The organism is Hymenobacter defluvii (assembly GCF_017589435.1).
In the GTDB taxonomy this organism is placed as follows: Bacteria; Bacteroidota; Bacteroidia; order Cytophagales; family Hymenobacteraceae; genus Hymenobacter; species Hymenobacter profundi.
In genome coordinates this window covers 230,687-285,498 of record NZ_JAGETX010000003.1, presented here as the reverse complement: position 1 = coordinate 285,498, position 54,812 = coordinate 230,687, and the positions used below count along the sequence as shown (strand labels likewise).

The 54,812-nt window shown below is 58.7% G+C and carries 56 protein-coding genes and 2 tRNA genes (2 of these 58 running past the window's edge); 24 read left to right on the top strand and 34 right to left on the bottom strand.

Annotation, left to right across the window (positions count from 1 at the left end; translation table 11 throughout):
• Window positions 1-261 carry the start of a haloacid dehalogenase type II gene (locus J4D97_RS08205; RefSeq protein WP_208307146.1) on the bottom strand. 462 nt of this gene lie to the left of the window's left edge, so the window shows 261 of its 723 coding nt (coding positions 1-261); it begins with the start codon at window positions 259-261; its stop codon lies off the left edge, out of view.
• A gap of 35 nt (window positions 262-296) precedes the next feature.
• Window positions 297-746 carry a GNAT family N-acetyltransferase gene (locus tag J4D97_RS08200; protein WP_185280649.1) on the bottom strand — a complete coding sequence of 150 codons (450 nt, stop codon included), beginning with the start codon at window positions 744-746 and terminating at the stop codon, window positions 297-299.
• A gap of 102 nt (window positions 747-848) precedes the next feature.
• On the opposite strand from J4D97_RS08200, the gene J4D97_RS08195 reads away from it, so the two are divergent.
• The 3 genes from J4D97_RS08195 to J4D97_RS08185 all read left to right on the top strand — a co-directional run bounded on the left by J4D97_RS08195 (window position 849) and on the right by J4D97_RS08185 (window position 4,402).
• Window positions 849-1,829, top strand: coding sequence for an aldo/keto reductase (locus J4D97_RS08195; RefSeq protein WP_208307145.1), 981 nt, complete (start codon window positions 849-851; stop codon window positions 1,827-1,829).
• Between the two features lie 145 nt (window positions 1,830-1,974).
• Window positions 1,975-3,279, top strand: coding sequence for a cytochrome P450 (locus J4D97_RS08190; protein WP_208307144.1), 1,305 nt, complete (start codon window positions 1,975-1,977; stop codon window positions 3,277-3,279).
• A gap of 358 nt (window positions 3,280-3,637) precedes the next feature.
• Window positions 3,638-4,402, top strand: a complete 765-nt coding sequence (locus J4D97_RS08185) for an SDR family NAD(P)-dependent oxidoreductase (RefSeq protein WP_208307143.1) — start codon at window positions 3,638-3,640, stop codon at window positions 4,400-4,402.
• A 197-nt stretch (window positions 4,403-4,599) separates the two neighbouring features.
• On the opposite strand, the gene J4D97_RS08180 is transcribed toward J4D97_RS08185, so the two are convergent.
• The 4 genes from J4D97_RS08180 to J4D97_RS08165 all read right to left on the bottom strand — a co-directional run bounded on the left by J4D97_RS08180 (window position 4,600) and on the right by J4D97_RS08165 (window position 7,624).
• Window positions 4,600-5,169 (bottom strand): LutC/YkgG family protein, encoded by a 570-nt coding sequence (locus J4D97_RS08180; RefSeq protein WP_208307142.1) that lies wholly within the window; start codon window positions 5,167-5,169, stop codon window positions 4,600-4,602.
• Between the two features lie 419 nt (window positions 5,170-5,588).
• Window positions 5,589-5,798 (bottom strand): zinc ribbon domain-containing protein YjdM, encoded by a 210-nt coding sequence (locus J4D97_RS08175; protein ID WP_208307141.1) that lies wholly within the window; start codon window positions 5,796-5,798, stop codon window positions 5,589-5,591.
• Between the two features lie 132 nt (window positions 5,799-5,930).
• The gene (gene ychF / locus J4D97_RS08170; protein ID WP_208307140.1) at window positions 5,931-7,031 is read right to left on the bottom strand and encodes a redox-regulated ATPase YchF; all 1,101 of its coding nucleotides are present in this window, start codon (window positions 7,029-7,031) and stop codon (window positions 5,931-5,933) included.
• A 257-nt stretch (window positions 7,032-7,288) separates the two neighbouring features.
• Window positions 7,289-7,624, bottom strand: coding sequence for a DUF3276 family protein (locus tag J4D97_RS08165; RefSeq protein WP_185280640.1), 336 nt, complete (start codon window positions 7,622-7,624; stop codon window positions 7,289-7,291).
• 235 nt (window positions 7,625-7,859) lie between these two features.
• On the opposite strand from J4D97_RS08165, the gene J4D97_RS08160 reads away from it, so the two are divergent.
• A complete protein-coding gene (locus tag J4D97_RS08160) occupies window positions 7,860-8,777 on the top strand; it encodes a DUF58 domain-containing protein (protein WP_208307240.1) in 918 nt (305 codons plus the stop codon).
• A gap of 189 nt (window positions 8,778-8,966) precedes the next feature.
• Here the strand turns inward: J4D97_RS08160 and J4D97_RS08155 are convergent, their stop codons facing one another.
• The 4 genes from J4D97_RS08155 to ltaE all read right to left on the bottom strand — a co-directional run bounded on the left by J4D97_RS08155 (window position 8,967) and on the right by ltaE (window position 12,733).
• The gene (locus tag J4D97_RS08155) at window positions 8,967-9,593 is read right to left on the bottom strand and encodes a DNA-3-methyladenine glycosylase family protein (protein ID WP_208307139.1); all 627 of its coding nucleotides are present in this window, start codon (window positions 9,591-9,593) and stop codon (window positions 8,967-8,969) included.
• Window positions 9,580-10,236, bottom strand: a complete 657-nt coding sequence (locus tag J4D97_RS08150) for a metallophosphoesterase (protein ID WP_185280637.1) — start codon at window positions 10,234-10,236, stop codon at window positions 9,580-9,582. The genes J4D97_RS08155 and J4D97_RS08150 overlap by 14 nt, the downstream gene beginning before the upstream one ends.
• Window positions 10,237-10,325: 89 nt before the next feature.
• The gene (locus tag J4D97_RS08145) at window positions 10,326-11,606 is read right to left on the bottom strand and encodes a cation:proton antiporter (protein ID WP_208307138.1); all 1,281 of its coding nucleotides are present in this window, start codon (window positions 11,604-11,606) and stop codon (window positions 10,326-10,328) included.
• A gap of 80 nt (window positions 11,607-11,686) precedes the next feature.
• On the bottom strand, window positions 11,687-12,733 hold the full coding sequence (gene ltaE, locus J4D97_RS08140; protein ID WP_208307137.1) for a low-specificity L-threonine aldolase: 1,047 nt from the start codon (window positions 12,731-12,733) through the stop codon (window positions 11,687-11,689).
• 86 nt (window positions 12,734-12,819) lie between these two features.
• On the opposite strand from ltaE, the gene J4D97_RS08135 reads away from it, so the two are divergent.
• Complete coding sequence (locus J4D97_RS08135; RefSeq protein ID WP_187321083.1) at window positions 12,820-13,122, top strand: hypothetical protein; 303 nt, start codon at window positions 12,820-12,822, stop codon at window positions 13,120-13,122.
• A gap of 280 nt (window positions 13,123-13,402) precedes the next feature.
• Here the strand turns inward: J4D97_RS08135 and J4D97_RS08130 are convergent, their stop codons facing one another.
• Window positions 13,403-13,909 carry a metallophosphoesterase family protein gene (locus tag J4D97_RS08130; protein ID WP_208307136.1) on the bottom strand — a complete coding sequence of 169 codons (507 nt, stop codon included), beginning with the start codon at window positions 13,907-13,909 and terminating at the stop codon, window positions 13,403-13,405.
• 239 nt (window positions 13,910-14,148) lie between these two features.
• Between J4D97_RS08130 and J4D97_RS08125 the strand changes: the two genes are divergently transcribed.
• Window positions 14,149-14,838, top strand: coding sequence for an NUDIX hydrolase (locus J4D97_RS08125; RefSeq protein WP_185280633.1), 690 nt, complete (start codon window positions 14,149-14,151; stop codon window positions 14,836-14,838).
• Between the two features lie 176 nt (window positions 14,839-15,014).
• On the opposite strand, the gene coaD is transcribed toward J4D97_RS08125, so the two are convergent.
• From coaD to J4D97_RS08110, 3 genes are all read right to left on the bottom strand, one after another.
• Window positions 15,015-15,479 carry a pantetheine-phosphate adenylyltransferase gene (coaD, locus tag J4D97_RS08120; RefSeq protein ID WP_185280632.1) on the bottom strand — a complete coding sequence of 155 codons (465 nt, stop codon included), beginning with the start codon at window positions 15,477-15,479 and terminating at the stop codon, window positions 15,015-15,017.
• Window positions 15,480-15,659: 180 nt separating this feature from the next.
• Entirely contained in the window at window positions 15,660-16,544 is an 885-nt protein-coding gene (locus tag J4D97_RS08115) for a DUF3822 family protein (RefSeq protein ID WP_208307135.1), read from the bottom strand.
• A gap of 82 nt (window positions 16,545-16,626) precedes the next feature.
• Entirely contained in the window at window positions 16,627-17,133 is a 507-nt protein-coding gene (locus J4D97_RS08110; RefSeq protein ID WP_208307134.1) for an NUDIX domain-containing protein, read from the bottom strand.
• An 85-nt stretch (window positions 17,134-17,218) separates the two neighbouring features.
• On the opposite strand from J4D97_RS08110, the gene J4D97_RS08105 reads away from it, so the two are divergent.
• The gene (locus J4D97_RS08105) at window positions 17,219-17,647 is read left to right on the top strand and encodes a PaaI family thioesterase (protein WP_208307133.1); all 429 of its coding nucleotides are present in this window, start codon (window positions 17,219-17,221) and stop codon (window positions 17,645-17,647) included.
• 121 nt (window positions 17,648-17,768) lie between these two features.
• Entirely contained in the window at window positions 17,769-18,779 is a 1,011-nt protein-coding gene (locus J4D97_RS08100; protein WP_208307132.1) for a pectinesterase family protein, read from the top strand.
• A gap of 44 nt (window positions 18,780-18,823) precedes the next feature.
• Here J4D97_RS08100 and J4D97_RS08095 read toward each other — a convergent pair whose 3' ends face one another.
• Window positions 18,824-19,774, bottom strand: a complete 951-nt coding sequence (locus tag J4D97_RS08095; protein WP_208307131.1) for an MBL fold metallo-hydrolase — start codon at window positions 19,772-19,774, stop codon at window positions 18,824-18,826.
• A gap of 116 nt (window positions 19,775-19,890) precedes the next feature.
• Between J4D97_RS08095 and J4D97_RS08090 the strand changes: the two genes are divergently transcribed.
• Window positions 19,891-20,484 carry a DUF4202 domain-containing protein gene (locus J4D97_RS08090; protein WP_208307130.1) on the top strand — a complete coding sequence of 198 codons (594 nt, stop codon included), beginning with the start codon at window positions 19,891-19,893 and terminating at the stop codon, window positions 20,482-20,484.
• 22 nt (window positions 20,485-20,506) lie between these two features.
• Here the strand turns inward: J4D97_RS08090 and J4D97_RS08085 are convergent, their stop codons facing one another.
• From J4D97_RS08085 to J4D97_RS08045, 9 genes are all read right to left on the bottom strand, one after another.
• Complete coding sequence (locus tag J4D97_RS08085) at window positions 20,507-21,868, bottom strand: M20/M25/M40 family metallo-hydrolase (RefSeq protein WP_208307129.1); 1,362 nt, start codon at window positions 21,866-21,868, stop codon at window positions 20,507-20,509.
• A 124-nt stretch (window positions 21,869-21,992) separates the two neighbouring features.
• On the bottom strand, window positions 21,993-23,294 hold the full coding sequence (locus J4D97_RS08080; protein ID WP_208307128.1) for a beta-ketoacyl synthase N-terminal-like domain-containing protein: 1,302 nt from the start codon (window positions 23,292-23,294) through the stop codon (window positions 21,993-21,995).
• A complete protein-coding gene (bioA, locus tag J4D97_RS08075) occupies window positions 23,287-24,609 on the bottom strand; it encodes an adenosylmethionine--8-amino-7-oxononanoate transaminase (RefSeq protein ID WP_208307127.1) in 1,323 nt (440 codons plus the stop codon). The genes J4D97_RS08080 and bioA overlap by 8 nt, the downstream gene beginning before the upstream one ends.
• 235 nt (window positions 24,610-24,844) lie before the next feature.
• Window positions 24,845-25,474, bottom strand: coding sequence for a dethiobiotin synthase (bioD, locus tag J4D97_RS08070; protein ID WP_208307126.1), 630 nt, complete (start codon window positions 25,472-25,474; stop codon window positions 24,845-24,847).
• A 4-nt stretch (window positions 25,475-25,478) separates the two neighbouring features.
• Complete coding sequence (locus J4D97_RS08065; RefSeq protein ID WP_208307125.1) at window positions 25,479-26,633, bottom strand: aminotransferase class I/II-fold pyridoxal phosphate-dependent enzyme; 1,155 nt, start codon at window positions 26,631-26,633, stop codon at window positions 25,479-25,481.
• Window positions 26,633-27,229, bottom strand: coding sequence for a hypothetical protein (locus J4D97_RS08060; protein ID WP_208307124.1), 597 nt, complete (start codon window positions 27,227-27,229; stop codon window positions 26,633-26,635). The genes J4D97_RS08065 and J4D97_RS08060 overlap by 1 nt, the downstream gene beginning before the upstream one ends.
• A 90-nt stretch (window positions 27,230-27,319) precedes the next feature.
• A complete protein-coding gene (gene bioB, locus J4D97_RS08055; RefSeq protein WP_208307123.1) occupies window positions 27,320-28,324 on the bottom strand; it encodes a biotin synthase BioB in 1,005 nt (334 codons plus the stop codon).
• 191 nt (window positions 28,325-28,515) lie between these two features.
• Window positions 28,516-28,588, bottom strand: a tRNA-Lys gene (locus J4D97_RS08050).
• 91 nt (window positions 28,589-28,679) lie between these two features.
• Window positions 28,680-28,752: transfer RNA gene (locus J4D97_RS08045), tRNA-Lys, on the bottom strand.
• 78 nt (window positions 28,753-28,830) lie between these two features.
• On the opposite strand from J4D97_RS08045, the gene J4D97_RS08040 reads away from it, so the two are divergent.
• The gene (locus J4D97_RS08040) at window positions 28,831-29,541 is read left to right on the top strand and encodes an SH3 domain-containing protein (RefSeq protein ID WP_208307122.1); all 711 of its coding nucleotides are present in this window, start codon (window positions 28,831-28,833) and stop codon (window positions 29,539-29,541) included.
• Window positions 29,542-29,675: 134 nt separating this feature from the next.
• Here the strand turns inward: J4D97_RS08040 and J4D97_RS08035 are convergent, their stop codons facing one another.
• On the bottom strand, window positions 29,676-30,482 hold the full coding sequence (locus J4D97_RS08035; protein WP_185280620.1) for an SDR family oxidoreductase: 807 nt from the start codon (window positions 30,480-30,482) through the stop codon (window positions 29,676-29,678).
• A gap of 183 nt (window positions 30,483-30,665) precedes the next feature.
• On the opposite strand from J4D97_RS08035, the gene J4D97_RS08030 reads away from it, so the two are divergent.
• From J4D97_RS08030 to J4D97_RS08015, 4 genes are all read left to right on the top strand, one after another.
• Window positions 30,666-34,064, top strand: a complete 3,399-nt coding sequence (locus tag J4D97_RS08030; protein ID WP_208307121.1) for a gliding motility-associated C-terminal domain-containing protein — start codon at window positions 30,666-30,668, stop codon at window positions 34,062-34,064.
• A gap of 216 nt (window positions 34,065-34,280) precedes the next feature.
• The gene (rlmD, locus tag J4D97_RS08025) at window positions 34,281-35,693 is read left to right on the top strand and encodes a 23S rRNA (uracil(1939)-C(5))-methyltransferase RlmD (RefSeq protein ID WP_347879332.1); all 1,413 of its coding nucleotides are present in this window, start codon (window positions 34,281-34,283) and stop codon (window positions 35,691-35,693) included.
• A gap of 7 nt (window positions 35,694-35,700) precedes the next feature.
• Entirely contained in the window at window positions 35,701-36,270 is a 570-nt protein-coding gene (locus J4D97_RS08020) for a hypothetical protein (protein ID WP_208307120.1), read from the top strand.
• Window positions 36,271-36,285: 15 nt separating this feature from the next.
• Window positions 36,286-36,660, top strand: a complete 375-nt coding sequence (locus J4D97_RS08015; RefSeq protein ID WP_208307119.1) for a hypothetical protein — start codon at window positions 36,286-36,288, stop codon at window positions 36,658-36,660.
• Between the two features lie 148 nt (window positions 36,661-36,808).
• Here the strand turns inward: J4D97_RS08015 and J4D97_RS08010 are convergent, their stop codons facing one another.
• The 4 genes from J4D97_RS08010 to J4D97_RS07995 all read right to left on the bottom strand — a co-directional run bounded on the left by J4D97_RS08010 (window position 36,809) and on the right by J4D97_RS07995 (window position 41,136).
• Window positions 36,809-37,360, bottom strand: coding sequence for a sugar O-acetyltransferase (locus J4D97_RS08010; RefSeq protein ID WP_208307118.1), 552 nt, complete (start codon window positions 37,358-37,360; stop codon window positions 36,809-36,811).
• A gap of 81 nt (window positions 37,361-37,441) precedes the next feature.
• Window positions 37,442-38,176 carry a YebC/PmpR family DNA-binding transcriptional regulator gene (locus tag J4D97_RS08005; protein WP_185280616.1) on the bottom strand — a complete coding sequence of 245 codons (735 nt, stop codon included), beginning with the start codon at window positions 38,174-38,176 and terminating at the stop codon, window positions 37,442-37,444.
• Window positions 38,177-38,436: 260 nt separating this feature from the next.
• Window positions 38,437-39,432, bottom strand: coding sequence for an MBL fold metallo-hydrolase (locus J4D97_RS08000; protein WP_185280615.1), 996 nt, complete (start codon window positions 39,430-39,432; stop codon window positions 38,437-38,439).
• A gap of 195 nt (window positions 39,433-39,627) precedes the next feature.
• The gene (locus J4D97_RS07995; RefSeq protein WP_185280614.1) at window positions 39,628-41,136 is read right to left on the bottom strand and encodes a malate:quinone oxidoreductase; all 1,509 of its coding nucleotides are present in this window, start codon (window positions 41,134-41,136) and stop codon (window positions 39,628-39,630) included.
• Between the two features lie 215 nt (window positions 41,137-41,351).
• On the opposite strand from J4D97_RS07995, the gene J4D97_RS07990 reads away from it, so the two are divergent.
• Together J4D97_RS07990 and J4D97_RS07985 are read left to right on the top strand one after the other, a co-directional pair.
• On the top strand, window positions 41,352-41,783 hold the full coding sequence (locus tag J4D97_RS07990) for a BLUF domain-containing protein (protein ID WP_208307117.1): 432 nt from the start codon (window positions 41,352-41,354) through the stop codon (window positions 41,781-41,783).
• Between the two features lie 116 nt (window positions 41,784-41,899).
• Window positions 41,900-42,991, top strand: a complete 1,092-nt coding sequence (locus J4D97_RS07985) for a spore photoproduct lyase family protein (protein WP_243900203.1) — start codon at window positions 41,900-41,902, stop codon at window positions 42,989-42,991.
• A 182-nt stretch (window positions 42,992-43,173) separates the two neighbouring features.
• Here J4D97_RS07985 and J4D97_RS07980 read toward each other — a convergent pair whose 3' ends face one another.
• Together J4D97_RS07980 and pncA are read right to left on the bottom strand one after the other, a co-directional pair.
• The gene (locus J4D97_RS07980) at window positions 43,174-43,680 is read right to left on the bottom strand and encodes a 2'-5' RNA ligase family protein (RefSeq protein ID WP_208307116.1); all 507 of its coding nucleotides are present in this window, start codon (window positions 43,678-43,680) and stop codon (window positions 43,174-43,176) included.
• A gap of 11 nt (window positions 43,681-43,691) precedes the next feature.
• Window positions 43,692-44,303, bottom strand: a complete 612-nt coding sequence (gene pncA / locus J4D97_RS07975) for a bifunctional nicotinamidase/pyrazinamidase (protein WP_208307115.1) — start codon at window positions 44,301-44,303, stop codon at window positions 43,692-43,694.
• 248 nt (window positions 44,304-44,551) lie between these two features.
• On the opposite strand from pncA, the gene J4D97_RS07970 reads away from it, so the two are divergent.
• The 3 genes from J4D97_RS07970 to J4D97_RS07960 all read left to right on the top strand — a co-directional run bounded on the left by J4D97_RS07970 (window position 44,552) and on the right by J4D97_RS07960 (window position 48,178).
• Complete coding sequence (locus J4D97_RS07970; RefSeq protein WP_208307114.1) at window positions 44,552-45,538, top strand: hypothetical protein; 987 nt, start codon at window positions 44,552-44,554, stop codon at window positions 45,536-45,538.
• Window positions 45,539-45,618: 80 nt separating this feature from the next.
• On the top strand, window positions 45,619-46,419 hold the full coding sequence (locus J4D97_RS07965) for a PhzF family phenazine biosynthesis protein (protein WP_208307113.1): 801 nt from the start codon (window positions 45,619-45,621) through the stop codon (window positions 46,417-46,419).
• Between the two features lie 91 nt (window positions 46,420-46,510).
• On the top strand, window positions 46,511-48,178 hold the full coding sequence (locus J4D97_RS07960; protein WP_208307112.1) for a PNGase F N-terminal domain-containing protein: 1,668 nt from the start codon (window positions 46,511-46,513) through the stop codon (window positions 48,176-48,178).
• Window positions 48,179-48,262: 84 nt separating this feature from the next.
• On the opposite strand, the gene J4D97_RS07955 is transcribed toward J4D97_RS07960, so the two are convergent.
• The 3 genes from J4D97_RS07955 to ruvC form a co-directional block, all read right to left on the bottom strand.
• Window positions 48,263-48,883 carry a hypothetical protein gene (locus J4D97_RS07955; RefSeq protein WP_208307111.1) on the bottom strand — a complete coding sequence of 207 codons (621 nt, stop codon included), beginning with the start codon at window positions 48,881-48,883 and terminating at the stop codon, window positions 48,263-48,265.
• Window positions 48,884-48,963: 80 nt separating this feature from the next.
• Entirely contained in the window at window positions 48,964-50,259 is a 1,296-nt protein-coding gene (locus J4D97_RS07950; protein ID WP_208307110.1) for an LVIVD repeat-containing protein, read from the bottom strand.
• A gap of 226 nt (window positions 50,260-50,485) precedes the next feature.
• The gene (gene ruvC / locus J4D97_RS07945; protein ID WP_185280600.1) at window positions 50,486-51,106 is read right to left on the bottom strand and encodes a crossover junction endodeoxyribonuclease RuvC; all 621 of its coding nucleotides are present in this window, start codon (window positions 51,104-51,106) and stop codon (window positions 50,486-50,488) included.
• Between the two features lie 147 nt (window positions 51,107-51,253).
• Here ruvC and J4D97_RS07940 point away from each other — a divergent pair, with 147 nt between their 5' ends.
• The 5 genes from J4D97_RS07940 to J4D97_RS07920 form a co-directional block, all read left to right on the top strand.
• Window positions 51,254-52,294 (top strand): lysylphosphatidylglycerol synthase transmembrane domain-containing protein, encoded by a 1,041-nt coding sequence (locus tag J4D97_RS07940; protein ID WP_208307109.1) that lies wholly within the window; start codon window positions 51,254-51,256, stop codon window positions 52,292-52,294.
• Window positions 52,291-53,481 (top strand): glycosyltransferase, encoded by a 1,191-nt coding sequence (locus J4D97_RS07935; protein WP_208307108.1) that lies wholly within the window; start codon window positions 52,291-52,293, stop codon window positions 53,479-53,481. The genes J4D97_RS07940 and J4D97_RS07935 overlap by 4 nt, the downstream gene beginning before the upstream one ends.
• 86 nt (window positions 53,482-53,567) lie before the next feature.
• Complete coding sequence (locus tag J4D97_RS07930) at window positions 53,568-54,074, top strand: cytochrome c (protein WP_208307107.1); 507 nt, start codon at window positions 53,568-53,570, stop codon at window positions 54,072-54,074.
• Window positions 54,075-54,119: 45 nt separating this feature from the next.
• A complete protein-coding gene (locus tag J4D97_RS07925) occupies window positions 54,120-54,407 on the top strand; it encodes a hypothetical protein (RefSeq protein WP_208307106.1) in 288 nt (95 codons plus the stop codon).
• Between the two features lie 2 nt (window positions 54,408-54,409).
• Window positions 54,410-54,812, top strand: the 5' portion of a protein-coding gene (locus J4D97_RS07920; RefSeq protein ID WP_347879331.1) for an ABC transporter permease. The gene runs 791 nt beyond the window's last position; the window shows 403 of its 1,194 coding nt (coding positions 1-403); it begins with the start codon at window positions 54,410-54,412; its stop codon lies beyond the right edge, outside the window.

The following is a 54,812-nucleotide window of genomic DNA, read 5'->3' as shown; positions in this document are numbered from 1 at the left end:
AAAATCGGCCAGCACAGTATCCAACGACTCCCGGTTGAGGATTTCCAGGCGCGTCCAGGGGCGTGCGCCGCTGCGCACACTCGTGAGTTGGGGTTGGTATTGGGCTCGCCAGGCATCAGCAAACGCTGCCCAGTTGGTATCCGGTAGGCCGGCGAGGCGCTGGCCCAGTGCCTCGCCGGCCTTTGTGATGCCGGTACGCCAGTCGACGCACGTACCAAACACGTCAAACAACAGGGCTTTGGGAAGAGGTGCTACGGGCATACAGGCAGAGTGGCAAGGCTGAAAATTGCTTGCTTTTACGGCCGCAACATATAAATGTGCTCAATACCATCCTCTAAATACACGTCGCCTTGCTGCGCAAAGCCGAAGCTTTCGTAAAATGCTTTCAGATACAGCTGCGCCCCAATTTTGATGGGCTGCGGCCCAAAAGCCCGTTCGCAGGCGTTAATGGACTGGTGCATCAGCTCCTGGCCCAAACCGGAGCGGCGATAAGCGGGCGACACCACCACGCGCCCAATGCTTACTTGCGCGTAGCAGTCGCCCGCGTCGAAAAGACGGGTGTAGGCGGCTAGCTCGCCGGTTTCGGTGCGGCCTAGTAGGTGCAGGGCGGTTTGGTCTTGGCCGTCAATATCCTGAAAAGCACAGGTTTGCTCCACCACAAATACCTCGCTGCGAAGTCGTAGCAGGGCGTATAACTCTTCCAGGGAAAGGGTAGGGTAAGGCTTGAGGGTCCAGTTCAGCTTCATGGTAAAGTGCGGAGAAGGTCTAATCGAAGGCGCAAAGATTGCCGTAGTAAGGGAAACAATTGCGTTGCCCGCCTGGGCGACCTCACATCTACGACAAACTGTATGGACTATATCCGACTGGGCAACACCGGCCTGCACGTCTCTCGCATCTGCCTTGGCACCATGACCTACGGAAAGCCCACCGAGCGCTGGCCCTGGGCCCTGGACGAAGAACAAAGCCGCCCCTTCATCAAGCAAGCCCTGGAAAAAGGCATCAATTTCTTCGACACCGCCGACGTGTACGCCGACGGGGCTAGCGAGGAAGTGGTAGGACGCGCCTTGCGCGACTTTGCCAAACGCGACGAAGTAGTGTTGGCCACCAAAGTATTCAACCCCATGGGACCAGGTCCGAATAACAAGGGCCTGTCGCGCAAGCATATCATGAGCGCCATCGACGCCAGCCTGAAGCGTCTCGGTACCGATTACGTGGACCTCTACCAGATTCACCGTTGGGATTATAACACGCCCATTGAGGAAACGCTGGAAGCGCTGCACGATGTGGTAAAAGCCGGTAAAGCGCGCTACATTGGTGCCTCCAGCATGTACGCGTGGCAGTTTGCGCAGGCGCTCTACCTAGCCGATTTGCACGGCTGGACGCGTTTTGTGAGCATGCAGCCACATTACAACCTAGTGTACCGCGAGGAGGAGCGCGAAATGCTACCCCTGTGCGAAGACCAGAAAATCGGCGTGATTCCGTGGTCACCGCTGGCACGGGGGCTGCTCACGGGCGGCCGCAGCAAGGAGCGCAACGAAACTGAGCGCGCCAAAACCGATGCCTTTGGCAAGAGCCTGTACGGCCGCGACGACGATTTTGCCGTGGCTGACCGCGTAACGGAAATTGCCGAGGAGCGCGGCCTACCCGCCGCGCAGATTGCGCTGGCTTGGGTGCTGTCGAAGTCGGTCATTACCGCGCCTATTGTAGGCGCCAGCAAGTCCGGCCACCTCGACGATGCCGTAGCCGCCGTGGGCGTAACGCTTTCTCAGGACGAAATCAAGCGCCTGGAGGAACCCTACCAACCGCATCCGGTGCTGGGCTTCTCGTAAGGACGTTGGTCATGCTGAGCGGAGTCGAAGCATCCCGCGTGCTGATGAAGGTTACTATCCATCGTCAGCATGCGAGATGCTTCGACTCCGCTCAGCATGACATGCATAAACCACTCTATTCCTACCTACTACAACCAATCAGCCGATGACTGCTATTCCCAAAGACAAAGCCCTCGACAGCACCCTGAGTTTTCTGCGCGAAGGCTACCATTTTCTGCCCCAGCGACGGAAGCGCCACCACTCCGATATTTTTCAGATGCGCCTGATGGGCGAGAAGGCCGTGTGCCTGAGTGGTGAGGAAGGCGCGGCCCTGTTCTACAACCAGGAGCACTTCCAGCGCGAGGGCGCCCTACCCCGGCGCATCCTCACTACCCTTATGGGGCAGGGCGGCGTGCAAACGCTGGATGATGCTGCCCATCAGCACCGCAAAGCGCTGTTTATGTCTTTGATGACGCCCGGCAGCCTGCACCAGTACAGCACGTTGGTAGCCGAGAATTGGCGCGCCTACCTGCGCCGCTGGGAGCAGCTGGAGCAAGTAGAGTTGTTTCCGGAAGTGGAGGAAGTGCTGTGCCGGGCAGCGTGTGCGTGGGCCGGCGTGCCCTTCGAGGAGAAGGACATCAAGCCCCTGGCCCGCGACCTGAGTGCCATGATTGACGCATTTGGTGGGGTAGGGCCGCGCCACGCCAAGGGCAAGCTGGCCCGCCACCGCGCCGAGCGGTGGGTAGGTAAGATGATTGACAACGTGCGCGCCGGCAAGCAGTACGCCGTAGAAGGCAAGGCACTGCACGCCATTTCCTGGCACCGCGAGCTGGATGGTAAGTTGTTATCTACACACGTGGCCGGCGTGGAGCTGTTGAATCTGATACGGCCTATTGTGGCCATTGGGCACTACGTGGTGTTTGAAGCGCTGGCCCTGCACGAGCACCCGCGCTGCGCCGAAATGCTGCGCAACGGCCCTGCCCAATACCCCGAGTGGTTTACGCAGGAAGTGCGCCGCCTTTACCCCTTCACGCCGCTGCTGGGTGCCCGCGTGCGCGCCGATTTCGAGTGGCACGGCTACCGTTTCCGCAAGGGCACGCTCACGCTGCTCGACGTGCACGGCATCAACCACGACGAACGCCATTGGGAGCACCCGCACCTGTTCCGTCCCGAGCGGTTCCGCGACTGGAACGGCAGCCCGTTCAACTTCATTCCCCAGGGCGGCGGCGACTACGCCCACAATCACCGTTGCGCCGGCGAGTGGCTCACCATCGAAACCATGAAAACCGCCGCCGTGCTGCTGGCCACTAGCATGGCCTACGACGTGCCTGAACAGGACCTGAGCGTGGACATGACCCGGATGCCAACGCTGCCCGCTAGCGGCTTTATTATCCGCAATGTGCGGGCCGCAGCTACAGCCGTAGCGCCCATTGCTACTGCGCCAACCGTTGCGGCCTGCCCATTTCACTAATGCAGTTGTACTGAATGGTGTCTCAAGGTAAGATACGAGCACAAGGCGTCATTCGTATTTGTGCGGGTGGCGCTTCTGCGTATCAGCCAAACTATGCTTATTAGTGCGTAGCAGGAGAGTGCGGGAGGGTAGGGCGCCGAAAATAGTGCAGCTTTGAAGTAGGCTATTGTTTCACAAACGCATGGTCGGATGCCGGTGCTGCGGCCGTGGGAATCCGTAGTGCCACTACCCTGACCACGCGCTTTGTTGGCGCCTTTTATGCGCTATCTTGCAACGCCTGCATAGCATGCGATTCTCCCTAAAACCATTTTTAGTATCCGCATGGCGGCTCAGAAGCCACCTAACCTAGTAGATTTTCATGTTCAGCTTAACAGGAAAAAGTGCTGTAATTACCGGCGGCGGTAGTGGTATCGGCCAAGCAATGGCCCAACTATTTGCCAAGCAGGGCGCTACCGTACACATCATTGAATTGAATGAGGAAGCCGCCCGGCAAACCGTAGATACCATTGCGCAGGCCGGCGGCCAAGCCCAGGCGCATCACCTCAATATCAGCCAGCAGGCGGAGGTAGTGCGGATATTTCAGGAAATAGGGAAAATTGATATTCTGGTGAATAACGCCGGTATTGCGCACGTGGGCAATGTGGAAAATACCACCGAAGCTGACTTCGAGCGTGTGTACCAGGTGAACGTGAAGGGTGCCTACAACTGCCTCTACGCCGCCTTACCCCTCATGAAAGCCCAGGGTAGCGGGGCCATTCTGAACCTGGCTTCCATCGCCGCCGTGGTAGGCATCACCGACCGCTTTGCCTACTCCATGAGCAAGGGCGCCATCTACGCCATGACGCTCTCCGTGGCCCGCGACTACCTCGACGCCGGTATCCGGTGCAACAGCATCTCGCCGGCCCGCGTGCACACGCCCTTCGTGGATGGCTTCATCGCCAAAAACTACGCCGGCCGCGAGGAGGAAATCTTCGATAAGCTGTCCAAAAGCCAGCCCATCGGCCGCATGGGCAAGCCCGAGGAGGTAGCCGCCCTGGCCCTCTACCTCTGCTCCGACGAAGCTGGTTTCGTAACCGGCTGCGACTACCCGCTGGACGGCGGCTTTATCAAGCTGAATAACTAAGAAGCCGCTGGAACGATGTAGAGACGCATACTTGCGTCTCGTCGCATGCGCCATATGCCCGAAATCGTTCAACGACGAGACGTAAGTATGCGTCTCTACATCGTTCACTAGCTAGCGCAAACGGTCTTTAAATAATTAGGCTAGATAAGCGAGACGGGGTAGCGAGGCCACAAAGTATCGCTACCCCATTCTGCTATTTATACTAACAATACCACCATACTACGCGCGCCGTGCGCCCCAATCACCAACGACTGCTCGATATCCGCCGTTTTAGAGGGGCCGGCCAGGAACGTACCGTAGCCGCCCACCGAGGGGACGCGGGCGTAGGCTTGGTGCATGGTAGCTACTAGGTTGCGCCGGTCGAGGACCAAGGCCAGGTGTTGGGTAATCATGGGTAGGGCGCGGTGCAGCATATTGGCTTCCGGCACCCAGATAGACCCGTTTTCGGCCACGCCGAACTCACCTTGCAACACGGCCAAGTCCACGGCGGCAAGCACCTCAATGGACGTTTGCGCATCTATGGGCACGTTGGCTTCCGGCAGCAGGGGAGAGGCAATACGGTAGTCGGCCGGAAACAGCTGGTGAATCACTTCCGGCAGTCGGGTAGCATCCAGCACGTCCACCACTGTGCCGCCTATGCCCTGCACGATGCTGGTGAACTTCTCCACCGATTCGTCGCCCTCGAAAGACGGCACGGTAGGCAGCGGTAGCTCATCGGGCTGATTGGCGCGCACGGCGGCCAGTATTTTCTCGCGGGAAGAAGACAAGAGGTGAAAGTGTGAAGTTGTGATTTTGGATTAGGTGCCTCATTGAACGTTATTCCTCGACAAGCTCGGAATGACGTTCAATGAGGTATGACATTCATATGGATGTGCTACTTCACCGCTTGCTGGGCGTACCACTCGCGGAAGCTCTGTTTGGGCGGTTCGGGCAGCTCGCGGGCTATGGCCCAGGGGTTGTAACCCTTGCCGTGGGTGAGGCCGTGGGGTAGAAGGCGCAGGCTTTGGCGATAGGAACCAAATGATAAGGAAAGAACCCAAGTACGCGAAAGCGCTAGGCCAATCCCTCCTACACCTACCAGTTGCGCTGGTTGGCGCCTAATGCGGTAGTTCTAAAAAGCAAAGCGCTCCGGTCGAATATCGACCGGAGCGCTTCAGGATAAGCAACAGCACCGAAAACAGTGCCGTTACGCCTTCTTCAAAAACTCGGTTTTCAGCACCATGGTGCTACCGCCGGCGCGTCCTTCAACTTCGGCGGGACTGTTGGTAAGATGAATGTTCTTCACCAGCGTGCCGCGCTTAAGCGTCTGCGACGAGCCTTTCACTTTCAAATCCTTAATTAGCGTCACCGAGTCGCCCTCGGCGAGCAGATTGCCGTTGCTGTCCTTTACGTCCATGTGCGTATGTTGTGGTAGAGTGGGATAGGGCATGAAGGAGTAATACATCCATCGTGCAACGATGGGCGCGTGCAACGCACCCCTACCCACAAAATCCGTGAAATCCGCAATAATTCGAGCGAATCCGTGGTCTTAGACGTTGAAGCGGAAGTGCATGATGTCGCCGTCCTGCACCACGTATTCCTTGCCTTCTACAGCCATTTTGCCGGCTTCTTTGATCTTGGCTTCTGAGCGATAGTGCTCGTAGTCAGCTAGTTTAATTACCTCGGCACGGATAAAGCCTTTCTCGAAATCAGAGTGGATGACGCCAGCGGCGGCGGGGGCTTTGTCGCCGCGGTGCACGGTCCAGGCGCGTACTTCCTGCACGCCGGCGGTGAAGTAGGTTATCAGGTTCAGCAGCTCATAGCTGGCGCGAATCAAGCGGTTCAAGCCCGACTCGGTGAGGCCGTACTCGCCCAGGAACATTTCCTTTTCCTCGGCATCCTCCATCTCCGCAATCTGCGATTCGATAGCTGCCGACACCACTACTACCTGCGCATTTTCGTTTTTAACATGGTCACGAAGCGCGTCTACGTAGGCGTTGCCGTTGTTCTGAATGCTCCCTTCATCCACGTTGGCCACGTAGATAACCGGCTTGATCGTCAGCAGTTGCAGGTCTTCTACAGCTTCCAACTCTTCCTCATTAGCGCCCAGCGAGCGGGCATTGTTACCGGCTTCGAGGTGGTCTTTGAAGCGTTGCAGGGACGCTACTTCCTTCTTCGCCTTAGCGTCGCCGCTCTTGGCCGAGCGCTCCGATTTGGCCAGCTTCTTATCGATGCTTTCCAAGTCCTTGAGCTGCAACTCGGTGTCAATCACGTCTTTGTCGAACACTGGATCAACGCCGCCGGCTACGTGCACAATGTTGTCGTCGTCGAAGCAGCGCACCACGTGAATCACAGCGTCTACCTCGCGGATGTTGGCCAAGAATTTATTGCCCAGACCTTCGCCCTTGCTGGCGCCCTTCACGAGGCCGGCAATGTCCACAAACTCCACGATGGTAGGCACCACGCGCTGGGGCTTCACGATTTCCTCCAGCACCTGTAGGCGCGGGTCGGGCACGGTAATCACGCCCACGTTGGGCTCGATGGTGCAGAAAGGATAGTTGGCCGATTCGGCCTTGGCATTCGATAACGCGTTGAACAGCGTGGACTTACCCACGTTCGGCAGACCGACGATTCCGCAGCGGAGACCCATACGGTGAAATTGTGAAGTTGTGAGATGGTGAATCGACGTTTCTAAACCATGTCAATTCGGGGGCAAAGGTAAGGGTTTTGTAGGGGCGCGTTGCACGTGCCCTTCGTTGTTTATCCAGAGGGGGTAGGGTAGGGCGGCGCAGGTGGCACGCGCTACCAATGAAAAACGGCGCGCATCAGCCTGAGCTGACGTGCGCCGTTTTGAATAAATCGAGTAGCAAAAAGGGATAGTACAATCTGTTTCGCTAGGCCGATGGGTTAGTAGGTGTCGGTGCTATTATTGTACGAATCGTTGTCGTAAGCAGGACGGGGGCGGTCCAGCTCGGCTACTTCTTCGGGCGAAAGCAGTTCTTCGCGCACATAATCAACGGCGTCTTGCAAAGCATCTACAAACTTGGCAAAATCTTCTTTGTAGAGGAAGATTTTGTGTTTTTCGTAGGAAAAGGTGTCATCATCCCGGAGACGACGTTTGCTTTCTGTAATAGTGAGGTAGTAATCCTGGCCGCGGGTAGCCTTCACGTCGAAGAAGTACGTGCGCTTGCCGGCTTTAATGCGTTGGGAGTAAATTTCTTCTTGATCGTGACGGTCTTCCACAGAATCTTCAGTAAGAGTGAATTATTCTAAAATGAACTTTTTGTAGGCTCAAAGTAAATCAGATACAGCGAATATAAAAATACGAAGGAGGGCTTTTTTTATTGAAAAAAGTACCATTTTGGGAAAATAGCTAAGCCCGACCGTTATTAGGTAAGTTGCGCGGGCACTGTTTCCGCTATTTTTACCGTTCGTATCGTTTCGGATGCCGCTGGGCGCCGCTCATTTTTTAGCTCATATACCGATGGCGCTCGATTTAGCCGCAGTTCGTTCCTTCGAAAATCTGGAGTTTCTGGCCCGACAGTTGGTTGAAGGATTCATCACGGGCTTGCACCAGTCGCCCTACCATGGGTTTTCGGTGGAGTTTTCGGAGCACCGCCTCTACAATCCCGGCGAAAGCACCCGTCACATTGATTGGAAAGTGCTAGCCCGCACCGATAAGCTGTTTGTGAAGCGCTACGAGGAAGAAACCAACCTGCGCTGCCACCTGCTGCTCGACGTGTCGCCGTCGATGTACTACCCTGCGCCTACCCACGACAAGCTGTGCTTTAGCATCCTGTGCGCGGCGGCTCTCATCACGCTCCTGCAAAAGCAGCGCGATGCGGTGGGCCTTGTCACCTTTGCCGAGCAGATTGAGTTGCAAACGCCGGTGCGCTCCACCAGCACGCACCGCCACACGCTGCTGCTCACCTTGCAACAACTCCTGGAGCGCCCCGCCGCCCCGCGCCGCCCCACCGATGTGGCGGGCGTGATTCACCGCATTGCCCAGCAGATTCCTAAACGCTCGCTGGTGGTACTTTTCTCCGATATGCTGGGACGGGCGCCCGAGGAGCAAACGGCGGCCCTGGCGGCGTTGCAGCACCTGCGCCATCAGCAGCACGAGGTGTTGCTGTTCCACGTAATGGACCGCGCCACTGAGTCGGACTTCGATTTCGCGGAGCGGCCCTACCTGTTTGAGGATATCGAAACCGGCGAAACCATCAAGCTGCAACCCGCCCAGGTGCGCGACCAATACCGCGCCGCCATGCGCGACTACGAGCAGGAACTGGCCCTACGGTGCGGCCAGTACAAGATTGATTTCGTGCCGGTTGACATTCGGGAGCCGTTCGATAAGGTGCTTTACGCTTATATGGTGAAGCGGGGGAAGGCGAAGTAAAAGGTGAAGTTGTGAATAGGAAGTAGCAAAGGCGCCTGTCATCCTGAGTGCAGCGAAGGACCTTCTGCCGGTTGAACGGCCATTATAACAACGACTCGTTCTGGCGTGATAAGGTCCTTCGCTGCACTCAGGATGACAGGCGCCTTTGCTACTTCCTATTCACAACTTCCCAAACTCACAACTTCACCATTAGTCCAAGCTCCGCCACAAATACTTGCATGCCACTGACCGATACGGCCGCCAGGTTTCGGCAATTTCCGTCATGCGGCGGAGTAGGGCGCGGCCGGTTTCTTCCAGGCCGTAGTGCTTACGCATAGCGTTCTGCACGCCCAGGTCTCCTTCCGAAAACACGTCGGGTTGGTCGAGGGCGAACATCTGAATCATTTGGGCAGTCCAACGGCCTACCCCTCGTATCTGGGTGAGGTGCTTGGTGAAGTCTTCCTCTGAAAGCTGGCTGAGGTGAGCGTGGTCGAGTTGGTCGCGGAGGGCAAACTCCGCAATGGCGCGCAGGTAGCCGGCTTTCTGGTAGGAAAGGCCGGCGGCGCGCAATTCTTCGTCCGGCATGGCCACTAATAATGAGGGCTCGGGGTAGCCATCGGGTAGGAACAGGCCCTCTACCTTGCGCCAGATAGCCGCTGCTGCCTTAGTCGAAATTTGCTGGCTGACGATGGCGCGCAGCAAGGCTAAGTAGATGTCCTCGTGGGCGCTGGGCTGCACGGGCGGCACCTGCGCGATGATGCGCGCCAAAACCGGATCGGCGGCCGAGAGGTAGGCGCGTGCTTCGGCGTAGGGCTGGGCGTCGTCAGGCAATGTCATCGGCTTGGGTAGGGATGGTGATGGTGTCGAGTAGGTCGCCGGTGGGGGAGAGGCGAATGGCTGTAAGTCCCCGCCCATCGTAGGCACCCGTATCGAGGTAAAAGACGTTGGCGGCCTCATCGAAAATAGGTGTGCCATCGGGGGTAGGCGTGTGGCCTACCACTTGCCGCCGCCCAATGTTGTGCAAAGGGCCACGGCGCCACAGAATTCCATCGGGGTTGTTTTCATCGAGTGGCTGCGCTGTGTCGGCCAGGCCGGCGTGGCTGATGAACAGGTGCTTGTTCTCCCAGTAGAGCGGCAACTGGCTCAGCCACGCAGCGTGGTGGCGTAGCGTAGCAGGCGAGTGCATCTGATACTGAAACAAGGTGCCGCGTCCACCCCATTGCAACCAGGGAGGGTAGGGGCCATCGGGGCCGCAGTGCTGCCAGAGGCTGGCTTCGTGGTTGCCTTTCAGGAAGAAAGCGGTGTCGGGGTGGCGCTGGCGCAGGCTGATGGCCGAGGCGACGGTAGCGGGCGCGAAATTGCCGCGGTCCACTAAATCGCCTACCTGAATTAGCAGTTCCTTTGCTGGCTGCCAGTGCCGGAGCAGCTGCTGCCATGTGTAATAGCACCCATGCACATCCCCGACCACAAATAAATTCATACAACTATTATTTCTGTTGCCCGCGCTCAGGCAGGCAGTATGCATCAGCAGGTGTGTAGCCTGCAACGTTTTGGTTAGGTCCTACAAAATTAGTGCTGCAAAGGCTCGGTCTCGCTGGGAGCTACGCTCAGGCCCAGGCGCTTGACGAGCGGTCCGATGCTCAGGCCCTGCACAATGATGGAAAAGACCACCACCACGTACGTGACGGCTACCAGCAGCTCCCGGGCTTCACCGTCGGGCAACGACAGCGCCAGGGCCACAGAAATGCCGCCCCGCAGGCCGCCCCAAGTCAGCACTTTCACGGCGTGCTGAGGAAAGGACCGACGCAGGTTGAGCAGGCGTAGCGGAAGAGCCACGGCTATGAGGCGGGCCAACAACACAATAACGATGGTGCACAGGCCCACTAACAGATACACCGTTTCGAAGCGCAGCACCAAAATCTCGAAGCCAATCAACACAAACAGGATAGCATTAAGAATCTCGTCGAGCATTTCCCAGAACTTATCGACGTACTCACGGGTGGTATCCGACATGCCCAACTGCCGCCCTTGCTGCCCGATAATCAGGCCGGCCACCACTATGGCCAGCGGCCCCGAGGTGTGCAGCGCGGTAGCCAGCGCCGTGCCGCCTGTTACAAGGGCCAGCGTGATGAGCACCTCCACTTGGTAATTGTCGATGGAGCGGAGCATGCGGTAGCCTACGTAGCCCAGAACGGCGCCCAACACCAAGCCGCCCACGGCTTCCTGCAAAAATAACGTGCCGATGTTGTGGCCCTCGGGCGCTGCCTCGCCGGTGGTAGTAGCAAACTGAGCCAAGCTCACAAAGACCACTACTGCTACGCCATCATTAAATAAGGACTCGCCCACAATGCTGATTTCCAATTGCTTAGGAATGCGAGCTTCTTTCAGAATGCCTAAAACCGCAATGGGGTCGGTGGGAGAAATGAGCGAGCCGAACAGCAGGCACCACATAAAGGGTAGCGACAGGCCGAACTGCGGCAGCAGCCAGTAGAGCATAGAGCCCACCAAACACGTGGAAAGGAGCATGCCCACGGTGGCCATCGTGAAAACCGGTACACGCTGCTGGCCCAGCTTCTGCGCATCTACGTGAATAGCGCCAGCAAACAGTAGGAAGCTTAGCATCACCTGCATCAGAATGGTTTGAAAATCAATCTGCTTTATTGCATTGATGATGTTTGAAACATTGACTATTTCAAAACGCCCTAGCACCACCAGGCCAACGGATGATACCAGCGCCAGCACCATGAGACCGATAGTAGAAGGCAGGCGCAAAAATCGGTGGTTGACATACCCAAACAAGGCGGCGACTACCAGCAGCAGCGCCAGAACGTTGTATAAGCTTAAATACATAAAGTGTGGACTATACAAGTGAAGCGCACCCCAGCTCACCAAGGGCAGGAACTGACGCAGGTAGTCTTGCTACGAAAAAACTAGCTGGGCAGACTAACAGCAACATCAGTTAGCGCCTCCGCTACCCGTTGCACCATGGCATCGTCTACGTCCAGATGTGTAACAAAACGAATCATCTGCGGCCCAAACGAGGAGGCGCGAATACCCTGCTGCTCCAGGTGCTGGAGAAAGGTGTCGGCGGGCATTTCTGGCTTTAGTTTGAAGATAACCAGGTTGGTATCGGGCGGCAGCACGAACTCCACGTAGGACTGAGCAGCCAGCGCCTCGCCCAACTGGCGGGCCCGGCGGTGGTCGTCAGCTAGGCGTTCTACGTTGTGCTCCAAGGCATAGAGGCCCGCGGCAGCCAAAAAGCCAGCCTGCCGCATGCCGCCGCCCATGGCCTTGCGAATGCGCCGGCACTTATGAATGAAACTCTTGCTACCTAGCAACACCGAGCCAACCGGCGTACCTAAGCCTTTGGAAAGGCACACCGAAATGGAATCGAAATACTTGCCGTAGTCCTCGGCGCGCTGGCCGGTGGCTACTAAGGCATTAAAAATACGGGCGCCATCGAGGTGGAGGGATAGGTTGTGACGCTGGGCTACGTCGGCAATGGCGGCAATTTCATCCATAGCGTAGCAACTGCCGCCGCCGCGGTTGTGGGTGTTTTCCAGGCAGATCAGGCGCGTGTCGGGGTAATGCACGTTGTCGAGGGGGCGGATGGCGGCCTCTACTTGCGCGGCCGTGAGGCGGCCCCGGTCGCCGGGCAACAGCGCCACCGAGGCCCCCGAGTGAAACGCAATGCCGCCTACCTCCCATAGGTATACGTGGGCCGTTTGCTCACAGATAACTTCTGATAAAGGCTCGGTGTGGGCCTTAATGGCAATCTGGTTGGTCATGGTGCCGGAGGGGCAGAACAGGCCGGCTTCCAGCCCAAAACGAGCAGCGGCTTGCTCTTCCAGGGCCCGCACGGTGGGGTCTTCGCCGTACACATCGTCGCCGACTTGCGCCTGAAACATGGCTTCCAGCATGGCGGGGGTAGGGCGGGTAACGGTATCGGAGCGGAGGTCGATGGTTGGCAAGGACATAAAGAAGAGGGCTAAAGGTTTTCGAAGTCAAAAATAAGACTTACTTTTGCCCCTCATTCAAAAAATGACATTCAACCGACCCGGATATGACTGCTACCCGTCTAAAGCGGAAACACCGCAAGAACATTGCCCGCGCTAACAACAAGCAGCGCGTGATCAAGCAACTGCTCGCTACCCCCGTTCTGAAGAACGTGGATACGGAGGAGCTGAAAGCCCGTTTCAACGGTGGCACGGCCCCTGCCGCTACCTCGGAGACGACCACTTCGCCCAACATCGCTAAAGTAAACCAAACCGGCACCGAAGGCTTCGACGAAGCGGAGGCTGTGGTAAAAGAGGTGAACAGCGACGGCCAGGAAGGCGAAAAGCCCAAGCCCGAAATCGCGCTGTAAGTAAGTCGCCACCGGCGTCGGTTGGCTTTTGCTTTATAAAATCAAAAACGCCTTTCTGCTTTGGCAGAAAGGCGTTTTTGATTTTGGGGGAGTGAGAGGGTAGGAGGCGTGGGGGTGTGAAGTGTGTCATCCTGAGCACAGCGAAGGACCTTCTCACGGCAGAACGAGTTGTTGATACGTCTGTCGTTCTGCCGTGAGAAGGTCCTTCGCTACGCTCAGGATGACAGATGCTTTTCCACCTCACTTTTCTACCCTCCTACCTTCCTTTGCCCACACCCTCCTACCCCCGCTCGGTGCGCGGTCCCAGCTCAATGGCTTGCAGCTGCTCTACCTTGCCCCGGTTGACTTGAAAGCGTAGCATGGTGCGTACGGTATGAAAACCGTGGCGGCCAGCCGCGCCGGGGTTCAGGTGCAGCAGATGATTGCGCTTATCGGGCATCACTTTGAGAATATGCGAGTGGCCGCTGATAAACAGGCCGGGCTTGTACTCGGCAATAAGCGGCTTGGCGGCGGGGGTGTAGCGGCCGGGGTAGCCGCCAATGTGGGTCATAAGCACGCGCAGCCCTTCGATTTCAAAGGCCTGTACCAGTGGCTCGGTGGCGCGCACGTCCTGGCCGTCGATGTTGCCGTAGACGCCGCGCAGGGGGGCTATGGCCTCCAGCGTATCGGCCACGGCTACGTTGCCGAAGTCGCCGGCGTGCCAGATTTCGTCGCAGGTGCTGAGGTGGTGCAGGATACGCTCGTCGAGGTAGCCGTGGGTGTCGGAAAGCAGGCCAATGGATTTCACAGAGTAGGAGGTAGGGTAGGAAGGGCTAACCCGCGCCGGTGGCTACAGGTTTCGGAAAGCCAGAAGCAACGCGGACGGCCAGTGCGGCCACAACAGAACAAGACGCAAGGTAACTACCTCGGCTGTTCCCCGTATCTTGCCCCACGCGGGTATTTCCGTTTGCCGATAATTATGCTGTGTTTTGCAGCTGCACTTCGGTCTATTTTTGCTTTCTTGCCCTCCCAGAAGACAACTCCGCGATGAACGTTTTCATCAATGATATCCCGCTGATTATTAAGAAGAACAGCGAGAAAATATACAAGCACCGCTACGACCTGATCCTGAATCCGGAAGACGAATTTTCGTCCAAAGATTTGGTGGGCGATGTGCTGGTGCGCGACGTGACGGACGTGTTCATCGACCGACTGCTGCGCATGATGGAGGTGAAAAAGCTGAAAAAGCTAACCTCTCTTACGCTGCTGGCCCGCAAGAAAAAACGGCTGATTCTGCACCTGAAAGACCAGTTCCGTATCGTGAAAGCTGCCGGCGGCCTCGTAACAAGGGATGGCATGGTGCTAATGATTTCGCGCTTCAACAAGTGGGATTTGCCCAAGGGCAAGCTCAAAAAAGAAGAAGACCCCGGCATTGGGGCCCTGCGCGAGGTAGAGGAGGAGTGCAACATCAAGGTGTCGTTGGGCGAAAAACTGCCCAGCACCTGGCATTCCTACGCCTACAACGGCAACAAAATCCTGAAGAAAACCAACTGGTACACCATGCAGTGCCTCGACGACTCCCTGATGAAGCCCCAGGCCGAGGAGTACATCGAGGAAGTGCGCTGGATGACGCCCCAAGAGGCCCTAAGCGTGCTCGACGACTCCTACGCGTCTATCGCGCTGGTCGTGCGCCACTTCCTAAGCGAAACAGCTGGCGAGTCGACAGTGGGCAGTTAAGTAAAAGGTAAAAATTGACAAGCGCCTGTCTTTTTCTGTCATCCTGAGCTTGCGAAGGACCTTATGCCAAGGTGAACGAGTCGTTGTTACGCTTGTCTTTCTCACGTGATAAGATCCTTCGCAAGCTCAGGATGACAGAAAAAGACAGGCACTTGTCAATTCTTCCCTCTTAATTCCTAACTAACTGCTGGTAGCGTAAACGGCACGAAATCATCCACATTGCCGCCAAAACGGTGAATCTCGCGGATAATGGTGCTGCTGATGGCTGCGAGAGCCGGGGAAGTAATCAGAAAGACGGTTTCCAGCTCCGGGTTGACGTGGCGGTTGGCTTGGGCAATGGTGTTTTCGTACTCGAAATCGGTGGTGTTGCGCAGGCCGCGCAGCAGGTAGCGGGCTCCTACCTCGCGGGCGAAGTCGGCAGTGAGGCCTTTGTAAGCCTGCACGCGCACCCGCGGCTCATCCCGAAATACCTCGGCAATCATCTCCAGCATCTGCTCCACGGGCAGGTAGCGGGTTTTACTGCTGTTGTTGCCCAGGGCAATAATCACCTCATCAAACAACTGCGTGCCCCGCCGCACCACATCAAGGTGGCCATTCGTGAACGGGTCGAAGGAACCAGGAAACAGCGCAATACGAGCCATGAGGTGGAGAGTAGTGAAATTGTGGGTAGTTGAGTGAGAAACTACAAAAACCGTCTGTCATCCTGAGCACAGCGAAAGACCTTCTCACGCGTGAACGATGCCCGTAACAACGACTCGTTCAAATGATATAAGGTCCTTCGCAAGCTCAGGATGACACGCGTTTTCCGACCGTACTCTGCCCTATTCGCACAAGTGCAGCGCGTATAGGTCGAAGTAGCGGTACTCGGTGAGGTCGTTGAGGCGGTAGCTGTAGCGCAGGTCGAACGGCCGGTTGCCGAAGCGCAGGTGACGAATGTACTTCCGCAGGACGGAAAACAGCTCCGAGTCGTGCAGCAGGTCGCCCCACACAATCACGGGGTCCTGGTCGGGGTTGAGCTGCAACTCCTGCATCACCAGGATAGTGTAGTAAATCAGGTCTTCGGGGGTAGTGAAAGCGAAGACGTTGCACAGCTCGGGGCGCTTGCTGCGCATCACCAATACGGTTAGCTCCTGGTGGCCAATATTGAGGTAGACGCGGCGCGGCGCGGCGGCCTCGCTCTGGTGCAACACGCCTTCGAGCAGGGCGCTGGTCTGGTGCAGCAGCCGACCAGTAGGGTAGGCGTGCCGAAACCAGTCAGCCAGCGGGCGGTCGGCGGCAAATACGCTCACGATGTCCAGGCCGGTGTGGCGGTAGGCGCAGGGCGTTTCGGTGGGGGCGCAAGCGTGGTGCAGCTGCAAATAGGTGGCCTCGTCGCCGGGGGCAAACAGGGGAGCGGGCAGCAACGTGAAGGCGCGGTTGTGCACGGCTAGGCGCACCTTGTTCCAGCCCGAGAGCGACAGCAAATCGTGCTGGGCGGCCAGTGCCTGCAACTGCGCTGCGGCGGGTAAGCCCGGCTGGGTGGCATAGTCTTCCAGGGCCACAAACTTGTTGCGCTGCACGTCGGCTATGCCCACACGCACGCCGGCCGCACCCACCGTGAGGTAGAGGTTGTAGGCGGCTAAGCGGCTGGCATCCAGCGTTTCGTCGCGCAGGTGGGCCAAAACGGTAGGGGCAGCAGAAGTGGTAGGGACAAGCGTAGCAGACACAAGCAGAAGCGGGTTGAGCCGCTAAAGGTAACATTTATCGAGCGGCTGTGCTAGGGCTGCGCGCTACGGGGCAGGACGCAGGCTAGGGGGCAAACCGCAACTGCGGGATGAAAATATCATCGGGGCTGATGATCTGGCGCAGTACCGGGTGCACCTGCTGCATGGGTAGGGCAATGAGCTGGCGGGGCGTTAGGAAGGTCAGTTCCGTCAGGATTTGGGCGTCGGCGGCGTGCTCGGGGTCGGTGCCCAACTGGGGTAGGGCAGCAGGGTCGGCGGGCGTTACCTCAAAAAACATTTCCAGGGCTTGCAGCGTGTCGGTCTTGAACTCGTGCAGGTGCAGAAAACGGCCCACGTTCACCGTCAGGCCGGTTTCTTCCCGAAACTCCCGCCGCAGGCACTCGTGCAAACTTTCTCCAAACTGCCACCCGCCACCCGGCGGCGACCAAAATGGCGCGCCATCCGGCAGCAAACCCCGGTGGGCGGCCAGCAGCAACGCACCTTCGTGAATGAGCAAACCACAGGGCCGGACGCGCACCTGGTGGGCATACGCAGCGAGGAGGGAAGAATCTTGAGTAGGCGTATCAGGCATCGAAAACAAATAGGCGACGGGTAGCCTATACGGCAGTAAGCCGAAAAGGTGCGGCTCACATAGCAGGTGCCACTACCTTTGTCCCATGCCTGACCTCCCTACCCCCACTCACGAAGAGTCCCTTGAAGCCCGCATCCGTCGCAAGCTGGTGCGCCAGAATTTTATGCATCTCATCGGTGCCGACCTCACCCGCATCGAGCCGGGTAGGGTAGAGGCCGAGCTACTACTCGCGGAGAAGCACCAGCAGCACCGGGGCTTTGCGCACGGCGGCCTAGTGGCTACCATGGCCGACTTGGTGGCAGGCTTCGCGGCCGTCACGCTGGTGCCGGAGGGTACGGGTGTCGTCACGGCCGAAATCAAGGTTTCCTACCTGCATCCGGGGGTAGGGGCGAAGATGCGCGCTGTGGGCTGGGTGCTGAAAGCCGGCCGGCGCCTGCATTTCTGCGAGTCTGAGGTGTGGTGCGATGATAAGCTGGTTGCCAAAGCCACAGCCACGATGGCGGTGGTAGAGTAGAGATGAAAGTAGGTGGTTACACACAAGTAGCCGCTGTGTTCAACCAAGTGCCCGGCCACTTGCTATCTACCATGTCATTTACTGCTATTAAGCAGAGCTGTTTATCTGCTATTCGTTGATTATGAATATTCTATCTCTCTCCTTGCTCAGTGGCCTACTGCTGACCGCGCCTACCCTCTACGCTCAAACAACACTCCCAGCAGCCCAGTCGAAACCCGCCGAAATACCGTCCTTCAACAAGCCGGTGCGCCTGGTAGTAGCAACGGATGGCTCCGGCGACTATCGCACTGTGCAGGAAGCCGTTATGGCCGTGCGCGACTTTATGCAGGTAGAAGCCACCATCTTCATCAAGAATGGCATCTACAAAGAAAAGCTGCTGATTCCGTCCCAGAAAACGCACATCACGCTGCTGGGCGAAAGCAAAGAGGGCGTCGTCATCACCTACGGTGACTACTCAGGCGACGCCGAAAAGCACACCACCTACACGTCCTCCACGGTGCGGGTGCAGGGCAACGACTTTCGGGCCGAGAACATCACCTTCGAAAACTCGGCCGGTAGGGTAGGGCAGGCCGTGGCCCTGCACGTGGAGGGCGACCGGGCCACGTTTCGCCACTGCCGCCTGTTGGGCAACCAGGATACACTATTTTTGGCCATCGAGAACAGCCGCCAGTACTACCAGGGCTGCTACATCGAAGGCACTACCGACTTCATCTTCGGCGCTAGCACGGCCGTATTCGACCGTTGCACCATTTTCAGCAAGAGCAATTCCTACATCACGGCCGCTTCTACCACGCCCCGGCAGCGGTTTGGGCTGGTGTTTTTGAACTGCCAGCTCACGGCCGCACCCGAGGCCCAGAAGGTGTATTTAGGTAGGCCCTGGCGCCCACACGCCCGCACTGTGTTCCTGAACACGGACATGGGCAGCCACATCACCCCCGCCGGCTGGGACAACTGGCGCAACCCAGAAAACGAGCAAACAGCTTTCTACGCCGAGTATCAGTCACGCGGCCCCGGTGCCAACCCCAAAGGCCGGGTGGCGTGGAGCAAGCAGCTGACCAGCAAAGAAGCCAAGCAATACACGCTGAAAAACATTTTCGCGGGCACTGAACCATGGGTGCCTCAGAGCAAGTAAGTTCTCTGATTACAGGCAGATAAGTACTGTTGGGTAGGGATGCCCTACAGCCCAAAGGCCCGGCCCTGCTCCGGGAAAACAAACCGAAGGCGCAGCGAATTCGCGTCTTCGAGCTGCTGCCTGATTTGGGTGAGGTTATCGGCGCTGGGCTTGCTGTGGGTTACAACCACAGGCAGATTGCGCATAGCATCAGGCCCAGCGAGCCGGGCCAGCGCCAACAGCTCGTATTGAAGCCAACGGGGCGTGAGGTGACCGAACAATAGGTTATCGGGCTGGGCATTGGGGTAGGACACCTCCGCGAAAATACCCCGTAGCGTACCAGCCCGCATCAGCGGCGCTACCGCCTGCCACAGACTAGCCAGGCGGGTGCTGTGCTCCACCGCATCAGGGCCAGTGTCGCCGAGGTAGAGCAAGTAGCTATTGCCGTGACGGAGCAGGAAAGCCGCGCTTTCGTAGCCGGTGCCGTGGCTAAGCGGAAAAGTCTGTACCAGGAGTGCGGTGCCGGCCACGGCAGTTTCGGGCGTGCCGGGTAGTAGGGGCTGATAGTGGTATTTGCCTAACACGGGCGCCGTGCCGGCGTCGCCGAAGTTGGGCCAGCTCTTCCAGTTGAAGTAGTGCTGTTGCAGGGTAGCGAGGCAGCCAGGTAGGCCGTACAGGGTTTTGCTGGTGTCGTCGGGGGCGTTGAGCAGTAAGCCGGCTACGTGGTCGAGGTGGGCGTGGGAGAGTAGGTAGGCTTTGATCTGGCGGCGGATTACCTGATCGACAGTGCCGGAAAGTGTCCCTTGCGCCACGGCCTTCGCTACCCCAGCCCGGATGGTGCCAGCATCCAGACAGGCATACGCAGCAGAACCCGTAGGAGCCACCAAGTAGGCCGAGAGGTTGCTCTCATCCAACCCACCGCGCACGCCCAGCGGCACCACGCGAAATACGGGCTGTTGGGCCACTGCGTGGTAGCTCAGCAAAAAGACCAGAAGGCAGACAAGGAGCTTATGCATGTACCGCTAATCAAACAACAGAAATAGATAGACCAAGCTAAAGGTAGCAGGGGCGAAAGAACAAGACAGTTACGCCCGCTCTATCTTTACCCTTGCTACCCGACCCACACACCCGCATGATTCTCAACCAAGCCCGCTTCGACGAAGCCATCTGCCTGTTCAACGCTGCCAACAGCGAAGACCCTCACCAGGAAATCGTAGATGGCCAGCCCTACCCCAAGGAACTGCTCTACGGTCAGCGCATGAGCGCCTGCCTGCACGCGGTGGCCCCCAATGCCCCCGAGGCGGTGCAGCTGGCCGCCCGCTGCCAGCACATCCGCCGCTGGACCATCCCGCGCCAGGACTTCCCCATGGACCGCCCCGGCTACCACAAATGGCGCAACACACTCAAGAAATTCCACGCCCAGCTAGCCAGTGAAATCCTACAGCAAGTAGGCTACGACGCCGAAACCATCCAGCGGGTGCAGGCGCTCCTCCAAAAGCAGCAGCTGCACCTCGACCCCGAAATGCAGCTGCTGGAAGACGTGATATGCCTGGTGTTTTTGCAGTATTATTTTCTTGATTTCGCCGCTCAGCACCCCGAGGATAAAATCATCGATATTGTGCAGAAAACCTGGCGCAAAATGACGCCCGAAGGCCACCGGCTGGCTTTGCAGCTGCCCCTAGCGTCCGAAGCACAAGAGCTGATTGGTAAGGCGCTAAATGGGTAGTAAATAGCTCACATACGGCTTTCTACCGTACCGGCTTCGGAATCACGGGCAGGCTCTCGTGGCCTTGAGCATCCACGGAGGCTACTCCGAAAATATAGTTGTCTTTGCTCTGGGTGAGGTCGGCTTTTGTGTCGGTCACGAACACCTTTTGCTCCCACTTAGGTGAAGTGGTTTCGCGGATAAGCACGTAATAGCCAGCAGGTTTTGGACCGGCCGTAGGGGCATCCCACTTAAGCTGTGTGCGGTTGGTGAGTTGGGCCGTCAGTACCCCCACATTTTGGGGAGCAGCCGGGGCCAGGGCCAGTTCGGCCAGGGTAGCCAGGTTCACGCCGGTGTTCTTGCGCAGGTAGCCAAAATCCATAAACTTGGCGTGGTCGCCGTACTCCACACCGTTTTCGGTGCGCAAATCCTGGTGCTGGTGGCGGAAGTCCTCGTTCATCTCCGTGAAGCGCACCGCCGTGAAGCCTTGCTGGTTGAACGGCGTATGGTCACCGCCGCGCAGGAACCGGTCGGGGCGGTAGACCACCACCACGTCCAGACCATCCACGTAATCCTTGGCAGCTTGCTGGGCGTAGCGGGCCAGCTCGCGGGAGGGCGAGTCATTTTCCGACGACAGGGTGCGACGCACGCGGCCTTCGGCCTCGGTTTCGGTGGCGGGCACACCCTCGCTGAACACGCGCAGGTGCTTGGCATCATCCACCGAAGGGTCGTTTCCGTGCGAGCTGCCCACGATGTCGTTGTTAAGCATGGCCACCAGGTTCCAGCCTTCGGCCTTGGCGCGCTTAGCCAAGTGCGTCGAGCCGTAGAGGCCCTGTTCCTCGCCCTGCACCGCCACAAAAATGATGGTGGCGGGGTATTGCTGCTGCGACATCACGCGGGCCAACTCCATCACGGCCACCGTGCCCGAGCCGTCGTCGTTGGCGCCGGGCGCATCGGCGGTAGCGTTCATCACGTCCGATACCCGCGAGTCGATGTGCCCGCTCACGATGAAGATGCGCTTGTCATTGGGGTCGGTGCCGGGTAGGGTCGCCATTACGTTGGCCATTACCACGGGCTTGTCGATGCGGCGGCCGTCGGGCTTGACGGTAAACGTATCTTGCGTGACTACCAAGCGGTTGCCGCTGGTCTTGCTGTACTTCCGGAACTCGTCTTCCACCCAGTTGCGCGCCGCCCCAATGCCGCGCTTCTTGCTTTTGGTGTCGCTTAAAGTATGGCGTGTACCGAAACTCACGAGTTTATCAATATCGTCTTTTAGGCGCTTCTCCGAAATCTCATTCACCATCTTTTTGATGGTTGGGTCGGGGGTAGTAGAGGGCTTGTTTTGCGCCAACAAAGGCAGCGCGGGGAGAAGAAAAGCTGCGAATAGGGTAGAGCGAAGCGTCATGCGGAGGTTGATTTGGTTAAGGGCAAGCTACAGCTTGGTTGTTGGTTTGTAGAGGTTCGTACCACTAAAGAACGTCATTTCGACCGCAGGGAGAAATCTCGCATGCTGACCAGCAACGATTGGCTCATAGTAAAGACACCAAGGCGCTGGCCGCGTTGCCGCCAAAACCAGCGGCATTCACCAAAATGCGCCGGATAGGCTGCTCTGTTGCCGTGGCGAGGTAAGTGGAAAAGGGCGCCACCGGCCACTGCTGCGTCTCCAGCACCTGCAACGCAAAATCGAGGTTGAGGGCCGCCGAGGCGCCCAAGGTGTGGCCCACCAGCCACTTATTGGACAGCAAAAGCGGTTGCTTCTCGCCAAAAACTGCCCGTACGGCTGCTAGCTCGGCGGCATCGCCGGCCGGGGTGCCGGGGCTATGCAGTACCAGCGCGTCTACCTCCGAGGGTTTTCTACCGGCTTGTTGCAATGCCTGCTGCATGGCAGTCTGGAAATGCCGCCCATCGGGCGAAATACCCGTTTTGCTGCCGATAGCTTCAAAACCAAATCCTACACTTTCCAATCGAAATAGCGGCTGCTGCGGTGTCGTAGCTACTTCGGCTGCTGCGATATCAGCCGCTACTTTTTCCAGTGCAAATACGGCGGCGCCTTCGCCCAGCGTGAAGGTAGAAGGCCGCCCAGCGCCCGGCCGGCAGGGCCACGCGTCCGCCGCAAAGGGCGAATAAATACCGATGGCCTGCATCTGCGCTAGCGTAAACTCGGTGAGGGGAGCCTCGGCTCCGCCAGCCAAATAGCGTTCTGCCATGCCTGCCCGTAGCCAGGCCACCGCGTTGCCCAGCGCCTGAAACGCACTGCTGCACGTACTGGAATGACTTAGCACGGCCCCATCAGTACTACCCGCGTCGAAGGCTACCCAACTGGCCACGTTGCCCAATGTAGTAAGCGGAGACGCGGCTGCCGGCACGCTGCCCTCGCGCAAAAACTCCTCGTGGTAGTGCTCCAGGTGATGCGTGGCTCCACGGCTACTCCCGATGCTGACGGACAGGGAAGGTGGATTGCCTTGACCCCAGCCCCTCCCCTCCGGGAGAGGGGTGCCAGTCGTAAGATGTTGTTGAACGCACCCCTCTCCCGGAGGGGAGGGGCTGGGGGTGGGGTCACGCACTGTGTGCCACCTCGCTTCCGTCGCCGCTTGGCGTGCGGCCAGCATGGCCAGCAGTACAGTACGGTCGAGCTGGCGGTAGGCGGGGTGGGCGCGGCGCAGCTCCGCCAAGGCCGCTTCGGTGGCGTCAGGTAGAGCAGCCACAGGCAGGCCGTTGGGGTGGACGGAGAAGGGTGACTCCGAAGAAGCTGGAAAGGCCTGATCGCCCAGTGCCGACACCCTGCCCCGGCCGCGGATGATGATGTATTCGTCGGCGTTTCCCTTAGTCATGCAGGTACTCGGGCAGGGTAGGGGCGGGGGAGAAGTTCAGTACCAACTCGCGCATCTGGCGGAGCACCTGGTAGAGCAGGGCAAGCTCGGCGTCGGTGGTGCAGTAGGGCGGCAGCAGGTACACCACGTTGCCCAGCGGGCGCAGAATCACGTGGTTGTCGAGGGCCAATTGGTAGAACGCGTCGCGGAGGCGGCTGAAGTAGCTGGTGCCTTCGCCGGGGTCGTACTCTACAGCCAGCACCGTGCCCACATGCCGCACCGCCCGCACGCCGGGCTGGCCTTCTAGTTCTGCCTTGAATGCGGCGTGGGCGGCGGCAATGCGCTGGCGCTGCTGCGTGCAGGCGTCGGCGCGGGTCAGCTCCAGGCTGGCCAAAGCGGCGGCACAGGCCACCGGGTTGGCGGTGTAGGAATGTCCATGAAACAGCGCCTTCATCTTGTCGTCGCTCAGAAACGCCTCGTAGAGCGGCGCGGCGCAGGTAGTCAGGCCCATGGCCAGGGTGCCGCCGGTGAGGCCTTTCGAGAAGCACATGATATCGGGCTGCTCTTGCAGTTGACTGCTGGCAAACAGCGGCCCGGTGCGGCCAAAGCCGGTCATTACCTCATCGGCAATGCACAGCACGCCGTGCTGGTGGCAGCGGCGCATCAGCTCGTCTAGCACCTCGGCCGAGTAGGCCACCATGCCCGCCGTGCCCAGCAGCAGCGGCTCGAAGATGAACCCTGCCACCGCCGGCTGCTGCAGAGCGGCGTCCAGCTGCGCCAGCACCTCCGCCTCGCGGCCCGGTACCGGCACATCAATAAACTCCACCTCAAACAGCAACGGCCAGAACGGCTGCGTAAATGCCCCCCGGCTACTCACCGACATGGCCCCAAACGTGTCGCCGTGGTAGGAGTCGCGGAAGCAGAGGAAGCGCCGCCGCTCCGGCTGGCCTTGGTTGTGGAAGTATTGCAGTACCATTTTCAGGGCCACTTCCACGGCCGTCGAGCCGTTGTCGGAGTAGAACACGCGGGCCTGGTTGCTGGGTAGGATTTTCAGGAGCTGCTCGGCCAGCTCCACGGCCGCGGGGTGGGTGAAGCCGGCAAACAGCACGTGCTCCAGGGTACGAAGCTGCGCGCTCACGCGCTCGGCAATGTGGGGGTGGGCGTGGCCGTGCAAATTCACCCACCACGACGAGATGCCGTCGAGGTAGCGGGTGCCGTCGTCGGCCACCAGCCAGGCGCCCTCTCCGCTAACGATAGGCACCGCCAGCGGGGCAGTTTGCATTTGAGTGTAGGGGTGCCACAGCACGGCGTGGTCCCGTTGGGCAAGCGTAGACATACGGCAAAGGTAGCACCAAGCGCCGTAGGGGCGCGTCGCACGCGCCCGTCGTAAGGTGGTCCCGCGCTATTTAGATTGTTCTGACGGGGCGCTTCAGCCCCTCTCCGAAAAGGAGAGGGAGTACCAGACGACTATAATTAAGTTAGCTTCTTTCTCTTAGGCAGGGCTTGGCATAACGCAAGTTAGTCCAGTACTAATTTGTGTGTCCTGCGCAACGGGCGGCTGCAAGCCACCCCTACCTGCCCGCGTTTGCGAACCACTCCCGAAACTCTTCTGCATACCGCCGTACTACCGTTGCATCTAGCACCGGCTCGGGCAGCACGCGGGGCATGATGGGCACGCCGGTGTGTTGGGCAATGAAGTCCTCGGTGGCAGGGGTAGGCTCGCCGTTGAACACGAGGCCGCGCACCGGAATCTGCCGTTGCTGCAGCGCCTCCAGCGTCAGCAGGGTGTGGTTGATACTGCCCAGGTAGTTGCGCGACACCACCACGGCCGCCAGGTGCAGCTGCGCCAGCAAATCCATCATCAGAAACCCCGGCGCCAATGGCACCAGCAGGCCGCCGGCGCCTTCTACCACCAAATGGTTGTCGGTGTGTGGTAGGCGGAAGGCACTAGGCGTAAGTGCGATGCCCTCTGCTGCCGCCGCCGCGTGGGGCGAGGCGGGTAGGGCCAGACGGTAGGCTTCGGGGTAGAACTGAGAATCCGCGTTGCTGACCAAACTGCGCACGGTGGCGGCGTCGGTGGTAGGCGTGAGGCCAGCTTGCACGGGCTTCCAGTAGTCGGCGCGCAGGGCTTCGGTGAGGATGGCGGCTACGACGGTTTTGCCTACGTCGGTGCCGATGCCGGTGATGAAGAGGCGTTCCAATATTCTACAAATCTGTGTGAATTGAAATTTTTCCTAATACTCCCGCCAGCCTATCAATCTCCGCTTCTGTATTATACGCGTGCACAATTAGCCGCAGGCGCTCAGTGCCAGCGGGTACGGTAGGGGCCACAATGGCCCGCACGTCAAATCCGGCGACTTGGGCAGCGGCGGCTACTTGTTTCACGGCCTCGGGGCCGGGGGAGGTAGGAAAGAATACTGGGTGGATGACGTGGCTATTGGCGGGCACATGCAGGCCAGGTACCGCGTTCAAGGTACTTTTTAAGTAATCTGATAACGCAAACAGCCGCTGTCGCTCCGTATCCAGGGTAGGAAGCAGTTGATACGCTGCGGCCAGGGTCGCTACCGTGTAGGGTGCCGGGGCAGTGGTGTAGATGAAGGGTCGGCTGAAGTTCAGGAGGTAATCGCGCAGCACGGTGGGGCCGGCTACGGCGGCGCCCTGGCTGCCCAGAGCCTTACCAAACGTGAGGACGCGGGCAAATACGTCGTTTCCCAGGCCCAACTCGGCTACTAGGCCGGCGCCGTGTGGGCCGTAGAGGCCGTTGGTGTGGGCTTCGTCTACTACTAGGTACAGTTCCCGTTGCTGGCATAAGGCAGCTAGCTCGCGCAACGGCGCTATGTCGCCGTCCATGGAGTAGAGCGCCTCCACGGCCACGAATACGGCACCCGTGGCGCGGGGTAGGCGGCGCTCCAGGTCGGCCACGTCGTTGTGGCGGAAGCTGTAGGCCGTGGCAAAGCTGCTGCGGATGCCATCCTTCACGGAGGCATGCGAGGCTTCGTCGTAGAAAATGGTGTCGCCGCGGCGGGGCACGGCGGCAAAGAAGCCCAGGTTAGCCGCGTAGCCCGAGTTGAAGAGTAGGGCTGCTTCGGCTCGGTGGAACTGCGACAGATGCGTTTCCAGAGCTTCGGCCGCCGCCGAGTTGCCGGTGAGCAGGCGGGAGCCGGTGCTACCGGCGTCTTCCTGCTGCATGCCAGCTTGCAACGCCTGCCGTAGAGTAGGGGAGCGGGCCAGGCCGAGGTAGTCGTTGGAGCTGAAATCGACGAGGTTTTCCGCGGGTAGCGAAAGGCGGCGGCGGGTGCCTTCAGCTTCGCGCTTGGCGAGATGGGTGGCGAGGCGTTGGTGGAGGGGAGGGGTAGGCACTACTTTTTTCTCTTTTCGGAGGGTAGCGGAAACTGTCGTGACAAGCCCAGTGAATCGGGCTGCCAACCTAAGAAGCTTCTGGCTTCCTGACGCACCGTAGTTTCTAGTACCTGTTCGTTGAGCATATCCAAACTGGCGATATGGAGCGTGACGTTAGGTACAGCATCTTCATAAAGAATGTACGTACGTTCTCCCAGCCAGTACAGTGAATTCATAACATTGCCGGTTCTGGGTGGGCCATAACGGCGAACAAGCTGCTGCCGGATAGCACGGGTCTTACTTTCCTTAGGCAGCTGATAAGTTACCCCAATAAATCGGCCACCCCGAAACCAGAACTCCGGTCGTACAGGTAATGGTCCTAACGTGGCAGTATCTGTTCGCAAACTGTACACATGGCTTGTACGCCAACGTTTTCCAATACCTGAAAACTGAGGCTGTAGACTTGGTGCGCTGCCTTCTGCTGTGCCAAACATCAGCCCATGTACAGCATACAATGAATCGAGTTGATGCATACCTGTCATAGGACCAGAGGTAGCTTGCGGCCAAGCAGCAGTAGAAACGAGCGATAGAAGTAGGGTAACAGCAAATCGAATCATCCCTACAGATCTGAAAAAGAACTGTCAACCTGAGTTTGGAAAATAGCTTCACAAACTCAGGTTGACAGAAAATACAAAAGGCTAACGGCCCTAAACAGTTGCCGTTTCCTGCTTCCCTAATACCGCGGCCCCCTGCGGCACGTCCTTAAACGCCTTACGGGGCTTCAGGCCCAGCAGCTCAAACATCTGCTTATCGGCGTCGAAATCGGGGTTGGGGGTAGTGAGGAGTTTTTCGCCGGAGAAGATGGAATTGGCTCCAGCCAGGAAGCAGAGTGCTTGCTCGGTTACGGGCATTTCCTGACGGCCGGCCGAGAGGCGCACAATGGTTTTGGGCATCAGCAGGCGGGCCGTGGCAATCATGCGCAGCATTTCCCATACACTCACGCGGGGCTGCTCGGCCAGGGGCGTGCCCTCTACCGGCACCAGCGCATTCACCGGCACCGACTCAGGGTGCTGGGGTAGGGTAGCCAGCGTGTGCAGCATGGCCACGCGGTCCTCGTCCGTCTCGCCCAGGCCGATGATGCCGCCCGAACACACCGAAATACCGGCTTTGCGCACGTGCTCCAGCGTGTCGAGACGGTCGTCGTAGGTGCGGGTAGTGATGATGTCGTTGTAGTGCTCGCGGCTGGTGTCGAGGTTGTGGTTGTAGGCGTAGAGGCCCGCTTCTTTCAGGCGCTCGGCCTGGTACTCGTTCAGCATGCCCAGGGTGCAGCACACTTCCAGGCCAATATTGTTCACTTCGGTCACCATGTTCAATACCCGGTCGAAGTCGCGATTGTCGCGCACCTCGCGCCAGGCGGCGCCCATGCAGAAGCGGGTAGAGCCCGAGTCTTTGGCACGTTGGGCCGAAGCCAGCACTTCGGCGTCGGGAAGGAGTTTGTGGGCTTGCACGCCGGTGTGGTAGCGAGCGGCCTGGGGGCAGTAGGCGCAGTCCTCGGGGCAGCCGCCAGTTTTCACGCTCAGGAGCGTGCATACTTGCACCTCGCCAGTAGCCTGAAACTCGCGGTGCACAGCCGCAGCCTGGGCTACCAGCTCCAGCACGGGTTGGTGATAAATAGCGTTTACTTCGTCGAGGGTCCAGTCGGTGCGCAGCATAGGAATTGCCGGTTGTGAGTTGCCAGTAAGTCAGATTTTAGAACGCTTCGTCATGTGAAAGTGACGTTTGAGCGGTTTGCAAGATACAAAGTAGTCGGTTTTGCGCGACTTTTCCGCAGTATTGGGCTTGCCCTGGCGCTAAACAAAACAGCCCCAAGCAACTAGTGCCTGGGGCTGTTCAACGATTTGTGTGATCCCGCTGGGATTCGAACCCAGGACCCGTACATTAAAAGTGTACTGCTCTACCAGCTGAGCTACAGAATCAGAAGAAATAAAAGCTCTCATGCTGGTGCCGATAGGGCTGTGCCTACCTTCATGAGAGACGAAAAAGCCCCGCCAATTGCGAGGCTTCGTGTGATCCCGCTGGGATTCGAACCCAGGACCCGTACATTAAAAGTGTACTGCTCTACCAGCTGAGCTACAGAATCAAATTGCAATAACAGGAGCGTTTTCCGTTATTGTGGCACAAAAGTAGGGAGTTGACTCCTGATTGTCCAAATATTTTGTTGAAAAAGGCCTTATTTTTTTCATTTCTGGCGCTGCTGGGTAGCCAACCAATTCTGGCTCAAAAAGATACTGAGGCGCTGCAAAAGGCAGATTCTTTATTCGCCGCCGACTCGATAGAGGCTGCCTACCCTTTTTACCAGCAAGTGCTGCGGCAGCAAAAAGTATACTCGCCCCGCATGTTGCTGCGCATGGCCTATGTGCAGGAGGGGCTAGGGCACTACCCAGCGGCCCTCTACTACCTGAGCCTGGCACAAGCCCGTCAGCCCCGGCGCTCTACTTGGGCCAAGATGGCGAGTCTGGCCCAACGCCACCGCCTCACGGGCTACCCCGATTCCTGGCGGCAGCAATTGCGCATCGTGTTTCGGCGCTACTACTACCGCCTGTTGCAGGCCGCATTGCTAGTGGCGGTGGTAGGCGGCACGGTGTTGTGGCTGCGGCGCCGCGAGCGGCGAGGTTGGTGGGTAGCCTACGCCGCGTACGTGCTGGCCACAGCGGCTTTTCTGAATCTGTTACGCCCTGAACGTAGCGGCCTAGTGGCCCGGTCGCGCGCGGCCCTCATGGCAGGCCCCAGCCCCGGCGCCACGTGGCTGACTACCGCCGCCGTCGGAGACCGACTGGTTGTGCTGGGCAAGCAAGACGTATGGTACCGTGTGCGCTGGCAGGGCAAAGACGCCTACATCCGGCAGCACGACCTGCTGGAAGTGCAGTAGGGTAGGAGTATAGGAAGTGTGTCCTCCTGGGCTTGCGAAGGGCCTTCTGAGCCATTGATACGCTCGTTGTTCTCATGTGAGAAGGTCCTTCGCAAGCTTAGGAGGACACACTTCCTTGTAACTGCTCTATAAACTTACAGCGAAAAATCAGCTTCTTCCTTGCGGAAGTGATTGAGCACCAGTTTATCAGATAAGCCGGGTAGGATCTTATTCAGAAAGACCGTGAGCTTGCCCATACTGGTGAGAACCAGGTCGCGGCGGCGTTGCTGCACGGCGCGCAAGATATGACGGGCCACTTCTTCGCTGCTCATCATCTTCTGCTCATCGCGGGGCGACTCGCCTTGGGCAGAACCATCGGCGGCCAGGGCGGTCTGGCGAATGTTGGAGGCCGTGAAGCCGGGGCAGGCCACTAGCACGTGCACACCCTGGGGCAGCAATTCTGTGCGCAAGGCTTCCAAAAAGCCCTGCATAGCGAACTTAGAAGCCGAGTAGCCCGTGCGGCCGGGTAGGCCCCGGTAGCCGGCAATGCTAGAAATACCCACAATAGAGCCTTTGCTAGCCACAATGTGGGGTAGGGCAAACTTAGTGGTGTATACGGTGCCGAAAAAGTTGGTCTGCATCAGGCGCTCAATCACGCTCAAATCAGCATCGGCAAACTTGGCCCGCATGGAAATGCCGGCGTTGTTGAGCAGCACATCGAGACGGCCGAACGCAGCTATGGCTTCGTCTACGGCGCGAGCGGCATCGGCCTCCACCCCTACGTCGGCGCGCACGGTGCGGTGCGTAATGCCCAACTGCGTGAGCTGCTGCGCAGTGTCAGCGAGGCGGCTTTCGTCGCGCCCGGTCACAACGATGCTGGCGCCGGCCTGCCCAAACGCCACGGCGCAGGCCCGGCCAATGCCGGAAGTGCCCCCGGTAATAAGTACAACTTTTCCTTTCATAACAGTCAACCAAAAACGGCGGTGGATATGGTCGGCAAAGCTACTGCTTTCCGGTGGGAGGGGCGGCCGGGCGAGTAAGGAAATAATCCGGTCGATTCTGCGAGGAAGGAGCAGGAAAATGTCTCTACTTTAGTCCGTACTATCGGCGAGTTAGGCCGATTCTTTTATTTTCACTTATACCGTATGCGTTCAAGTTTACTGTGGGTAGTATGGCTAATGCTGGTGCTGGTGGGCACGGCCGGGCAATCTGCTCGGGCGTCGCACCTGTTGGGCGGTGAAATCAGCTACCAATATTTGAACGCCAGCGGCCCGGCAGCTACGCCCTACCAGTACCGGTTGTCGATGGTCGTTTACTTTAATGCTGATGAGCAGACCTCACAGGTACCGGGTGGACGGGTGTCGGAGTTGGTGGGCATCTACAGCCGCACGACGGGGCTGCTTGTGCGCTCCATCACGCTACCCCGTACACAGAACACGCTTATCAAGCCGGCCAGTAATGGCTCTTGTACCACCGCGGGCAATACGGCGGTGAAGATTCGGCTTAACCGCTACGAAGCCACAGTGGCGCTGCCCGCCGATGCCCGTGGCTACTATGCGTTTTTCTCCGAAACGGCCCGCAACAACGATGTAACCAACATCATACGGCCCAACAACGAGGGCATGACGCTATACGCAGATATGGCGCCGCCCAGCATTCCCAATAGCTCGCCCAACTTCTCAGATACGGCTGTGGCCGTTGTCTGTCAGGGCGATACGTCCATCATCATCAACAATGCCTATGACCCGGACGGCGACCGGCTGGAATATTCCTTCGGTACGCCCTACGGCGGTACGTATCGTACACTGCCTACCTTCTTCGCCCCGCCGCCCCAGCTGATTACCTACCCTGCGCAGTACAGCGCGCAGCAACCTTTTGGACCGATAGCGGGCAGCTACGCGTTTCTGGATAAGAATACGGGCCTGAGCCGCTACGCGGTGCCCGCGCTGGGCAAATACGTTATAGCAGTGGATGTGCGTGAGTATCGCCGCATTGCCGGGCGCGACAGTCTGGTGGGCACTACCCGGCGCGACGTGCAGCTGGTAGCCCGTGCCTGTGAGCCCAACAAAGCCCCCGAGTTTAGCGGCGGCAGTGCTACAGCGCAAGAATACACTGTACTGGAAGGTCAGGCATTAACATTGACCACTACCGCTACTGACCCGGAAGACCAACGTATTGTCTTGCGCGCTGCCAGCGTGCTGCTGGATGGTGCCGGGGGCTTCGATGCTACCTTCAACTACGACCCCGGCACGGTGGCTACCCCTGGTGGCACGGGCACGGCTGTAGTAACCGGTGCGGGCAGCGTCACGGGTACGTTCCGCTTTGTGCCGGCCTGCGGCTCGGCCCGCACCGAGCCGTACGACGTGATTGTAACGGCCACCGACAACGCCTGCAACAGCAAGAGTGCGGCGGTTATTTACCGCGTGCGGGTAGTGGCTGCCCCGGCCGTAACGGCTGGCCCCGACCGCACAGTGTGCTCGGGCGAGGCAACGCAGCTGGGCGCCGTGGCCGTGGCGGGCATCAGTTACCAATGGAGCCCGGCCGCCGGCCTCAGCAGCGCCACCGCCGCCAACCCTACCCTCACGCCCACGAATCCCGGCACAGCACCTATTATAGTGCCCTATGTGCTGACGGCTACCTCGGCCGGTGGCTGCACGCAGCAGCGCACGGTGCGCATAACGGTGAACCCCACGCCGGCGCTGGATACCATTAGCGGCAGCCGCTCGGTGTGCCCTACGGTGCAGGGCGTCACGTACAGCGTCCGCAACCCGCGCAACGCTACCTACCAGTGGACCGTGACGGGTGGCACCATTGCCAGCGGCCAGGGCACCGGCAGCATCACCGTGAACTGGGGAGCAGCCAATGCGAATGCCAGCGTGCAGGTGCTGGGTACTACGGCGTATGGGTGCCCGGCGCAACCAGTTACGCTGCCCGTGGTTATCAATCAGCAATTAGCTACTGAAACGCCTACGGGGCCGGTACGGGTGTGCCTGGGGAGCACCTACACCTACCAAACACAGTATACCAACGGCTCCAGCTACGCCTGGCAGCTTACAGGCGGCACGCAGGCGAGCACCAACCTGGCTACCGTGCAAGTCACCTGGACGCAGCTGGGCACTACCCGGTTGCAGGTCACGGAAACCAGCAACCCCGGTGGTACGGTGCGGTGCCTGGGCGTGAGCGCGCCATTGGAGGTGGAAGTGGTGGCGCCACCTGCTACCACTCTGACTATTGCTGGCCCCGACCGTGCCTGTGTGGGTAGTAGCCCTGTCACGTTTTCGCTGCCGGGTTTTGCTACCTCTACCTATCAGTTTACGCTGCTGAACACGGTTACGCAACAGTCGACTACGCTCACGCCAACGGGCAACAGCACCACGTTTGCGGTGCCTGCCGTGGGCACCTACACGCTTACAGCCCTCGAAACCAGTGCTTGTGTGGGGCCGCTTTACGCCAAGCAGTTTGTAGTAGATCCGCTGCCGGTGGCGGTAGCTATTGCTGGCCCTACCCGCGTGTGCCCCGAGAATCTAACGGGTCTGCGCTACTCGCTGACGGGACTGGCGGGCTCTACCTACCAATGGGCCGTAACGGGCGGCACCATCACCAGCGGCCAGGGCACCGGCAGCATCACCGTCGACTACCCGAACAACGCCAGCGTGAAGACCGTGCAAGTGCTCGAAACCTCGCAGTACGGTTGCGCTGGCCCGGAAAACACCCTGCAAGTGCGCCCCGACAACGTCAGTCTCGATCTGCAAGTAGCCAGCGTGAGCCTAACGGACGACCGTCAAGTACAACTCACGTTCCAAGCGCCGATAAATGCTGATAATGCTCAGCGGATCATCATCCAGCGCCGTACAGCCGGCACCACCGGCAGCTTTGCCCGGGTAGGTGATGTGCCCAACACTGCCACTACCTACACCGATGCCTCCGCCGATACCGATACGCAGGCCTACGAATATCGCTTGGCCCTAGCCAACGCCTGCGGTACCGAACTCACCAGCCCGGCGCATACCATCATCCACACCACCGCTGTGGCTACGGAGGCAGCCGGCGGCCGCGCCGAGGGCTCGGTGCTGGTGCAGTGGAGCGCCTACCAGGGCTTTGCCGTGCAACAGTATGAGGTGTACCGCGTAGCCGACCAGGGTGCGCCTACCCTGGTAGCTACCGTGCCGGGCGCTACTCTGCGGGCGTCGCTTGCGACCAGCGCGGCGGGGTTCAATCAGTGCTTTCGGGTGAAGGCTATTGGGGCGGGTACGCTGGCCTCGTACTCCAACGACGCTTGTGTAGACTTCGCCAATAAAATCCTGCTGTACAACATCATCACCCCCAACGGCGACGGCCTGAACGACGTGTTTTTCGTGGACAATGTGGCCCTCTACCCCGGCAACACCCTCACTATTTTCGACCGGTGGGGTAAGGAAGTGTACTCCGCCCGCGACTACCGCAACACCTGGAGCGGCGAAAAAACCGGTCCCGGCACGCATTACTACCTCTTCAAACTAGCCGATGGCACGCAGTACAAAGGGTGGTTTGAAATTGTGAAGTAAGCTCACGGACTTTAGCGAATTAGACGAATTGATCGGATTTTGTAGGCGGGCCTGTTATCCCAGGGCTGAAGCCTTGGGCTACTGAGCATCTACCGTTACGTTTCCACCAATTAGCCTAGGGCTTCAGCCTTGGGAGGCAGAGAAATCGTTCACAAAATCCGTGTAATCCGGAAAATCCGAGCGAATCCGTGGTTCAGACGAATTATCTTTGCCCTTGTGAACAAGACTGCAAAGAAAATTCCGGCGGAGGCACTCCGCGAAGTAGAGATTCAGGACATGGTGGCCGAGGGCAAGTGCATTGTCCGCCACGAAAACCTCGTCATATTCGTGACCCAGGTAGCACCCGGCGACGTGGTGGACCTGCGCGTTACCAGAAGCAAAAAGAACTTCCTGGAAGCCGTGCCCACGCACTTCCATAAGTACTCTGACCTGCGCGTAGAGCCCTTTTGCCAGCACTTCGGCACCTGCGGAGGCTGCAAGTGGCAGCACCTTGGCTACGATACCCAAACCAAGTACAAGCAGCAGCAAGTGGAAGACACCCTGCAACGCATTGGCAAGGTGGAGATTCCGGAAGTGCTGCCCATCGCGCACTCGCCGGCCTTGCAGTACTACCGCAACAAGCTCGAATTCACGTTCAGCTTTATGGGCTGGCTGACGGAAGAACAGATCAAGAGCGGGGCCGATTTTGACCGCCGCGCCCTCGGTTTCCACACGCCCGGCCGCTTCGATAAGATTATCGATGTGGAACACTGCTGGCTACAACCCGAGCCCAGCAACGCCATCCGCCTCGCCATCCGCAACTACGCGCGCGAAAACGAGCTGCGCTTCGGCAACATCATCAAGCAAACCGGCTTGCTGCGCAACCTCATCATCCGCACTGCCGAAAGCACCGGCGAGCTGATGGTGATTTTGCAGTGCTACCGCCAGCACCAGGCCATAGAGCCGCTGCTGGACTATGTGTACGAGAAGTTTCCGGAAATTACCTCGCTCAACTATGTCCTCAACGACAAGGGCAACGAAACCTTCCACGACCTGGAAGTAGTGTGCTACAAGGGCAAGCCCTATATTGAGGAGGAGATGGAAGGCCTGCGCTTCCGGGTAGGGCCGAAGTCGTTTTACCAAACCAACTCGGCGGGCGCCTACAACCTCTACAAGATTGCCCGCGACTTCGCGCAATTGTCTGGCAATGAGTTGGTATATGACCTTTACACCGGCGCCGGCACCATTGCCAACTTCGTGGCCCGCCAAGCCCGGCATGTGGTAGGGGTAGAGTACGTGGAGCAAGCCGTGCAAGACGCCCGCGTGAACTCCGAAATCAACGGCGTAACGAACACCGAGTTCTACGCCGGCGACATGAAGGACGTCCTCTCTGCCGACTTCATCCAGCAGCACGGCCGCCCCGACGTGGTCATCACCGACCCACCCCGCGCCGGCATGCACGTAGATGTGGTGCAGCGCCTGCTGGAAATGCGCGCCCCACGTATCGTGTACGTCAGCTGCAACCCTGCTACCCAAGCGCGGGATTTGGAACTGCTGGACGAGGCGTATAAGGTGGTGAAGGTGCAGCCAGTGGATATGTTCCCGCATACCCACCACGTGGAGAACGTGGTGCTGCTGGAGCTGCGGTAGTATGGTAATGTTCGGAGTGGAAGATTGGAGTTCCGGCGTAACCAGTGGCGTTCCACAATTGCTTTGTCCGGTAGAATTGGTTGCCTACTGGGAAGGAATTAATTCCCCTTCAAATGGGCGGATTGTTGAATCTAGTTTCCGAGCTTCAAACGATCCTAAGGAACCTGCTACTGATTATGACTTGGCTTGCGCCATTTCTATGCTTCCCCAAGAAGCTGGCTTGGTTCCCATTGCAAACGGTAAAGCACTAGTGATATGCGGCGAAATTCCTTTTGCTGCTTGGGTTTCAGCAACTGATTTTCTAGGTGGTTACATTTTGGTCCCAGAGTTTTGGACAGAAGCAGGACCAGATTGCCAGTCTATTCTACTCACAATCCATCCTAATGCGTATTCAAATACGGGGCTAGAGCTAGTTTCCACTGAAGGATTCGTTCTGTTTGCCGCAACAGATTGTATGCGAGATTCAGATTTTGAAAGTATTAAAGCCGATTGTCCGGCAGGTATATACCAGGTAGGAGCATGCTTGTATGATACTGCTGAGTTTCAACTTCGAATTATCCGCGTGAAAGCGGCCTGAAATCAACCACACTGAATGGACTACGCCAACGACCCTGAACTGAACGGCAAATACCTCGGCACCATCACCAAGGATTTTGCCGCCGTTTCTGATACGCTGCAAGAGGCTTCCTCCCAAATCCGGAAGCGCGATATTTCCAAATACCCGGTGTTCATCTTTGCCCGGCAGGAAGTGCCGCTGGGAACCTTGTTGGTGAATGCTGACGAGGCGGGCCTGGAGTGGCACGTGTTTGCTTCCTACCTGGAACTGCTGGTGCAGCAGGGCATCGTGGGTGCGGAAGGCATAGAAGTGTTCCAACAGACGTACAAAGACGCCGACGAATTTTGCTGCTTGTTTGTGGTGGATGAGGAGTTTACCAACTTCGTATTCATTCCCTACCCAGAAGATTAGGGTAGGAGTGGCATCATAGAAATATAGTGTCATCCTGAACGCAGTGAAGGACCTTCTCACGTCAGAACAAGTCATTGATACGTCTATAGTTCTGGCGTGAGAAGGTCCTTCGCGCTGCTCAGGATGACACTTTTTTTGAACAGCCTGCCTACCTCTCTACCACCTTCCGCAGCACCCGGCAGGGGTTGCCTACGGCTACCACCCCCGCCGGTACGTCGCGCGTGACTACGCTGCCCGCGCCAATGACCGAGCCCGCGCCAATGCTGACACCGGGCATGACCAGCACCCCAGTGCCGAGCCACACGTTGTCGCCGATGGTGATGGGGCGGGCAAACTCCCAACCGGCAATGCGCGGCCCTACCTCTACGGGGTGGCCGGCAGTGGCCAGCACCACATTGGGCGCTATGAACACGTTGTCGCCGATGGTGACGGGGGCGCAGTCTAGTACCACCAGGTTGTAGTTGGCATAGAAATTCTGGCCTAATTGGATGTTGTAGCCGTAGTCGCAGCGGAAGCTGGTTTCGATATGAGCGTCGGTTTCATAGCCAAGTAGTTCGGCTAGTATCTGCTTGTTCAACTCTATCGGTTCCTGGTTATAGCGGTGGCAAAGCTGCTTGGCGCGGAGGCGTTCGGCTACCAGCTCGGGGTCGTTGGCCTGGTACAACTCGCCGGCCAACATCTTTTCTTTTTCGGTGGGCATGGGGGAGGGGATAAGGGGTAGCCAATAAAAACGGGCCACCCCAGGGTAGGAGAGGCCCGTTTTGCAAAATGCGGAAGGGGATTAGCCCAACGTATGGTACACGGCCTGTACGTCGTCGTCCTCCTCAAACCGGTCGATGAGCTTGAGCACTTCCTCGGCCTGCTCCTCGTCCAACGATACGGTGGTGTTGGGCACGCGCTGCAACTGCGCGCTAATTACGTTAACGCCTTTTTCTTCTAGTGCCTTTTGCAACTGCCCGAAATCGGGGAACGCGCATTCCACCACCATCAGGTTGGTTACGTGGCCGTGCTCGTCCTCCTCCTGGTCTTCGTACACGTCTTCGGCGCCGAAGTCAATCAATTCCAACTCCAGCTCGTCGCGGTCGAGGCCCTCGGCGGCCAGCTTGAACACGCCCTTGCGGGTGAAGGTGTAGTCGGAAGAGCCGGAGGTGCCCAGCGTGCCGTTGCCGCGGTTGAAGTACATGCGCACGTTGGCCACAGTGCGGGTAGGGTTGTCGGTGGCAGTTTCCACCACAATAGCCACGCCGTGCGGTGCGTAGCCTTCATATACAACTTCTTGATAATCTTTTTCTTCGCGGCTGCTGGCTCGCTTAATAGCGGCGTCTACCCGGTCTTTGGGCATATTCACGCCCTTCGCGTTCTGAATGGCTGTGCGCAGGCGGGAGTTGGTATCGGGGTTGGGGCCGTTTTCCTTCACGGCCATCACGATTTCCTTGCCGATACGGGTGAAATCTTTGGACATCCGGTCCCAGCGCTTCATTTTGCGACCTTTGCGAAATTCAAATGCGCGTCCCATCTATAGTGAAATTATGAAATGGTGAGTGGTAGATTTTTGCGTTCGATATGAGGTCGAACGGGGTTGCAAGTTAGCAGAAAGCCGGGCGGGGCGCAATGTTGGGCATAGGTAGGCAGCGCAAAGTAGATGCTCAAACTGACTGCGCTACCGCTGGCAGGGTAGGGAGAGGCATGCAAGAAGAGTCACCAATACGGCCCAACGGCGCAGCCGCGGTTAGTACACCACAGCTGCGCCGTTGGGCCGTAACAAGCCAGCAACTCCTATTCCCAGGTGCTGGCGCTTTGGCGCCGGAATTTCTTGGGCGTTTTGTGTGTGGGACTTTCCGGTTTCACCCGCTTGGCTTTTTTCTTCTTTTTGTCGAACAGGAACGTGAGGCCGACGGCTAAAAGGCCTGCACCCGCTACGGCAATCAGCTTTTTGGGGAATTGGTCGGGTGGGGCAACGGGCAGGTGGGCCACCCCGTTCTCGTCGAGGCGGGCAGGCGTGTAGGCATAGCGGCCATAGAGCGGCAGCGGAAACTCATCGGCCAGGCGTTGGAGGCCCATAGTGGCTTCCAGACCCGTAATCACTGGGCCGTGGCCGCAGCCGATGGCTTGTGGCTGTAGCTCCGCTAGTTGGCGCACAGAGTCGCGCACCTGTTGCCAGTCGTAGTTGAAGGGTGCGCCAGCCACACTGATACAGGGTCGTTGCAACAGCAGCGAGGGCACCGACTCGTGGTTGGCCGTCGCAAAGGCATCGCCGCCAAGCAGGGTACGGTCTTTTTCGCGGAACAGCGCTACCTGACCGGGCGCATGGCCTGGCACATGATACCACTGCCAGTCGGGCAGGAAGGGTGGGTCTACGTCGTTCTCGGGTAGTGCCTGCACGTTGGAAAGGTGGAACGATTGCGGCGGGAAGAACCGGCTGACGAAGGCCAGCGAGCCGCCCCCTTCCACGGTAGGATCGGCGGGTGGATACACAGCTTTGCCTGTGAGAAACGGTAGCTCCAACGGATGGGCCAGCACCGGCACGTTCCAGTGTTCCGACAGCGCCTGCGCCGAGCCGGCGTGGTCCATGTGGCCGTGGGTGAGGATGATAGCCTCGGGGTGTGTGCCGGGGTAGAACAGCTTATCAGCCGCTTCGATAATTGCCTGTTTAGAACCGGGTAGGCCGGTGTCTACCAGCACCCACTCGCCGGGCGTGCCGGTTTCGACAAAGTATAGATTAACGAAGCGTTGGATGGTAAGCTGGTGTACACCAGGGGCTACTTGTTGCATAACAGTCAGGAAAGAGATGGATGGGAGGTACCGTATACGGAAAGTTGCTGAGCAGGGTAGGGATATGCAAGAAAAGCCCCGCCCTGCTTTCACACTGGAAAACAGGACGGGGCTGTAAGGGCGTTGTCATTTCGAACGCAGTGAGAAATCTGGTATCAGTTAACCAGATTTCTCACTGCGTTCGAAATGACACTACTACTGCGCTACGGCTTCCAGCTCCAGTACCTCGCTGGTTTTGGCCCGAAGCTCCTCGCACAAGGCTGGGTTGCTGGCCAGCTCCTGCCCGAAGGAAGGAATCATAGCTTTGAACTTCGCCTGCCACTCGGGGGTAGCAGCTTGCTCAGGGAAGCAGCGCTGCACCAGGCCCAACATGATGCTTACGGCTGTAGAAGCGCCGGGCGAGGCGCCCAGCAACGCGGCAATGGAGCCATCGGCGGCCGCCACTACTTCGGTACCGAACTCCAGAACGCCGCCTTCTTTGGCGTCTTTCTTAATCACCTGCACGCGCTGGCCAGCCACTTCCAGCTCCCAGTCCTCGGCGCGGGCCGTGGGTAGGTAGTCGCGCAGGGCGTTCAGGCGGTCTTGCGGCGACTGGCGCACCTGCTGAATCAGGTAGCGGGTGAGGGGTAGGTTTTTGGCGCCTGCAATCAGCATAGGGCGCACATTGCCGGCCCGGATGGACTTCAGCAAATCCAGGTAAGAACCCTTCTTGAGGAACTTGGTGGTGAAGCCGGCATAAGGACCAAACAGCAACTCCTTGCGGCCGTTGATCTGGCGCGTATCCAGGTGCGGTACCGACATGGGCGGCGAGCCCACGGCGGCTTTGCCGTATACTTTGGCGCCGTGCTGGGCAATTACGTCGGGGTTGGTGCACTTCAGCCACTGCCCGCTCACCGGAAAACCGCCAAAGCCGTGGCCCTCCGGAATATCCGATTTTTCGAGTAGGGGGAGGGAGCCGCCGCCCGCGCCAATGAACACGAACTTACCGTATACCTTGCGCGAGGTATCGGCGGCCCGGTCACGCACGCGAATGCGCCACGTGCCGTCGGGCTTCTGCTTCAGCTTCTCTACCTCGTGGTTGAGGTGAAACGATACGCCCGGCATCTCTTGCAACCGCTCGAACAGCGTGCGGGTGAGGGCGCCGAAGTTGACGTCGGTACCAATAGGCATATAGGTAGCCGCCACGGGCGTTTGCGGGTCGCGGCCTTCCATCACCAGTGGCATCCAGTCGGCCAGCTGCTGCCGGTCCTCGCTGTATTGCATACCCGCAAACAGGGGCGACTTGATAAGCGCGTCGAAGCGCTTTTGCAAGAAGTCCACGTTGTTGCTGCCCCACACGAAGCTCATGTGCGGCACTTGCTGAATGAATTCATGCGGTTCGGGCAGCACGCCTTTCTCCACGAAGAAAGACCAGAACTGCTTGGACTGCTCAAACTGCTCGGCAATTTTCACGGCCTTGCTGATGTCTACGGAGCCGTCGGGGCGCTGGGGGGTGTAGTTCAGTTCGCAAAAGGCCGAGTGGCCCGTGCCGGCGTTATTCCAGGCATCGGAGCTTTCGGCGGCCACCAAATCGAGGCGCTCGAAGATGGCAATGGTCAGGTCGGGTTGTAATTCCTTGAGCATCGTGCCCAGTGTGGCGCTCATGATGCCTGCGCCAATCAGAATTACATCAACAGAAGAAGTTGGAGAGAGCGAAGGGCTCATAGATAAAAGGTACAGAGCGAGAAATCAGGTAGAAAACGCAAAAGTATCCGAGTTGTTCGGTTTATGCACACGAAAACCTGTTAACCACGGCAGTACGGCCTACCCCAAACGGTGCGCTAGCAGCTCAACAATACCCCAAGCAAACGGTTGAAAACGAACATTTTTCCCCAGGGACGTGTATTAAGCACGACATTACAACATTAGCTTGGTTGCGCATGCCCCTACACTATATTGTCTACACGAGTGTGGCCGAGAAGCCTTTCACCCCGGCAGAGTTGGAGCAGATTCTGGTCCGGGCGCGGGCAAAAAACCACACGCTCCGCGTGACGGGCATGTTGCTATACAGTGCCGGCCAGATTTTGCAGGTGCTGGAAGGTCCGCCCGAGGCTATTGAGCAGCTGTACGGTACCATTGCTACTGACCCCCGCCACTACCACGTTGCAACGGTGGCCGAGGGTACCAGTGAGCGACGCCTGTTTCCGGACTGGAGCATGGGATTTGGCGAGGCTTCGGCGCCGGAATTTGCCCGCTTGGCTGGCTACGTCGACTCCAGCCGTACCACTTTTTTGCTGCCGCGCGCCCACAATCTGCCCGTAGAACTGCGCGATATGCTGGTGCGTTTTGTGAGCAACTCAGGCGAGGCATAAATAGTTTTGTGTTTGTGTTTAAAATATTAATTTATAATAACTTGCATATAGATAGAAAGCTACTTCTAATAGGCTGATAAGGACCTTTCTACCCTGCGTTGGTGTTGTGCTAAGTGATGATCGACTTACCGCAACTTCCGCTTTTCGATACCGCTCCCGTTCGTACGCACGCGGCCAAAATCTGGCTGCCCAAGCGCGTAGTATTCACCCCCGATGCCCTCGACGAAGAGTTTGGCCAACAGATTCTGAGCCGCGTCGAGGCCCACGGCCTGGAGGTGGAGCTGCTCAAAAGCAACCGCATCACCAACCTGCGCGGCGCCGATACCGCCGAAACCTACCGCCGTGCCAAGAGCACCCTGGCCGTGGTGAAAGCTCCACCCAGCGCCCTGCGCCTGCAACCCACGCCGCCTTCCGCCGACTGGCAGATGAACCTGGCCGAAGGCTGCCCTGCGCACTGCCAGTACTGCTACTTAGCCGGCTCGCTTTCGGGGCCGCCGGTGGTGCGCGTATTTGCCAACCTACCCCAATTGCTGGAAAACACGGCGCAGTATGAGCAGGCCGGCCGCCTCACCAGCTTCGAAGTGAGCTGCTACACCGATGTGCTGGGCATTGAGCACCTGACGGGTAGCTTGGCCGAATGCATCCGTTACTACGGCCAGCGCGAGGGTGCCCGCCTGCGTTTCGTGAGCAAGTACGACTACGTGGAATCGTTGCTTTCCCTACCCCACCACGGCCATACCCGTGCTCGTTTCAGCCTGAATGCCGAGCCAGTAGTGCGGCGGCTGGAAGCAGGCACGGCCTCGCTGGAAGCGCGCCTGCAAGCCTTGCGCCGGCTGGCCCTACCCGTCACCGAAGGTGGCGGTGGCTACCCAGTAGGGGTGGTGCTGGCCCCCATCATGCCCATTCCCGACTGGCAGCAGCACTACACCCACTTGCTCGACCGCCTAGCCGCTACCCTCAATTTTGACTGCGACCTGACAGTGGAGTTTATCAGTCACCGCTTCACACCTGGCTCCAAGGATGTGCTGTTGCAGTGGTACCCCAACACGTCCCTAGACTTCGACGAAGCCACCCGCGCCGTGAAGCGTAATAAGTTCGGCGGCCACAAATACGTGTACCAGCCTGACGACATGCGCACGTTGAAAGAGTGGTTCTGCCAGGAATGGCAGCGCCGCTTCCCACACGCGCCTATTAAGTACTGGACGTAGGGAGAAAGGTGAAGCGGTGAGGTTGCGAGTAAAAATGCGGCTGTCATCCTGAGCGCAGCGAAGGACCTTATCACGCTAGAACGAGTCGTTGTTACACCCATCGTTCTGACGTGAGAAGGTCCTTCGCTGCGCTCAGGATGACAGCTGCGTTTTTACTCGCAACCTCACCACTTTACCATTCCCTACCCCAAAAACACAAACTGCCGCACCGATTCCCAGGGGCCGCCGCGGTACGCCCACAAGTGCATACCCTTACCCTGGGCCTCGAAGGGTTGAAACGACGCGCTCAGTTCTTCGTGCAGTGCCCGCGCTACCTTGGGGTCTACTTTGTTTTGAATAGTGACGTGGGGGCGGCGGCGCTGCTGATCCTGGGGCGTGAGGTAGGGCTTCCATTCTGTCTGCAATTCCTGGTGTAGGGTCTGTAAGGCCGGGCTTTCGAGAGAGTAAGCCACACCGCGCCCCAGAAACTGTACGCCCGTTATACTCAGGGAAAGGGGCGTCATGTGGCGGGCACGGGTTGCTAGCTCCCGCGTTATGGCCTCAAGTTGCTCGCCGGGCAAGTGGTGAAACAGCGTAAGGTGAGCCGCCAGGTAGTTACGCTCGGGCGGGAAATGCTCCTCGCGCAGGCGATTGAAAAACTGCTGTGCGTTGGCGTCGAGCGTGAGCGTTAGGATAAGGGGCGTGTCCAACAATGGGTAAGTTACGGGAGCAGATCGGCGCTTTGGATCAGCTGGCCGCCACGGTGCTGCACGTCGGCGCGGGCGCCGGCGTAGCCCTCCGCATCAATGGCGCGGGTGGCATCCTCGATTACATACGTGGCAAAGCCTTCGGTCAGCGCATCTTTCGCCGTGAAATACACGCAGTAGTCGGCGGCTAGGCCGGCTAGGTATACCTCCGTTACGCCCCGGCCGCGCAGGTAGTCGGCCAGGCCGGTGCTTTTCAGGTGGCCGTTGTCGAAGAAACCGCTGTAGCTGTCAATCTCTGGGTTGGTGCCTTTGCGGAAGATGGCCTCAATGCGGTGCTGATCCAGCTGCGGGTGTAGGGCGGCGCCGGGCGTGCCCTGTACGCAGTGGTCGGGCCAGAGCACTTGCTCGTGCCCGTGCAGCGAAATGCGGTCAAACACGGCGTGGCCAGCGTGGCTGCTGGCAAAGCTCTGGTGGCCGGCTGGGTGCCAGTCCTGGGTAGCTACCACCAGCTCAAAGTGCGGCTGTAGGGCGTTGGCCAGCGGAATCACGGCGTCGCCATCGGGCACGGGCAAGCAGCCGCCCGGCACAAAATCGGGTTGAATATCAATTAAAAGGAGTGCTTTCATACAGCAAACGAAACAGGTGTGGTAGGCTAGCTCAGTGAAATAGAGTAGGGCGCTGGGAAATAAACTGCCCACGGCAAATTAGGCGACCTACTGGAAATCCTTGCGCAAATCTGGTAAGACTTCGCAGAAAAGATCGGCCTATAGGTGCTATAGGGAGTAAGATGAGCGCCGGATTTTGCGTGAAATATCACCGAACACCCTGTACCTTGCCGCCGGTATGCTGGTAGGCAGCACGACCAGAGCTAGCCATGAAACAAAGAACAGCGTTGGGCGTCGTAGGGGGTAGGGTAGGGCTGATGGTAAGCTTCAGTTTGTTGATGGGGCACACAGCAATGGCGCAGTTGCTAAGCAAGCCTCCGGAAGCGCCGGCAGCGGAAGCCCTACCGGCTGGCTACGTGCGGATACCCACTACGCGTCTGCTGCTATTGCCCCCGACTGGCTTCGGCACAGCGCCGGGCTTCGCGGGCCTGCGCCGTGGCAACAATGCCGTGCAGGTCTACGAGCTGCCGACTACCAACTACTACACCAACGCGGCCAGCTTCGGCCCAACCAAGATTACAGCCCGTGGTGGCAAGATTTTGACCGACAATGCAGTGCAGGTGCAAGGCTACCCAGCCCGGCTGATCTGGGCCGAGCCGCAGCCGGCACGTCGCAGCTACCAGTTGGCGTTCGGCGACTCTACCTTTGCCGTGCTGCTGACCACCACGCCCTACCCCGCCGCCGACACGGCCACCGGGGCCGCGCTACGGCAAGCCCTGCTATCGGCCCGCTACGACCGTGGGGCTGCCCCAGATCCTTTTGCCCGCCTCGGTTTCACGCTCGACGATAAAGCCTCGCGTTTCACTTTTGCGCGGCAGATGGGCAACCAGTTGATTTACACGCTGGATGGCGGCCGCGCCGAACCGTTCGGCAACGAGCCCGTCCTGACGGTCATTCCCATGCCCTTCAGCTCGTCCATGACGGCCGCCGACGTGGCCGACGACCTCATTACCACCCTACGCCAGTACGGCCTCACCGACTACACCGTGCGCCGCACGGCCACCACCCACCCCCACGAGCTGGAAAGCTATGAGGTAGAAGCCTACGGCAAGCTGCGCGGCCAGAAAGTGCTGATATTTCAGCAAGTAACGGTGCTGCGCAACACCGCTATTGCCCTGGAAGGCATCGCCCGCGACGAGTACGAGGCGAACTTAGCGGAGTTCAAAAAGCTCACGCATTCTATTCAGAAGAAGTGATGAGGATCATGCCTGTATATATCTGCATAGCATTTTTGCTCGCCATTCACTGAATAGATTAATCATCTAATCTATTTTCTATGTTGCTGCCGCTCTACCAAATCGACGCCTTTACGGATACATTATTTGCCGGCAACCCCGCTGCCGTGTGCCCGCTAACCGCGTGGCTACCCGCCGACACCATGCAGGCCATTGCCGCCGAAAACAACCTAGCCGAAACCGCCTTCTTTGTGCCACGCGAGGGTCAGGAGGGCGAATATGAAATCCGCTGGTTTACGCCTGCTGTAGAGGTAGAGCTGTGCGGGCACGCTACGCTGGCCTCGGCTCACGTGCTGCTACGGCATCTTAATTTCAAAGGCGATGAGCTGACGTTTCACTCCAAAAGTGGCCCTCTACGCGTGAGCCGGCACGAAAGCGGCCGCCTCACGTTGGACTTCCCAAGCCGCCCGCCCCGTCCACTGGACGAGGTGCCAGAAGGACTACTCGCCGGGTTGGGTGCTACACCCCAACAGCTACTCGCCGGCCCCGATCTGGTAGCATTATTTGCTTCGGAGGAAGAAGTTACAGCACTGCAACCCGATCAGCTCGCGTTGTTGCAAGTGCCCTACCGAGGCGTTATTGCCACGGCACCTGGTAGCGGGGAAGTCGATTTCGTGTCGCGGTTTTTCGGGCCGCGCGTAGGAGTGCCCGAGGACCCCGTAACTGGTTCGGCGCACACCACACTGGCGCCTTTTTGGGCCGAACGCTTAGGCAAAACCGAATTACGCGCCCGCCAAGTTTCGCCCCGCGGCGGCGACCTATGGTGCGAATTGCGCCAGGACCGGGTGCTCATCAGCGGCTATGCCGTGACGTATTTGAAGGGGGAGATTGAGATAGGGTAAGGATAGAGAGACAGTTGGTAGGAGCTGCTGAACCAAGCCAAATCCGCTTGCTACCACGCCGCTGGTTATCTTGCCCGACAACCTGACCTAAATGAGATACGCCTTTTTGCTTGCCTGCCTGCTGTGCGCCGTGACGGGTTATGCCCAACGCCGTGCAACCATCACCTACGATGTAACCTACCACGGAAAAGCGGTGCCCGAAGGGCGCTTGCAATTGTTTATCGATGGCCCGCGGGCGCACCTGCAAAAAGTGGCAGATCCGCAGGCGAAAGAACAACAGTACCTGGACTACGACGCCCAACGCACGTTGCAGGTGCTCACCTTGCCCAACGGGGGGCACGTCACGCAGATGAAGGACTTTGCTGCGTACGAACAGCCAGAGCTGCTGCCCGATACGGCTACCATCTTGGGCTACCCCTGCAAAAAGGCTAAGGTCATTATCCGCTCCAACACGGTGGAGGTGTGGTACACCAATGCCCTACCCCTGAAAGGCACACCCAGCATTGGCGTGGCACCTGGCCTGGGGCTGATTTTGAAAACCGTCCGCAACGGCGAGCAGGCCGTCACCGCAACCCAGATCAAGCGGGGCTCCGTTAAAAGTGCCGACCTAGCTTGGCCTACCCCCGCCACCATGGGGCCGGTGGTAGATGCCGCGACCTATAACCGGCAGGTAATCGACAGCCGGTTTACGACCGTCTCTGTATTTCAGCAGGAAAAAATTTCGTTCGGCAACGACCAGCCGAACCCGGCGGCCGGGCAGGTGAATGTCACCTACCACTACGCCGGTGGCACCGTCATCCTAAAGAAAATACGCTTGCCCGATTACAATGCAGGTACGCAGATACTGGCCGAGCTGTCACAGTATTCCAACGGCGATGCGTACGACCGCACGGGGTCGGTGTTCCTGATTCCGTTGGACAAGCAGCAGTCTTTTTTAGAGGGTTTGCAACAGGGGGTAAAGTCCTTACCGGTGTTCAAAGAGAAGTACCAGGGCGTGGTGGCCACCAACCAGTACCTACCCCCGCTGGAATTGATGCGCTTTTTTACCCCCTTCGGCGTGCGGGCCTACAACGCCGCTTCCACCATCAAAGGCTATAACTGGGCCGATTCGGCTGTGTTCCGGCAAGATGTGACTGAGCTGGCTCCCCGCTTGCAGGGCGAGGTGTGGTTGGGGGTGTTTGTGGGCAACTACGACAAGGGCGGGCACAAGGTGAGCCTGCGCCTGAAATACTACCCTGGGGGCAAATCGGGCACGCAAACGCCGACTCCCGTAGTAATGCCGATTTTCAATACCACCAACCTCATGGAAATGGCCGGGCAAGAGTACGGGACGATGTTCGGGCAGGACTCGCTCACCGTCACGGTGAACATTCCACGTGCCATGCAGAACGTGCAGTTGCGCTACATCACCACGGGCCACGGGGGCTGGGGTGGCGGCGATGAGTTTAATCAGAAGCTGAATGAGCTTTTTCTGGATGGAAAACGGGTCTATCACTTCATTCCCTGGCGCACCGATTGCGGCACGTACCGGCTGCTGAATCCGTCGTCCGGCAACTTCGGCAACGGCCTGTCTTCCTCCGATTTGAGCCGTTCCAACTGGTGCCCCGGTAGCCTGACCCCACCGGTGTACATTCCGCTGCCCGACCTGCCGGCTGGGCAGCACACCTTCAAAGTAGCCATTCCGCTCGGGAAGCGGGAAGGCAGCGCCTTTAGCGCCTGGAATGTATCGGGGTGCCTGCTGGGTATCACCAAGGAGTAGGGCTGTATCAGCCTTGAGGCTGGTGAACCAGTGGAATGCTCACCAGCCGCGGCGCCGAAACGGCCCCGCGGCTTGCGCAACAACCTACAATTGCACGCCAATCTTAACGCCAGCCGGGAAATAGAACCCCCGGTGCCCGTAATCGGAAGTGCCGCTCTTGAATTGAGCTATTGCGTCATCCGACTGATTGTGTCGCTGCCGCCAGCCTACGCCTGCGTACAGGTCCAGGAAAACCCGGCCGGGGGGTAGGGGCGCCTGGTAGCCCACAGTGGCCGCCCCGCCATACCGGTTGATGGTAGTTGTGTTTGGAATGCGGCCGTATTCAAAGTATTCCAACCCGTTAGGACCTTTCACTTCGCGCCAGTCCAGGGTAGGGTAAGTCATGCGAAAATGCTGAAAGCTTGGTCCGTAGCTGACGTAAAAGCCCGTAGGATACGCTTGGTGAGACGCTCGTAGATACAGGCGGTGTCGCAACTCCGCGCCCACGCCTCGCACCGATTCGCCGGGGTCGGATGCGGCGTAGCCCGGCGTGTTGGGGCGCCCGGCAGGTCCGTGATATAGCTGCGCCGTGAGCGCCACGCTTTGGTGCGCGTAGCGCGGCAACCCATACTCTGCTTCCACCCAATAACCACTCAGTACTAGGTGTTGCGGTACCACCTTAATCGCTAAAAAGCGAGTAGTGGGGGTAGGAACCTGCTGAGCCACGGTGGGTAGTACCCGGCAGACCAACAAGCCTGCGCATATCCACAACCATACCGGGCGCCTGTGCCAAACCAGCGCGCGCACTAGGGTAGGGGCGTCGTAATAGGCAACAAGCTCAACTGTTCGAGCTTCGTGCCAGTGTAGCGGTATTGGTAAAGACCGTCGGCACCAATAGCCAGCAGGATGCCCGCGTGCGGAATTACGTCGGTCACCTTTACCTGAAAGTGCTCTTGCAGCGTGAGCTGCGGCGTCTGTTGGGTAGAGAAGGTTTTCAGGCCGTCGCTGTCGCACACAAACAGCTGCCCATTGTCTACCCCCAGACCCTGTGGCCCCGTCATGGGGTAGGTTTGGGCCAGGCGGGGCTTGTCGAGGGCAGTAAGGTCGATAACCTGGAGCTGGTTGGGCCCGCCCCCACAGAACCGGCCGCTGCGTAGCGTTACGTAGGCATATTTTCCTTCTACTACCACTGGGTCGCAGCTTACTACGTGTTGATAGTAAGATACTTGACGTGGGGCTTGGGGCGTGGCGGCATCAAAAATATACATGCCGCGCTGAGTGCCCAGGAACAGGTAGTGGTCGTAAGGGAATATCGTTTCAACGCCAAATGCCAACTCTATTTTGGCGCCCGCTACGGGAGATGAAGGCGTGCGCAGGTCAAACAACCGCAGGCTCTGGTTATCAACCGTGTACAGCATCTGATTGAGGATGGTGAACCGGGCCAGCGACCCGCTTTTCCCGGTCAGGTTGCCAGGTGCCGCCGAGGCAGTACCGGCGCTGTTGCTGAAGAATACGCCCCTGTCCCACAAGCCAGGAAAAGGCGTGCTCCCGCCAGGTACCGGAATATCGACGTGCTGCCAGCCTACCACCACCATGTTTTCGGGGCGGGTGGAAGCGCAGTTGTATGCCACGTACCCCATCGGCGGCAGTAGCTCTCGGAAAGCATCGCGCACACGGCTGGTGATGCGGGGAGCTTGTATGTTGCTCACGTCCAGCGTTACTAGGTCAGGGCCGTTGTCAACGTAGAGGTAATTGTTTTGAATGGCGAGGTCTACGTTACCGGGCACACGCAGAAAGCCGATCGGTTTTGGCTTGCTGGGATCTTGATTATCAATGATATGCAGGCCTTCGTACAGTTCATTAATGAAGATATACTTTCCCCACAGGTAGATCTTGCCGGTCTGGTGCATGGCCCGCGCCGGTAGCACCGTCACAGACTCTTCCAGCGCCGTGCGCGTCATGAGCTGCGGGCAGTATCCGTAAGCAGAATTGCTCCAGAAGGTATCTACGATGGGTTCAGGTTCCTCTTTGTCGGCAGAAGAACAGGCCAGCAAGCCGCTTAGCAACAAGCAGCCAAGCCAGCGAGTATAGGTACGAATCATGCTGATAATGAATTGAGAGTGAAATAATAAGCCCTGCTTTTTTTGGTAAGAGGCAATTGGTAAGGTAATGGTTGCAGGCTTTTGACTGGGGTATAGATTATTTTATATATAACAAGCTTTACCGCGCATAGAAACGGCTCGGGATAACCCCAAGCGGCAATAAACAGCAGAATACTAGTTAGCGCGATCTGTGCGCAGGCTGGCAAGGCGCTAGGCCAGGCAGGAATTACCCCTTTGTTCGGACCGCCTTTTTGCCCGCCACCGGCGCGGCCAGCTTGCCGGGGTTGTCGGCCAGAAACTTGCCCCAGCTTTTGCCGCCGGCTTTCTGGTTGTTGCCTTTCTGATAGTGGTGGCACATGGCCACGGCCAGCGCATCGGTTGCGTCCAGGAACTTGGGCGCTTCCTCAATGGGGGGCAGCTGCAAAGTCTGGCGCAGCATGTGGGCCACCTGCTCCTTGCTGGCGGCGCCGGAGCCTGTCACCGACTGCTTCACCTTGGTAGGCGCATACTCCACGTACGGAATTTGGCGCGACAGGCAGGCGGCAATGGCCACGCCCTGCGCCCTACCCAGCTTCAGCATACTCTGGGCATTCACGCCATAGAAAGGGGCTTCAATGGCCAGTTCGTCGGGCAGAAACTCGTCAATTAGCTCCACCATGCGGTCGTAGATGCGCTTGAGCTTGAGGGCGTGGTTGGCCAGCTTTTTCATCTCAATCACGTCGTAGCGCAGCACCTTCACTTTGGAGCCCTGCACCTCAATCATGGCGTACCCCATGATCTGCGTGCCGGGGTCGACCCCCATGATAATCTTGGGAAGTAAATCGGTGGCGGCGAGGGGTGCGAGCATGAGCTAAGTGGGTTTCAGAGTCGGTTGTCAGTTGGAAGCAGGTAGTTATCAATTTTCAGGTAGCCGCATCTCATAGAAACCAGCCCCTGACAACCAACAACTAGCAACGGACAACTAACTTGCCGGGCCAACAAGCTACTTCCTCTTTTGCCTCCCGACCCTCTACAAAACTACGCCCAAAAGCCGGATAATGTCGGCCGGCGGCGCAAATGGCTGGTGCTGGCGGGCAAATTGCTCGTGACGCTGCTCACGCTGGGGTTGCTGTACTACTCCGTATTTGCCGATGCCGCTACGGCTGCCGCCTGGCGACAGTTGCTGGCCACTTCGCTCACGGGCGCTGGCCGCGGGCCGGTGCTGGCCGCGCTGGCGCTGGTGCCCGTCAACTGGGGCCTGGAGGCCTGGAAATGGTGGCGCCTAGCCCGGCACCTAGAGCCTGTTTCGTTTCGGCGCAGTTACCGGGCCGTGCTGGTAGGCCTCACCCTGGGCTTCGTGACGCCCAACCGGGTAGGCGACTACGCCGGCCGCATCATCGAGCTGAAAAGCCGCCGGCTAGATGCGCTGGGAGCCGTGTTTCTGGGCCGTTACTGCCAGTTGATTGCGACGGTAGCCGCCGGCTCGGTGGGCATTGCCTATTTTCTGTTGCGGTTTTATCTGGTGGGCTACCCGGCCACGCAGGTAGGCGTGATGGCGGCCGTGCTGCTGCTGAATGCGGCCGTGCTGCTGCCGTATTACCGTTCGCGCCTGCTGGTGGCGGCCTTGGGACTGGTGCGGCCATTGCGCCGCTTTCGGAGGTTTCTGGCCGTTATGCCCAGCTACTCTGCCCGCGCCCTCACGGTGGTGCTGGCCATTGCCGGGCTGCGCTACCTGGTATTCTGCGTGCAATTTGGCTTGCTGCTGCTGGCCTACGGTGCCCGGCCGGGGGTAGGCGAGGGGCTGGCGGCCATTGCTGGTACGTTCCTGTTTAAGTCGCTGGTGCCCTCGCTCAACGCCCTGGCCGATGTGGGCGTGCGGGAGTTATCGGCCACACATTTGTTTGGGTTGCTGGGCCAGCCAGTGCTGCCGGTGCTCAGCGCCAGCCTTAGCCTGTGGGTTGTCAATATTGCGCTGCCCAGCGCGGTAGGGCTATTGTTTGTGCTGCAAGTGAAGGTGTTCCGAAAGAAAAAAGCCCACCGGGCGACGCATCCATGAAAACGAAGTGGATAGGGGTAGGGCTATTGGTAGCGCCGCTGGTGTACGCCGGTGTGATGGTGGCCCTGCGCCGGTCGTGGGGTAAGCAAGCTGTTAGCTATCAGCTATTGGCTGATAGCTTTTTGCCTGACATAGAAGCGGACAGCCAGCAGCCAACAGCTGATAGCTATTCTGTCCGCTTCTCCGTCCTCATCGCCGCCCGCAACGAAGCTGCTACCCTCCCGCACCTGCTCTACGATTTGCGCCAGCAAACTCTACCCGCTGCGCAGTTTGAGGTGATTCTGGTTGATGACCACTCCACTGATGCAACGGCGGCAGTAGTGCAGGGCACCGCAACGGATTTTTCATTGCGTCTCATCCAACTAGCCCGGCAGCCCGGCACGCCCACCGGCAAAAAAGCGGCCCTGCAAGCCGCGCTGGCCGTGGCCCGCGCCCCTTGGGTGGTGTGTACCGATGCCGATTGCCGCCTCGGCCCCGACTGGCTCCGCAGCTACGCCCTGCTTATCCAACAGGCACCCACCACGCGCTTTATCAGCGGCCCTGTGCTGCTCACCGGCCCCGATACCGTGCTGCACCGCCTGATGGGCCTGGAGTTTGCCGGGCTGGTAGGGGTAGGCGGCGCGTGCATCCAGGCCGGTTTCCCGACGATGTGCAACGGCGCTAACCTCGCCTACCGCCGCGACTCCTTCGCGGCCGTTCAGGGCTTTGCCGGCAACGAGCACCTGGCCAGTGGCGACGATGAGTTTCTGCTCCACAAGCTGCATGCGGCCTACCCCGGCAGCATCCGTTTTTTGCAGATAGAGGCGGCTGTGGTGCGCACGGCCGCGCCGCCTACCCTGGCGGCGCTGCTGCGGCAGCGGGTGCGCTGGGCCAGCAAGTGGCGCCACTACCAGGCCGCCGCGCCGCAACGCCTGGCGGTGCTGGTGCTGCTGGCCAATGTGTCGGTAGCGGCCGGGCCGGTGCTGTGGCTGCGGCAGCCGGGCCTGGGGCCGTGGGTAGGTGCGGCGTGGGCACTCAAGCTTGGGGGTGATGTGTGGTTTCTCCGTCCCGTACTGCGCCTGCTGCATCAGCAGCGGTGGCTGCGCATGGTGCCACTGTTGCAGCTGGCCTATGCTCCCTACACGTTGGGGGTAGGGCTGTTGGGCCTGCGCGGCGGCTACCAATGGAAGGGAAGGCAGGTGAAATAAAAAGCGTTTTTTACTTGAGAATACAGCGCGCCTGACGGTACTTGAGTGGATAAGAAAATAACACCAACTACTTCATCAAATATATTATGAGTCAGGCAACGATACGCGGGGCATTAACGGTAGGAATGGGGGTAGTAGCATGTGCAATAGGCGCAGTTTTTTTATCGGCAGGAGGGCTGTTACACGAGCCAGAGGAGGTAGTAACGGTTGATGAAGGTCCGCAAACCGGAATGGTTGATTCTCTTGAAGTACAGGAAACAGATGAGATAGAACTGTCTCCTGCGGAAATGACACGCTATGCGTCCGGCGAGACACTCTTTAATAGCAACTGCGCGCAATGCCATGCGGTGCTGGATAGGGTAGTAGGTCCCGCATTAGCCGGGATTACCAAGCGCCGACCTGAAAAATGGATCATACGATGGGTGAAAAGTCCTGCCAAAGTCATTGCTAGCGGCGACTTATATGCAGTGAAACTGTATGAAGATTATGAAAGGCAGCAAATGCCTAGTTTTAATATGTCAGACCAAGAAATCAAGGACATTATAGTCTATATCAAAACGCAACAAAACGCTGGAATGCTAGCCCGCAATTAAGCTGCGTCTGCGGCTGCCTGACTTTCTCCGGCCTCAACCCTATATTTGCTACCCTCCCCGACCTACACCATCCCCGTGACCGACGCCGAATTCGATATTCTCGACGAACTATATTTCGTCACATCTTTTGCTGAGTTGAGCCGCAAAACCACCCTTGCCGCTCCTGTTGTGGAAGAAAACCTGCGCAGTTTGCTGGAAAAGGACCTCATCCGCAGCTTCTGGCCCGATGCCGATACCGAGCTGGCCTACGAGCCCACATCGTTCGGCGCCATCTGCCGCGATGCATTCTTTCTGGCCTCCAAGGAAGGGCTGCTGCAACACAACACCCGCTAACTGTGGCCGCACCTACCGCTTCCGCGCCCACTGTAGCGGCAGCCGCCCGGCCGCCCAGCTACTACGTGCGGCAGCGGTTGCTGCAAAACCGGCCCGCCATGTTTGGACTGGCATTTATTGGGCTGTGCACGCTGCTGGCGCTGCTGGGCTACTGGGTGCTGCCCGACAACTCTCCCAACGCCAACAACGGCCTGGTGCAGTTGCAAAAGGAGTCGCCGGGCTTTCAGGTTACCATCTTGAAGCTGCCATTGCCTACAGCCGCCCGCGCCGCCGCTACCAATAACCCGCTGCGGACGTGGTGGCAGGGTAGGGCCCGCCAGTTTCAGGAGGTGCCGGTAGGTGGCCGCCCTACCTTCACCACCGATTCGGCCTTTTTCCCGGCTTACCAAAACCACAGTGCCCTGC

What these genes read in the sequence shown, in the direction of transcription:
- J4D97_RS08200 (WP_185280649.1), bottom strand. Translation starts at nt 746, where the DNA reads ATGAAGCTGAACTGGACCCTCAAGCCTTACCCTACCCTTTCCCTGGAA.
- J4D97_RS08195 (WP_208307145.1), top strand. Translation starts at nt 849, where the DNA reads ATGGACTATATCCGACTGGGCAACACCGGCCTGCACGTCTCTCGCATC.
- J4D97_RS08190 (WP_208307144.1), top strand. Translation starts at nt 1,975, where the DNA reads ATGACTGCTATTCCCAAAGACAAAGCCCTCGACAGCACCCTGAGTTTT.
- J4D97_RS08185 (WP_208307143.1), top strand. Translation starts at nt 3,638, where the DNA reads ATGTTCAGCTTAACAGGAAAAAGTGCTGTAATTACCGGCGGCGGTAGT.
- J4D97_RS08175 (WP_208307141.1), bottom strand. Translation starts at nt 5,798, where the DNA reads ATGGACGTAAAGGACAGCAACGGCAATCTGCTCGCCGAGGGCGACTCG.
- ychF (WP_208307140.1), bottom strand. Translation starts at nt 7,031, where the DNA reads ATGGGTCTCCGCTGCGGAATCGTCGGTCTGCCGAACGTGGGTAAGTCC.
- J4D97_RS08155 (WP_208307139.1), bottom strand. Translation starts at nt 9,593, where the DNA reads ATGACATTGCCTGACGACGCCCAGCCCTACGCCGAAGCACGCGCCTAC.
- J4D97_RS08150 (WP_185280637.1), bottom strand. Translation starts at nt 10,236, where the DNA reads ATGAATTTATTTGTGGTCGGGGATGTGCATGGGTGCTATTACACATGG.
- J4D97_RS08145 (WP_208307138.1), bottom strand. Translation starts at nt 11,606, where the DNA reads ATGTATTTAAGCTTATACAACGTTCTGGCGCTGCTGCTGGTAGTCGCC.
- ltaE (WP_208307137.1), bottom strand. Translation starts at nt 12,733, where the DNA reads ATGTCCTTGCCAACCATCGACCTCCGCTCCGATACCGTTACCCGCCCT.
- J4D97_RS08135 (WP_187321083.1), top strand. Translation starts at nt 12,820, where the DNA reads ATGACTGCTACCCGTCTAAAGCGGAAACACCGCAAGAACATTGCCCGC.
- J4D97_RS08125 (WP_185280633.1), top strand. Translation starts at nt 14,149, where the DNA reads ATGAACGTTTTCATCAATGATATCCCGCTGATTATTAAGAAGAACAGC.
- coaD (WP_185280632.1), bottom strand. Translation starts at nt 15,479, where the DNA reads ATGGCTCGTATTGCGCTGTTTCCTGGTTCCTTCGACCCGTTCACGAAT.
- J4D97_RS08110 (WP_208307134.1), bottom strand. Translation starts at nt 17,133, where the DNA reads ATGCCTGATACGCCTACTCAAGATTCTTCCCTCCTCGCTGCGTATGCC.
- J4D97_RS08105 (WP_208307133.1), top strand. Translation starts at nt 17,219, where the DNA reads ATGCCTGACCTCCCTACCCCCACTCACGAAGAGTCCCTTGAAGCCCGC.
- J4D97_RS08100 (WP_208307132.1), top strand. Translation starts at nt 17,769, where the DNA reads ATGAATATTCTATCTCTCTCCTTGCTCAGTGGCCTACTGCTGACCGCG.
- J4D97_RS08095 (WP_208307131.1), bottom strand. Translation starts at nt 19,774, where the DNA reads ATGCATAAGCTCCTTGTCTGCCTTCTGGTCTTTTTGCTGAGCTACCAC.
- J4D97_RS08090 (WP_208307130.1), top strand. Translation starts at nt 19,891, where the DNA reads ATGATTCTCAACCAAGCCCGCTTCGACGAAGCCATCTGCCTGTTCAAC.
- J4D97_RS08085 (WP_208307129.1), bottom strand. Translation starts at nt 21,868, where the DNA reads ATGACGCTTCGCTCTACCCTATTCGCAGCTTTTCTTCTCCCCGCGCTG.
- J4D97_RS08080 (WP_208307128.1), bottom strand. Translation starts at nt 23,294, where the DNA reads ATGACTAAGGGAAACGCCGACGAATACATCATCATCCGCGGCCGGGGC.
- bioA (WP_208307127.1), bottom strand. Translation starts at nt 24,609, where the DNA reads ATGTCTACGCTTGCCCAACGGGACCACGCCGTGCTGTGGCACCCCTAC.
- J4D97_RS08060 (WP_208307124.1), bottom strand. Translation starts at nt 27,229, where the DNA reads ATGATTCGATTTGCTGTTACCCTACTTCTATCGCTCGTTTCTACTGCT.
- bioB (WP_208307123.1), bottom strand. Translation starts at nt 28,324, where the DNA reads ATGCTGCGCACCGACTGGACCCTCGACGAAGTAAACGCTATTTATCAC.
- J4D97_RS08035 (WP_185280620.1), bottom strand. Translation starts at nt 30,482, where the DNA reads ATGAAAGGAAAAGTTGTACTTATTACCGGGGGCACTTCCGGCATTGGC.
- J4D97_RS08030 (WP_208307121.1), top strand. Translation starts at nt 30,666, where the DNA reads ATGCGTTCAAGTTTACTGTGGGTAGTATGGCTAATGCTGGTGCTGGTG.
- J4D97_RS08020 (WP_208307120.1), top strand. Translation starts at nt 35,701, where the DNA reads ATGTTCGGAGTGGAAGATTGGAGTTCCGGCGTAACCAGTGGCGTTCCA.
- J4D97_RS08015 (WP_208307119.1), top strand. Translation starts at nt 36,286, where the DNA reads ATGGACTACGCCAACGACCCTGAACTGAACGGCAAATACCTCGGCACC.
- J4D97_RS08010 (WP_208307118.1), bottom strand. Translation starts at nt 37,360, where the DNA reads ATGCCCACCGAAAAAGAAAAGATGTTGGCCGGCGAGTTGTACCAGGCC.
- J4D97_RS08005 (WP_185280616.1), bottom strand. Translation starts at nt 38,176, where the DNA reads ATGGGACGCGCATTTGAATTTCGCAAAGGTCGCAAAATGAAGCGCTGG.
- J4D97_RS08000 (WP_185280615.1), bottom strand. Translation starts at nt 39,432, where the DNA reads ATGCAACAAGTAGCCCCTGGTGTACACCAGCTTACCATCCAACGCTTC.
- J4D97_RS07995 (WP_185280614.1), bottom strand. Translation starts at nt 41,136, where the DNA reads ATGAGCCCTTCGCTCTCTCCAACTTCTTCTGTTGATGTAATTCTGATT.
- J4D97_RS07990 (WP_208307117.1), top strand. Translation starts at nt 41,352, where the DNA reads ATGCCCCTACACTATATTGTCTACACGAGTGTGGCCGAGAAGCCTTTC.
- J4D97_RS07985 (WP_243900203.1), top strand. Translation starts at nt 41,900, where the DNA reads ATGATCGACTTACCGCAACTTCCGCTTTTCGATACCGCTCCCGTTCGT.
- pncA (WP_208307115.1), bottom strand. Translation starts at nt 44,303, where the DNA reads ATGAAAGCACTCCTTTTAATTGATATTCAACCCGATTTTGTGCCGGGC.
- J4D97_RS07970 (WP_208307114.1), top strand. Translation starts at nt 44,552, where the DNA reads ATGAAACAAAGAACAGCGTTGGGCGTCGTAGGGGGTAGGGTAGGGCTG.
- J4D97_RS07965 (WP_208307113.1), top strand. Translation starts at nt 45,619, where the DNA reads ATGTTGCTGCCGCTCTACCAAATCGACGCCTTTACGGATACATTATTT.
- J4D97_RS07960 (WP_208307112.1), top strand. Translation starts at nt 46,511, where the DNA reads ATGAGATACGCCTTTTTGCTTGCCTGCCTGCTGTGCGCCGTGACGGGT.
- J4D97_RS07950 (WP_208307110.1), bottom strand. Translation starts at nt 50,259, where the DNA reads ATGATTCGTACCTATACTCGCTGGCTTGGCTGCTTGTTGCTAAGCGGC.
- ruvC (WP_185280600.1), bottom strand. Translation starts at nt 51,106, where the DNA reads ATGCTCGCACCCCTCGCCGCCACCGATTTACTTCCCAAGATTATCATG.
- J4D97_RS07935 (WP_208307108.1), top strand. Translation starts at nt 52,291, where the DNA reads ATGAAAACGAAGTGGATAGGGGTAGGGCTATTGGTAGCGCCGCTGGTG.
- J4D97_RS07930 (WP_208307107.1), top strand. Translation starts at nt 53,568, where the DNA reads ATGAGTCAGGCAACGATACGCGGGGCATTAACGGTAGGAATGGGGGTA.